Origin of the sequence: Limnobaculum parvum (genome assembly GCF_003096015.2) — a bacterium.
Classification (GTDB): Bacteria; Pseudomonadota; Gammaproteobacteria; order Enterobacterales; family Enterobacteriaceae; genus Limnobaculum; species Limnobaculum parvum.
Window position 1 is genome coordinate 1,438,356 of sequence record NZ_CP029185.2, and the last position, 57,671, is coordinate 1,496,026.

At 48.3% G+C, this 57,671-nt stretch carries 44 protein-coding genes (2 of these 44 cut by a window edge); 31 read left to right on the top strand and 13 right to left on the bottom strand.

Features of this window, described 5'->3' with window-relative positions; all coding sequences use genetic code 11:
* Together HYN51_RS05790 and kdsB are read left to right on the top strand one after the other, a co-directional pair.
* A protein-coding gene (locus tag HYN51_RS05790) for a Trm112 family protein (protein WP_108901960.1) crosses the window boundary here: on the top strand, positions 1-67 show its end. The gene continues 116 nt to the left of window position 1, outside the view; the window shows 67 of its 183 coding nt (coding positions 117-183); the start codon falls outside the window, past its left edge; its stop codon occupies positions 65-67.
* Positions 64-816 (top strand): 3-deoxy-manno-octulosonate cytidylyltransferase, encoded by a 753-nt coding sequence (gene kdsB / locus HYN51_RS05795; protein WP_108901961.1) that lies wholly within the window; start codon positions 64-66, stop codon positions 814-816. The genes HYN51_RS05790 and kdsB overlap by 4 nt, the downstream gene beginning before the upstream one ends.
* Positions 817-886: 70 nt before the next feature.
* On the opposite strand, the gene elyC is transcribed toward kdsB, so the two are convergent.
* Positions 887-1,642 (bottom strand): envelope biogenesis factor ElyC, encoded by a 756-nt coding sequence (elyC, locus tag HYN51_RS05800; protein ID WP_108901962.1) that lies wholly within the window; start codon positions 1,640-1,642, stop codon positions 887-889.
* Between the two features lie 162 nt (positions 1,643-1,804).
* On the opposite strand from elyC, the gene cmoM reads away from it, so the two are divergent.
* The 10 genes from cmoM (at position 1,805) to HYN51_RS05850 (ending at position 25,116) form a co-directional block, all read left to right on the top strand.
* The gene (gene cmoM / locus HYN51_RS05805; protein ID WP_230514026.1) at positions 1,805-2,608 is read left to right on the top strand and encodes a tRNA uridine 5-oxyacetic acid(34) methyltransferase CmoM; all 804 of its coding nucleotides are present in this window, start codon (positions 1,805-1,807) and stop codon (positions 2,606-2,608) included.
* Positions 2,605-3,927, top strand: coding sequence for a chromosome partition protein MukF (gene mukF / locus HYN51_RS05810; protein ID WP_108901964.1), 1,323 nt, complete (start codon positions 2,605-2,607; stop codon positions 3,925-3,927). The genes cmoM and mukF overlap by 4 nt, the downstream gene beginning before the upstream one ends.
* A complete protein-coding gene (gene mukE / locus HYN51_RS05815) occupies positions 3,908-4,624 on the top strand; it encodes a chromosome partition protein MukE (protein ID WP_108901965.1) in 717 nt (238 codons plus the stop codon). Before mukF ends, mukE begins: the two co-directional genes overlap by 20 nt.
* Positions 4,621-9,105, top strand: a complete 4,485-nt coding sequence (gene mukB, locus HYN51_RS05820; protein ID WP_108901966.1) for a chromosome partition protein MukB — start codon at positions 4,621-4,623, stop codon at positions 9,103-9,105. The genes mukE and mukB overlap by 4 nt, the downstream gene beginning before the upstream one ends.
* A 212-nt stretch (positions 9,106-9,317) precedes the next feature.
* Complete coding sequence (gene ldtD, locus HYN51_RS05825) at positions 9,318-11,093, top strand: L,D-transpeptidase (protein ID WP_108901967.1); 1,776 nt, start codon at positions 9,318-9,320, stop codon at positions 11,091-11,093.
* Between the two features lie 266 nt (positions 11,094-11,359).
* Positions 11,360-11,932, top strand: a complete 573-nt coding sequence (locus HYN51_RS05830) for a YcbK family protein (protein WP_108901968.1) — start codon at positions 11,360-11,362, stop codon at positions 11,930-11,932.
* A gap of 143 nt (positions 11,933-12,075) precedes the next feature.
* Positions 12,076-12,714 (top strand): MBL fold metallo-hydrolase, encoded by a 639-nt coding sequence (locus tag HYN51_RS05835; protein WP_108901969.1) that lies wholly within the window; start codon positions 12,076-12,078, stop codon positions 12,712-12,714.
* Between the two features lie 413 nt (positions 12,715-13,127).
* Entirely contained in the window at positions 13,128-14,798 is a 1,671-nt protein-coding gene (locus HYN51_RS05840) for a ShlB/FhaC/HecB family hemolysin secretion/activation protein (RefSeq protein WP_108901970.1), read from the top strand.
* 23 nt (positions 14,799-14,821) lie between these two features.
* Positions 14,822-24,856, top strand: a complete 10,035-nt coding sequence (locus HYN51_RS05845) for a hemagglutinin repeat-containing protein (RefSeq protein ID WP_108901971.1) — start codon at positions 14,822-14,824, stop codon at positions 24,854-24,856.
* Positions 24,856-25,116, top strand: coding sequence for a hypothetical protein (locus HYN51_RS05850; RefSeq protein WP_108901972.1), 261 nt, complete (start codon positions 24,856-24,858; stop codon positions 25,114-25,116). Before HYN51_RS05845 ends, HYN51_RS05850 begins: the two co-directional genes overlap by 1 nt.
* Before the next feature lie 45 nt (positions 25,117-25,161).
* Here HYN51_RS05850 and HYN51_RS16560 read toward each other — a convergent pair whose 3' ends face one another.
* Together HYN51_RS16560 and HYN51_RS05860 are read right to left on the bottom strand one after the other, a co-directional pair.
* Complete coding sequence (locus tag HYN51_RS16560; protein WP_230514027.1) at positions 25,162-25,299, bottom strand: SymE family type I addiction module toxin; 138 nt, start codon at positions 25,297-25,299, stop codon at positions 25,162-25,164.
* Positions 25,300-25,482: 183 nt separating this feature from the next.
* Entirely contained in the window at positions 25,483-25,848 is a 366-nt protein-coding gene (locus HYN51_RS05860) for a helix-turn-helix domain-containing protein (protein ID WP_329958629.1), read from the bottom strand.
* 132 nt (positions 25,849-25,980) lie between these two features.
* On the opposite strand from HYN51_RS05860, the gene HYN51_RS05865 reads away from it, so the two are divergent.
* From HYN51_RS05865 to HYN51_RS05875, 3 genes are all read left to right on the top strand, one after another.
* Positions 25,981-28,989, top strand: coding sequence for a CHC2 zinc finger domain-containing protein (locus HYN51_RS05865; protein ID WP_108901975.1), 3,009 nt, complete (start codon positions 25,981-25,983; stop codon positions 28,987-28,989).
* Positions 28,982-30,025, top strand: a complete 1,044-nt coding sequence (gene xerC, locus HYN51_RS05870; RefSeq protein WP_108901976.1) for a site-specific tyrosine recombinase XerC — start codon at positions 28,982-28,984, stop codon at positions 30,023-30,025. The genes HYN51_RS05865 and xerC (HYN51_RS05870) overlap by 8 nt, the downstream gene beginning before the upstream one ends.
* Positions 30,026-30,127: 102 nt before the next feature.
* Complete coding sequence (locus HYN51_RS05875; protein WP_108899168.1) at positions 30,128-30,409, top strand: hypothetical protein; 282 nt, start codon at positions 30,128-30,130, stop codon at positions 30,407-30,409.
* A 263-nt stretch (positions 30,410-30,672) separates the two neighbouring features.
* Here the strand turns inward: HYN51_RS05875 and HYN51_RS16290 are convergent, their stop codons facing one another.
* Positions 30,673-30,822 carry a hypothetical protein gene (locus tag HYN51_RS16290; protein ID WP_157952993.1) on the bottom strand — a complete coding sequence of 50 codons (150 nt, stop codon included), beginning with the start codon at positions 30,820-30,822 and terminating at the stop codon, positions 30,673-30,675.
* A gap of 515 nt (positions 30,823-31,337) precedes the next feature.
* On the opposite strand from HYN51_RS16290, the gene HYN51_RS05880 reads away from it, so the two are divergent.
* Together HYN51_RS05880 and HYN51_RS05885 are read left to right on the top strand one after the other, a co-directional pair.
* Positions 31,338-32,300, top strand: a complete 963-nt coding sequence (locus HYN51_RS05880) for a hypothetical protein (protein WP_108901977.1) — start codon at positions 31,338-31,340, stop codon at positions 32,298-32,300.
* Positions 32,300-32,560, top strand: coding sequence for a hypothetical protein (locus tag HYN51_RS05885; RefSeq protein WP_108901972.1), 261 nt, complete (start codon positions 32,300-32,302; stop codon positions 32,558-32,560). Before HYN51_RS05880 ends, HYN51_RS05885 begins: the two co-directional genes overlap by 1 nt.
* Before the next feature lie 45 nt (positions 32,561-32,605).
* On the opposite strand, the gene HYN51_RS16565 is transcribed toward HYN51_RS05885, so the two are convergent.
* Positions 32,606-32,743 (bottom strand): SymE family type I addiction module toxin, encoded by a 138-nt coding sequence (locus tag HYN51_RS16565; RefSeq protein WP_230514027.1) that lies wholly within the window; start codon positions 32,741-32,743, stop codon positions 32,606-32,608.
* Between the two features lie 183 nt (positions 32,744-32,926).
* Positions 32,927-33,292, bottom strand: a complete 366-nt coding sequence (locus HYN51_RS05895; protein ID WP_329958629.1) for a helix-turn-helix domain-containing protein — start codon at positions 33,290-33,292, stop codon at positions 32,927-32,929.
* Between the two features lie 132 nt (positions 33,293-33,424).
* Here HYN51_RS05895 and HYN51_RS05900 point away from each other — a divergent pair, with 132 nt between their 5' ends.
* The 3 genes from HYN51_RS05900 (at position 33,425) to HYN51_RS05910 (ending at position 37,853) form a co-directional block, all read left to right on the top strand.
* Entirely contained in the window at positions 33,425-36,433 is a 3,009-nt protein-coding gene (locus HYN51_RS05900; RefSeq protein WP_108901975.1) for a CHC2 zinc finger domain-containing protein, read from the top strand.
* On the top strand, positions 36,426-37,469 hold the full coding sequence (gene xerC, locus HYN51_RS05905; protein WP_108901976.1) for a site-specific tyrosine recombinase XerC: 1,044 nt from the start codon (positions 36,426-36,428) through the stop codon (positions 37,467-37,469). The genes HYN51_RS05900 and xerC (HYN51_RS05905) overlap by 8 nt, the downstream gene beginning before the upstream one ends.
* A 102-nt stretch (positions 37,470-37,571) precedes the next feature.
* Positions 37,572-37,853, top strand: coding sequence for a hypothetical protein (locus HYN51_RS05910; RefSeq protein ID WP_108899168.1), 282 nt, complete (start codon positions 37,572-37,574; stop codon positions 37,851-37,853).
* A gap of 263 nt (positions 37,854-38,116) precedes the next feature.
* On the opposite strand, the gene HYN51_RS16295 is transcribed toward HYN51_RS05910, so the two are convergent.
* Positions 38,117-38,266 carry a hypothetical protein gene (locus HYN51_RS16295; RefSeq protein WP_157952993.1) on the bottom strand — a complete coding sequence of 50 codons (150 nt, stop codon included), beginning with the start codon at positions 38,264-38,266 and terminating at the stop codon, positions 38,117-38,119.
* Between the two features lie 515 nt (positions 38,267-38,781).
* On the opposite strand from HYN51_RS16295, the gene HYN51_RS16570 reads away from it, so the two are divergent.
* Positions 38,782-39,411, top strand: coding sequence for a hypothetical protein (locus HYN51_RS16570; RefSeq protein WP_230514028.1), 630 nt, complete (start codon positions 38,782-38,784; stop codon positions 39,409-39,411).
* Between the two features lie 4 nt (positions 39,412-39,415).
* Complete coding sequence (locus HYN51_RS05920) at positions 39,416-39,781, top strand: DUF596 domain-containing protein (protein WP_108899169.1); 366 nt, start codon at positions 39,416-39,418, stop codon at positions 39,779-39,781.
* A 48-nt stretch (positions 39,782-39,829) separates the two neighbouring features.
* On the opposite strand, the gene HYN51_RS16735 is transcribed toward HYN51_RS05920, so the two are convergent.
* Entirely contained in the window at positions 39,830-39,913 is an 84-nt protein-coding gene (locus HYN51_RS16735; protein ID WP_329958630.1) for a hypothetical protein, read from the bottom strand.
* 105 nt (positions 39,914-40,018) lie between these two features.
* Here HYN51_RS16735 and HYN51_RS05930 point away from each other — a divergent pair, with 105 nt between their 5' ends.
* The 4 genes from HYN51_RS05930 to HYN51_RS16455 all read left to right on the top strand — a co-directional run bounded on the left by HYN51_RS05930 (position 40,019) and on the right by HYN51_RS16455 (position 42,736).
* Positions 40,019-40,372, top strand: coding sequence for a hypothetical protein (locus tag HYN51_RS05930; protein WP_108899171.1), 354 nt, complete (start codon positions 40,019-40,021; stop codon positions 40,370-40,372).
* Positions 40,305-40,697, top strand: coding sequence for a hypothetical protein (locus tag HYN51_RS05935; protein ID WP_230514029.1), 393 nt, complete (start codon positions 40,305-40,307; stop codon positions 40,695-40,697). The genes HYN51_RS05930 and HYN51_RS05935 overlap by 68 nt, the downstream gene beginning before the upstream one ends.
* Before the next feature lie 49 nt (positions 40,698-40,746).
* Positions 40,747-41,145, top strand: coding sequence for a hypothetical protein (locus tag HYN51_RS05940; RefSeq protein WP_108899173.1), 399 nt, complete (start codon positions 40,747-40,749; stop codon positions 41,143-41,145).
* Positions 41,146-42,559: 1,414 nt separating this feature from the next.
* Positions 42,560-42,736 (top strand): hypothetical protein, encoded by a 177-nt coding sequence (locus HYN51_RS16455; protein ID WP_192878454.1) that lies wholly within the window; start codon positions 42,560-42,562, stop codon positions 42,734-42,736.
* 79 nt (positions 42,737-42,815) lie between these two features.
* Here HYN51_RS16455 and HYN51_RS05950 read toward each other — a convergent pair whose 3' ends face one another.
* The 4 genes from HYN51_RS05950 to pncB all read right to left on the bottom strand — a co-directional run bounded on the left by HYN51_RS05950 (position 42,816) and on the right by pncB (position 48,541).
* A complete protein-coding gene (locus HYN51_RS05950; protein WP_108899175.1) occupies positions 42,816-44,006 on the bottom strand; it encodes an amino acid aminotransferase in 1,191 nt (396 codons plus the stop codon).
* A 235-nt stretch (positions 44,007-44,241) separates the two neighbouring features.
* Entirely contained in the window at positions 44,242-45,363 is a 1,122-nt protein-coding gene (gene ompC, locus HYN51_RS05955) for a porin OmpC (RefSeq protein ID WP_108901979.1), read from the bottom strand.
* Positions 45,364-45,656: 293 nt separating this feature from the next.
* The gene (asnS, locus tag HYN51_RS05960; RefSeq protein ID WP_108899176.1) at positions 45,657-47,057 is read right to left on the bottom strand and encodes an asparagine--tRNA ligase; all 1,401 of its coding nucleotides are present in this window, start codon (positions 47,055-47,057) and stop codon (positions 45,657-45,659) included.
* A gap of 275 nt (positions 47,058-47,332) precedes the next feature.
* On the bottom strand, positions 47,333-48,541 hold the full coding sequence (gene pncB, locus HYN51_RS05965) for a nicotinate phosphoribosyltransferase (RefSeq protein WP_108899177.1): 1,209 nt from the start codon (positions 48,539-48,541) through the stop codon (positions 47,333-47,335).
* Positions 48,542-48,801: 260 nt separating this feature from the next.
* On the opposite strand from pncB, the gene pepN reads away from it, so the two are divergent.
* From pepN to HYN51_RS05980, 3 genes are all read left to right on the top strand, one after another.
* A complete protein-coding gene (pepN, locus tag HYN51_RS05970) occupies positions 48,802-51,420 on the top strand; it encodes an aminopeptidase N (protein ID WP_108899178.1) in 2,619 nt (872 codons plus the stop codon).
* A gap of 201 nt (positions 51,421-51,621) precedes the next feature.
* Positions 51,622-52,632, top strand: coding sequence for a quinone-dependent dihydroorotate dehydrogenase (gene pyrD, locus HYN51_RS05975; protein WP_108899179.1), 1,011 nt, complete (start codon positions 51,622-51,624; stop codon positions 52,630-52,632).
* 191 nt (positions 52,633-52,823) lie between these two features.
* Positions 52,824-53,381: a cell division protein ZapC gene (locus tag HYN51_RS05980; protein WP_108899180.1), complete on the top strand. Its 558-nt coding sequence runs from the start codon at positions 52,824-52,826 to the stop codon at positions 53,379-53,381.
* Positions 53,382-53,399: 18 nt separating this feature from the next.
* Here HYN51_RS05980 and HYN51_RS05985 read toward each other — a convergent pair whose 3' ends face one another.
* Positions 53,400-54,503 carry a YcbX family protein gene (locus HYN51_RS05985; protein ID WP_108899181.1) on the bottom strand — a complete coding sequence of 368 codons (1,104 nt, stop codon included), beginning with the start codon at positions 54,501-54,503 and terminating at the stop codon, positions 53,400-53,402.
* Positions 54,504-54,708: 205 nt separating this feature from the next.
* Here HYN51_RS05985 and rlmKL point away from each other — a divergent pair, with 205 nt between their 5' ends.
* Both rlmKL and HYN51_RS05995 read left to right on the top strand, forming a co-directional pair.
* Complete coding sequence (rlmKL, locus tag HYN51_RS05990) at positions 54,709-56,880, top strand: bifunctional 23S rRNA (guanine(2069)-N(7))-methyltransferase RlmK/23S rRNA (guanine(2445)-N(2))-methyltransferase RlmL (protein ID WP_108899182.1); 2,172 nt, start codon at positions 54,709-54,711, stop codon at positions 56,878-56,880.
* A 3-nt stretch (positions 56,881-56,883) separates the two neighbouring features.
* On the top strand, positions 56,884-57,671 hold the 5' portion of the coding sequence (locus HYN51_RS05995) for an ABC transporter ATP-binding protein (protein ID WP_108899183.1). It continues 1,123 nt past the right edge of the window; the window shows 788 of its 1,911 coding nt (coding positions 1-788); it begins with the start codon at positions 56,884-56,886; its stop codon lies off the right edge, out of view.

A 57,671-nucleotide genomic window follows, 5' to 3' on the forward strand; every position in this document is an offset into this window, starting at 1 on the left:
TGACGGCATCCCCGTCTTACTTGAGTCTGAAGCGCGCAAACTGACGTTAGATGAGAAAACAGTATGAGTTTTATTGCAATTATCCCTGCTCGTTACGCCTCGACTCGTCTACCGGGTAAACCGCTGGCTGACATCGCAGGTAAACCGATGGTGGTTCACGTCATGGAAAGAGCACTGGAATCCGGTGCATCTAGAGTGATTGTAGCAACCGATAATATTGATGTACAAAAAGCCGTAGAAGCGGCTGGTGGAGAGGTTTGCCTTACCAGCCCGCACCATAATTCCGGAACCGAACGTTTGGCCGAGGTAATCGAACGTTATCAGTTCAGTGATGATGAAATCATCGTTAACGTTCAGGGTGATGAACCTCTAGTACCTCCAGTGATTATCCGTCAGGTTGCTCATAATCTGCTTGGTGCTGATGCCGGTATGGCAACACTGGCGGTGCCAATTACTTCTGTTGAAGAAGTGTTTAATCCGAACGCGGTTAAAGTGGTTATCAATAGCGAAGGCTACGCGCTCTATTTTTCAAGGGCAGCGATTCCTTGGGATCGCGAACGTTTTTCCGTTTCTCAGAAGGAAATCGGCGATTTCTATCTTCGCCATATAGGTATTTATGCCTACCGTGCTGGATTTATTCGTCGCTATATCAGTTGGGCGCCAAGCCCACTTGAGCAAATAGAAATGTTAGAGCAGCTAAGAGTGTTATGGTACGGCGAAAAGATTCACGTTGAAGCTGCGATTGAAGTACCTTCCGTTGGCGTCGATACGCCTGAAGACTTGGCCCGCGTTCGGGAAGTGCTGGGTCATCAGTAAGGATCATTCGGGTAGAGAATAAGCCGTTCGGAGTGCTTCCGAACGGCTTATTCATATTAAACAATAAAAACTACTCTTTGACGGTTAGCCATAAATCGCCCAACGTTTCGTACCAAGCACGTTCGCTATGTGACAAATAGATAGGGGAAGGAAAGGCTTTCTCCCAAGGGCTAAGTGGCCCCAATGATGCCAACTGATTGGCGGGCGCTGGAATAGGGTTTAATCCCTCCTTCTGAAAAATACGCATTGCTCTGGGAAGATGGTTGGCAGAGGTCACCAATAACAGCGTTTTTTGCCGTGCTATCTGAGCTACCGCCTGCGCTTCTTCGATCGTATCTTGGGCCTGTGGCAACATGATGATGTCCTGTTCAGGGACACCTAAGCTCTCAGCGACCATCGCTGCGACTTTCGCATTGGGTAAAGGATTGGAAATCGCGGCAGCGCCCGTAAAAATCATTTTAGCGCCAGGGTGTTGACGATAAAGGCGAACCCCTTCAGTGACTCTTGGCAAGCTGTTAGACAAAAGATTAGCGCTCGGTGCCCATTCCGGATTGTAAGTATAGCCACCACCAAGAACCACGATATAGTCGATGGGACCCTTTTTCTGGTAGGTAGCATAATGATTTTCCAGCGGCATCAGTAATCTGTCAGCAACTGGTTGGAGACTCAGTAGCAATAAAGCAAGCCAGCTTACCGTCATCAGTGTTTTTGCGCTTTTTTGCCAACGGCTAAACCAAAGTAGCAGCAGTGCAAGCGCCATTAACAGCAGCAGGAAGGACAAAGGAAGCAGCAGGTTACCGATAATTTTTTTTAAAATAAATAGCATGTCTTTTCCAAAAAACGGGTGTTCTTTGTATAAAAAAACACCATCCGAATATCCAGACAGGATGAATAAGATTTATTCTATATCAGCCTGTGTCAAAATAGCAGGCTGATATAATGAGAGACTCATTTGTGAGTTATGGAAATAAAGTCTGGCGGAGTCAATTTGAGAGCCACCAAAGATCGTAATTTTGATGATATTGCAGAGAAGTTTTCCCGCAATATCTATGGCACGACAAAAGGCGAAATTCGTCAGGCGGTGTTGTGGCAAGATCTCGAGCACCTGCTGTCACTCATGCCCCAGCGTCCATTGCGTATCCTTGATGCTGGCGGTGGTGAAGGGGTAATGGCCTGTGAGATGGCTGCGCGTGGGCATCAGGTGATTTTTTGTGACATCTCAGCAGAAATGCTGAAACGAGCAGAGCTGGCCGCGGCAGAAAAAGGTGTGAGCCAACAGATACAATTTATCCACTGTGCAGCAAAGGATGTATCAGATCATTTAGAACAGCCGGTAGATCTGGTATTGTTTCACGCGGTTTTAGAATGGGTTCAGGACCAGCGCGGTACGCTGGAAGCGCTGATCCAATGCCTGCAGCCCGCAGGCATGTTATCATTGATGTTTTACAATTATAACGCACTGTTATTTCGTAATATTACGTTAGGTAATTTTGGCTATATTGAAGCCGGGATGCAAAAAAAGAAAAAGCGAACGCTGTCACCTGACCGACCACTGGAACCTCAGCAGGTCTATAATTGGTTAGATGAAATGCAGATGGTCACCATCGGCAAGAGTGGAGTCCGAGTTTTTCATGATTATGCACAGAATAAACAACAACAGCAGCAGGATTTTGCTGCCTTGTTGGCACTGGAGTTGCGCTATTGCCGACAAGAGCCGTTTGTCAGTTTGGGACGTTATATTCATGTGATAGCACAAAAGCCAAACGAGTCGAACGTAAAGGATGAACTATGAGTGATTTTTCCCAGACTGTACCTGAACTGGTCGCCTGGGCGCGTAAAAACGATTTTTCATTGTCGTTACCAACAGAACGTCTGGCATTTTTATTAGCCATAGCCACGCTGAATAGCGATCGGTTAGATGGTGAAATGAGTGAAGGCGAACTGGTTGATGCATTCAGACATGTAAGTAAAGGGTTTGAGCAAACTCACGAAACCGTTGCGGTGCGTGCTAACAATGCTATCAATGACATGGTGAAGCAACGACTTTTGAACCGTTTTACCAGTGAACTGGCCGATGGTAATGCTATCTATCGTTTAACACCGTTGGGCATTGGTATTACCGACTATTATATTCGCCAGCGTGAATTCTCTTCACTGCGCCTCTCTATGCAGCTATCGATCGTTGCTCAGGAACTGAACCTGGCAGCCGAAGCAGCCGAAGAGGGCGGTGATGATTTCCATTGGCACCGAAACGTATTTGCCCCGCTGAAATATTCGGTTGCCGAAATCTTTGACAGTATCGATCTCACCCAGCGCATAATGGATGAGCAGCAACAAAACGTAAAAGATGATATCGCTGCCCTGTTAGGTAAAGACTGGCGAGCTGCTATTTCGAGCTGTGAAGCCTTATTGATGGAAACTTCAGGTACCTTGCGGGAACTGCAAGATACGTTGGAAGCCGCTGGGGATAAACTTCAGGCCAATTTATTACGCATTCAGGATGCCACAATGAACAATTCTGAACTGCTGTTTGTCGATAAATTGGTATTGGACTTACAGTCTAAACTGGATCGTATTATCAGTTGGGGTCAGCAAGCTATCGATCTGTGGATTGGCTACGATCGCCATATCCATAAATTTATCCGTACAGCGATAGATATGGATAAAAACCGCATCTTCTCCCAGCGTTTACGCCAATCATTACAAACCTACTTTGACCAACCTTGGGCGCTAACTTACGCAAATGCCGAACGACTGTTTGATATGCGTGACGAAGAGTTGGCCCTTCGTAGTGAAGAGGTTACCGGTGAACTTCCACCGGATTTAGAATTTGAAGAATTTACCGAAATGCGAGAGCAAATAGCGGCGCATATTGAAGCGGCACTTGAGATCTATCGACGGGATGCCCTGCCGTTGGATCTAGGTGCAGTCATGCGTAGCTATTTGACTCAATTCCCACGTTCCCGCCACTTTGACGTAGCCCGACTGTTAGTCGATCAGGCCGTCAGACTTGGCGTGGCAGATGCTGATTTCTCCGGGTTGCCTGCCGAATGGCAGTCAATTAACGATTACGGAGCCAAGGTGCAGGCCCATGTCATCGACAAATATTGAACAAATCATGCCGGCTAAGCTGGCTCAGGCAATTGCTAATTCACTTTTCCCGGCGCTTGATAGCCAATTGCGCTCTGGTCGCCATATCGGCACGGATGAACTAGATAATCATGCTTTCCTGATGGATTATCAGGATGAGTTGGAGCTGTTTTATCAACGCTATAACGTTGAGTTAATTCGGGCGCCAGAAGGGTTCTTCTATTTGCGTCCTCGCTCCACCACGCTGATATCCCGCTCGGTTCTATCCGAATTGGATATGATGGTAGGTAAGATTCTTTGCTATCTCTACCTCAGCCCGGAGCGGTTAGCGCAGGAAGGTATCTTTAGCGGTCAGGAACTGTACGAAGAGCTGATTTCATTGGCAGATGAAAGCAAACTATTAAAATATGTCAACCAGCGTTCGACCGGTTCTGACCTTGACCGTCAGAAACTACAGGAAAAAGTCCGAACGTCCCTTAACCGATTGCGCCGTTTAGGCATGGTGACGTTTATGGGAACTGACAGCACTAAGTTTCGAATTACCGAAGCGGTTTTCCGTTTCGGTGCGGATGTTCGCAGTAGTGACGATCCAAGAGAAGCGCAATTGCGTATGATTCGTGATGGTGAGGCGATGTCGCTGGAGAATAGTTTGTCACTGACTGATGATGACCAGAATAATGAAAACGTGGCGGATAGCGCGGAGGATGAACAGGAATGATTGAACGCGGTAAATTTCGCTCGTTAACGCTGGTCAACTGGAATGGCTTTTTTGCCCGAACTTTTGATCTGGATGAGTTAGTCACTACACTTTCTGGCGGTAACGGGGCAGGGAAATCCACCACCATGGCGGCTTTCGTTACTGCTTTGATTCCCGATCTGACATTACTTCACTTCCGTAATACCACGGAAGCGGGAGCCACCAGTGGTTCCAGAGATAAAGGTCTGTACGGTAAGTTAAAAGCCGGTGTTTGTTATGCCACGTTAGACGTGGTGAACTCCCGACATCAGCGTGTTATCTGCGGGGTTCGTTTACAGCAAGTTGCCGGTCGTGATAAGAAGGTGGATATCAAACCCTTCACTATTTCGGGTTTACCGGCAGCGATACAGCCGACTCAAATTCTGACTGAGACAGTCGGTGAGCGTCAGGCTCGCGTCCTACCTCTGCCTGAGTTAAAAGAGCGGGTTGAAGCTATTGAAGGGGTTCAGTTTAAGCAATTTAACTCTATTGCTGACTACCATGCACTGATGTTTGATTTGGGCGTTATTCCTAAGCGTTTACGCTCTTCTTCCGATCGCAGTAAGTTCTATCGTCTGATTGAAGCTTCATTGTACGGTGGTATTTCCAGTGCCATCACCCGTTCCTTACGGGATTACCTGCTGCCGGAAAACAGCGGAGTGCGTAAAGCCTTCCAAGATATGGAATCCGCACTGCGGGAAAACCGCATGACACTCGAGGCTATTCGAGTTACTCAGTCTGACCGAGATCTGTTTAAGCACCTGATTTCTGAAGCAACCTCTTATGTGGCCGCTGACTATATGCGTCACGCCAACGAACGACGGGTTCATCTTGACGGGGCATTGGTGCTACGCAATGAGTTGCTTACCAGCCGGACTCAATTGATTACTGAGCAGTATCGTCATGTTGAAATGGCGCGAGAGCTGACGGAGCAGTCCGGAGCGCAAACCGATCTTGAAATGGATTATCAGGCCGCCAGCGATCATCTGAATTTAGTACAAACGGCAATGCGCCAACAGGAAAAGATCGAACGTTATCAAGGCGATCTGGATGAGTTGACGTACCGTTTAGAAGAGCAAAATGAAGTTGTTGCTGAGTCTAATGAACAACTGGCGGAATATCAGGCTCGCACCGAAGGTTCTGAACTTGAAGTTGATGAGTTAAAAAGCCAGTTGGCTGACTATCAACAAGCGTTGGACGTACAGCAAACTCGGGCCATTCAGTACCAGCAGGCGTTGACCGCGCTGGAACGTGCTCGTGAAGTGTGCCAACTGCCCGAGCTGACGGCAGATAATGCTGATGAATGGTTAGATACCTTTACTGCCCGCGAGCAAGAGGCAACGGAAGCATTATTAGCACTGGAGCAAAAACTTAGCGTAGCCGATGCGGCGCACAGTCAGTTTGAAGAAGCCTATCAGTTGGTTTGTAAAATGGCTGGTGAAGTCAGCCGGGCGGATGCTTGGAAAACAGCGAAAGAGCTATTACGCGACTGGTCATCACAGCAGCATCAGGCGGAGCGAGTCAATGCATTACGCATTCAGCTTTCAGAGCTGGAGCAGCGTTTACGCGAGCAGAAAGATGCAGAACGTTTACTGCAAGAATTTTGTAAGAAAGCCGGACATGACTATCAACTGGAAGCGTTGGAAGACGTTCGTAGCGAGCTGGAAATGCGTCTGGAAGAGCTGTCTCAGGGCGCAGCCAGTTTTGGTGAACAGAGAATGTCTCTGCGTCAGGAACTGGAACAAGCCAACAGTCGTATCAAACAGTTATCAGAGAGAGCACCGGTCTGGATTGCTGCTCAGGATGCACTCACTCAGCTCGGTGAGCAGTGTGGTGAAAGCCTAGAAAACAGCGCTCAGATTACTGAACAGATGCAGTACCTGTTGGAGCGTGAGCGTGAAACTACCGTAGAACGCGACCAAATATCACAGCAAAAAAGTTTGATTGAGCAGCAAATTGAACGCCTGAGTCAACCGAGCGGAGCTGAAGATGGTCGTCTGCTGGCTTTAGCCGAGCGCTTTGGCGGCGTATTGTTATCTGAAATTTATGATGATGTGGTACTGGACGATGCGCCTTATTTCTCCGCGCTATACGGACCCGCCCGCCACGGTATCGTCGTGCCGGACCTTTCTCTGCTACGCGAGCATTTAGATGCTCTGGATGATTGCCCGGAAGATCTGTATCTGATTGAAGGAGATCCTCAATCATTTGATGACAGCGTCTTTGAGGCGGAAGAACTGACTGGCGCAATAGTAGTTAAAGTTTCCGATCGCCAGTGGCGCTATTCGCGTTTCCCGGAAGTGCCGTTATTTGGTCGAGCAGCCCGTGAAAACCGTCTGGAAGTACTGAGTGCAGAGCGCGAGGAATTGGCAGAACGTTATGCCACTATCTCTTTTGACGTACAAAAAACGCAGCGCTTGCACCAAAGTTTCAGCCGTTTTGTTGGCACACATCTTTCCGTGGTGTTTGATAGTGACCCAGAAGCGGAGATCCGCCAGTTAACTTCTCGTCGTAATGAAGTTGAACGTGAGCTGAATGGTCATGAAGGTCAGGAGCGTCAGCATAAACAACAGATCGATCAGGCTAAAGAGAGCATTAGCCAATTAAACCGCATCATGCCGCTGTTACACTTGATGGGGGATGACTCCCTGATTGAACGTGTTGACGTGATTCGTGAAGATCTGGAAGAGGCTCAGGAAGCCGCTCGCTATGTTCAACAGCATGGCAACACATTAAACAAACTTGAGCCATTAGTGGCGGTGTTGCAAAGCGACCCAACGCAGCATGAGAATTTACAGGCCAGCTATACGCAGGCGCAGGCGGTGCAGCGTCAGGCTAAACAACAGGCTTTTGCGTTAACTGAAGTGGTACAGCGTAGAGTTCATTTCAGCTACAGCGATTCGGCCGGCATGCTGACGGAAAACTCCGATTTAAACGATAAGCTACGTCAGCGTCTCGAGCAGGCAGAAGCCGAACGCAGCCGCGCCAGAGAGCAATTAAAATCTTATCAGGCCCAAGCTTCACAATTTAATCAAGTGCTCGCATCCCTCAAGAGTTCTTACGATGCCAAGCGCGATATGCTGAAAGAGTTAGGGCAGGAGTTGCAGGATATCGGCGTTCAGGCCGATTCCAATGCGGAAGCCAGAGCCAAGCAGCGCCGTGATGAGCTGTATGCCGGATTGCACCAGAATCGCCAGCGCTGTAATCAACTGGAGAAACAAATTACCTTCTGTGAAGCCGAGATGGATAATTTACAGAAGCGGTTACGCAAAGCAGAACGTGAATACCACCAGATTCGCGAACAGGTTGTCACTGCGAAAGCGGGTTGGTGCCTAGTGATGCGACTGGTTAAAGACAATGATGTTGAACGCCGTCTACATCGCCGTGAACTAGCTTATATGGATGCAGAAGAGCTGCGCTCAATGTCGGATAAAGCATTGGGTGCATTGCGTTTGGCGGTTTCTGATAACGAACATTTACGTGATGTCCTCAGAGCGTCGGAAGATCCTAAACGACCAGAGCGAAAAATTCAGTTCTATATTGCGGTCTATCAGCACCTAAGGGAGCGTATTCGTCAGGATATTATTCGTACCGACGATCCGGTTGAAGCCATTGAACAAATGGAGATTGAACTGGCTCGATTGACGGAAGAGTTAACGGCCCGCGAGCAGAAGCTGGCAATCAGTTCCAAGAGCGTAGCTAACATTATCCGCAAAACGATTCAGCGCGAGCAGAACCGTATTCGTATGCTGAATCAAGGCTTACAGGCCGTTGCCTTTGGTCAGGTTAAAAGCGTACGTTTAAATGTCAATGTGCGTGAAGCCCATGCGACATTACTCGAAGTCTTGTCTGAACAGCAGGAACAACACCAGGATCTGTTTAGTAGTAATCGGTTAACCTTCTCTGAAGCTTTAGCTAAACTCTATCAGCGTTTGAATCCGCATATTGATATGGGGCAGCGTACAGCGCAGACCATTGGTGAAGAGTTGCTGGACTACCGTAACTATCTGGAGCTGGAAGTGGAAGTATTCCGTGGCTCTGACGGTTGGTTGCGTGCCGAAAGTGGAGCTTTATCAACCGGTGAGGCTATCGGTACCGGTATGTCGATTTTGGTGATGGTGGTTCAGAGCTGGGAAGAAGAGTCCAAACGATTACGTGGTAAAGATATTTCGCCATGTCGTCTTCTGTTTCTGGATGAGGCCGCACGTCTTGATGCCAACTCGATTGCGACACTGTTTGAGCTTTGCGATCGTTTAGAGATGCAATTGGTGATTGCCGCCCCGGAAAATATTAGTCCGGAAAAGGGCACAACCTATAAGTTGGTTCGTAAGGTATTCCAAAATCATGAACACGTTCATGTGGTTGGCCTTAAAGGGTTTGCAGTAAATAAAGAGCCTGCTAAAGTTGAAAGTGAAGCGAAAAAAAGTGATGAACCAGATGTTTCTGAAGAGTTGTTACAATAAAACAATCTGAGATTATTGTTTAATTGTTATCTCGTTAAGATAATCTATGTTCAGGTCGCCGAGAGGCGGCCAATTTTTCGACTGCCAACTTATACAGGATGTTTAGTAGAAATGTTTAATTAGAGTGTATGTTTATCAAGCCATTTTAACGTTCAAATGGGGCATATAGTGGCAATGGTCAATAATTTGTTGGTAAGAGCAGGGGACAAAGGATGTTGTTGGTAAAACGAAAAATTATTAAAAATTTGGCGGTCAAATGTACATTAACGGCGTTGATGGCATTTCCATTGGGCGGATGTGCAGCTGATGAAGACCTGAATAATCAGGCTCCAGCCACTATTTCTGCAGAAGCAGCAACTGCAACGGCAGGGGAATCAGCAACAATAGCAGAAACACCCGCTATTGAAGTCCCTGCACAAGACCCAGCTCTTGTTGCTCAAGCTCGCGATGCGTTAATGACAGCATTGCCAGCAGGCGTAACGTTAAAGTTCATGCCTGAGTTGAGTTCGGTTTATGCCGTTTCAGAAATAAAGTCCCTTTGGGAAGATGAGAAAGTTCAGAAACAGTTTGAACAGCAACTAGCCGAAATGGCGCTGGCGGGTATACAACCTCAATTTGGGCAATGGGCGAAATTATTAACTCAGCCTGACATTACCGGTATGGCGAGAGATGCCATCTTGACTGATGCTTTGTTGGGCTATATGCATTTTGTTGAGGGTGTTAAAACTAATGGCAATCGTTGGTTATATAACAATGGCGCTTACAAAATGGCGGCCCCTTCGGTTGAGGCAATCGCTCAATGGCAGCAGGCAGTAAAAGATGGTAACTCAGAAGCGTTTATTCAAAGTTTAGCGCCGCAAAATATCTTCTATAGCAAAATGCATGATTCATTAAAGCCATTAGTTGAAGATGTTCAACCATGGCCGCAAATCACGCTTTCCAAGCAGAGTTTACGTCCAGGGAGCAGCAATAAAGATGTTCCTGCACTACGAGATATTCTGGCTCGCAGCGGTTTTATCAAGGGTGAAGGGGGTAATTCTCATGATGCAACAGCAGAAGGCGGGGCTTCATCATCTAAGAAAAAAGTATCACTGGTATATAGCGGTGAACTGGTTGATGGCGTAAAACGTTTTCAGCAAATGTATGGAATGGAAGCTGATGGTGTCATCGGTGATAGCACGCGTGAAGCGTTAAATATGGCACCGCAAACTCGTGCCGCTATTTTGGCGTTGAATATTCAGCGCTTACGCTTATTACCGAAGGATATGAGTCACGGTATTTTTGTTAACATTCCAGATTACACGCTGTTTTACTACGTCAATAATGAATTGGTTTTAGAGTCCCGAGTTATTGTCGGCTCGGTAAAACGTAAAACACCATTGATGAGCAGTGCGTTAAATAATGTGGTCGTTAACCCACCGTGGAACGTTCCGGTTAAATTGATTCGTGAAGATTTAGCGCCTAAAGCTAAGCGCGATGTGGAATATCTGAAACGCGGTGGCTATACGGTCTATTCCGGTTGGGGTAAAGGCGCTACCGTTGTTGATCCAAGTACGATTAATTGGTCAGCTGGCGGAAACTATCGCTTACAGCAGGCTCCTGGTCGGAGTAATGCATTAGGACGCTTTAAGTTTAATATGCCGAATGATGATGCTATCTATTTGCATGATACCCCTAACCATCGCTTGTTTGACAAAAATATGAGAGCGTTAAGTTCAGGCTGTATTCGGGTTAATAAAGCCTCCGAACTGGCTAATATTCTGTTAAATGGCGTGGGTTGGGATGACAACAAAATACAAAACACGCTGAAGCGCGGCAGCACGACTTATGCCAATATTCGAGAAGAGATCCCTGTGCAGCTTTATTATATGACCTCTTGGGTGTCAAATAGCGGTAATCCTGAATATCGTACCGATATTTATGGATACGACAGTGCGGCACAAGAAGGAATTAAAGAATTACCTCAGGTAGAAAAGTTATTGCGCTAATGCAGTAATCCTTTTATTTCTGTTGTCATAATAATATGTGTTTACGGGTGCTTACATTTAAGCACCCGTAGAAACAGTCAAAGTCTGGACTGTGGGGCATTAAAAGTTATGCTGTACACAGGCTTAATTTAATAGTCGATTGTTTTATTAACACTTTTGCTTACTACATTGATAGTGAAACAATATGGCATAAATCAGTTCATGTCTGCGCCTATTGGTGTAACGAAATTATTTTGTAACCTGTTTTACTGAGTATAAATAGAATTATGGATAAAATTGATCATCACCGTCGTAAATGGCTGACTATTAGTGGCGCAGCATTAGGTTTGGCACTGATTTCTGATGCGGCATTTGCTGCTTCCAGCACCTCAACGGCAAAAAAAGGTAAGAGTGCGCTACGTACCCGTACTTTGTTGGTTAAGAATATCAATACAAATGAAACTATTCAGTCAACTTACTTTAACGGTAAGAGCTATGACAAAACAGAACTATCCCGTTTAAATCATATTTTCCGCGATCGGCGTAACGACCAAATTACCACCATTGATCCTCAGCTTTACGATAAGCTCTATTATTTACAAAAGCAGTTTGGTAATAAACAAATTGAGCTTATTTGCGGTTATCGTAGCGTAGACTCCAATAATGATATGCGTAGCCAGAAGCGTGGGGTAGCAAAGCATAGCTATCATACGTTAGGTCAAGCGGCTGATATTCGTATCGAAGGCGTACCGCTGAGAAGCCTGAGGGATGCTGCATTACAGATGAAATCCGGAGGGGTTGGCTATTACCCATCCAGTGATTTTGTACATGTTGACACTGGGCCAGTTAGAACCTGGTAATTAGGGCTATTTTCGACATGAAATGTATAAGGCGTCTACTCAGACGCCTTATTTTATGCAGGGAGCTAAACAAATCAGAAAGAAGTGGTAATATAATTTATTGCTTAAAATAGTAATCATATTAGCTATGAGGGAGAGCTTCTTTGAAATACAAAATTATTCCAGTCACACCTTTCCAGCAAAATTGCACATTATTGTGGTGTGAAGAAACGAAACAGGCCGTGATTGTTGATCCTGGCGGGGAGCCTGCGATACTAAGCAAAACGATTGAAGAGCTGGGTTTAACACTGGTTAAAGTATTATTGACGCATGGACATCTGGATCATGTCGGTGCAGCCAGTAAAATGGCACGACGTTACACGGTGCCGATTGTTGGGCCTCATAAAGATGATGCTTTTTTACTGGAAACGCTGTTAGAGCAAAGCGCCCGTTTTGGTTTAGAACATTGCACGCCATTTGTTCCAGACCGCTGGTTAGACGAAGGCGATATCGTTAAATTTGGTCATGTAGAACTACAGGTTCGCCATACGCCTGGCCATACCCCAGGTCATGTTATTTTCTTCTCTGAATCTACCCGATTAGCATCCGTCGGTGATGTCTTATTTGCCGGTGGTATTGGTAGAACCGATTTCCCTCGGGGAGATTACCAAGCATTAATTACATCTATTCGCGATAAGTTATGGCCTCTGGGTAATGATGTTCAATTTATTCCGGGCCACGGGCCAATGTCTACTTTTGGTGAAGAGCGAATGACCAATCCGTTTGTTGCCGATCGGGCGTAATAGAGTTGTCTATCCAGTATACGACGGCAAACAACTGCATATCACTTCATGTTTTTCTGGCGGCAATTGCCGCCGGGATCTCCTGCTAAATTGATAAACGAGTCTATATAGAGTCGAACGCTTTTTTTGATGTGGTGTTATCAATAACGTCAGTTTGTTTTAATGTGGTATTTCAATATAAGCACCTTATTGAATAATAATGAACGCAATCAATATTAATAAGGTGTAATCATTGCGTTGTTACACAAAATATCCCCCTTCATTTCTCAGAATTTAATTCTGAATAATATTTCTGCACCAACTTATTATCTGAAAATATATTATTTCTAATATTTATTTTTAATTAGTTAGTTTTATTAAAGAAAAAATAATATCATCTTGGAATTATATCAATTCAATGGACTACAAGACCGATGAATAAAGGGAGTTTTCTGTTGGTGTTATCGTGTTGGATAATGCTGGCACCAGAAATGGCCTATGCAGCCCCATTAAGCCCATCCGATAGAGAAGAAGCGCAACAACAACAGCGCGATATCCTATTACAAAACCAACAGCAGCGAGATAATTTAGAGCGCAATGTGGAATTGCAACCGGCGCCGCCAGTTGCTACGCCTGAAATATCCGGGCGGTGTTTTTCCATTGCTCAAATTAATATTGACCAAACAACCCAACTCTCAGAAAACGATAAAAACCAGTTGGTCCAACCTTATATTAACCAGTGCATTGGTATTTCGCAGATATCCCAATTAGTCGAAGCGGTTTCCGAGTGGTATATCAGCCGCGGCTATATTACCAGTCGGGCGTTTTTAACCGAACAGGACCTCTCCTCCGGCACCCTGAATATTTGGGTACTGGAAGGCAAACTGGAAAACGTGCTGCTGGAAGGGGAGTCGACGACTGCCATTAGCATGGCGTTTCCCGGCCTCGAAGGAAAAATCTTTAACCTGCGTGATATTGAACAGGGCATGGAGCAGATTAACCGCCTGCGTACCGTTCCGGTACAGATTGAAATCTTACCGGGCAGCACGCAGGGATTATCGGTGGTGAATCTGGCGGCTACGCCGGAATTCCCACTGGATGTCACCTTGGGTTTTGATAACAGCGGGCAAAAAAGTACCGGCACCGGGCAGATGAACGCATCGATTACCGGCAATAACCTGCTGAGGATTGCCGATAAATGGTTTGTGAGCGGCGCTAAAAGCAGCGATTTATCCAACAGTCATGACGCTCAAAGTTTACAGGCCAGCCTTAGCGTGCCTTATGGTTACGCCCTGTTTGATTACAGCTACTCTTGGAGTGACTACCTGAGTGGCATAGATAACCGGGGCTATGTATGGCGTTCACGCGGCGATAGCCAAACCCACCGACTGAACAGCAGTTGGACGCTGTACCGCGACGGCGATATTAAAACCGCCTTGTCTTTCGGGGTCACGCACCGCATTAACCGCAATTACCTCAACGAGGTTCTGCTGGAAAGCAGCAGTCGTAAACTGTCGAGCTTCACGATTGGCGTCAACCACGGTCAAAAATTGTGGGGTGGTTTTGCCACGCTCAACCCGGCGTACAGTCAAGGTGTGCCGTGGCTGGGGGCAGAAGATGACGAAGGAAAACTCGCCGGTGCGCCCAAAGCGGAATTTGCCAAATGGAGCGTCTCCGGCAGTTACTACCTCCCGTTAACCGAACGGGTGACCTGGTTGAGTAGCCTGTACGGCCAGTGGACACCGGACCGGCTGTACGGTAGCGAACGTTTAACCCTCGGCGGGGAAAGCTCTGTTCGAGGCTTTAAAGAGCAGTATCTGGCGGGAGACAACGGCGGCTACCTGCGAAATGAATTGAATACCGCTCTGTTTACCATGCCGGTGATGGGGCAGGTGAGTCTGGTGACCGCGGTCGATGGCGGTTACCTGCAACACGACAGTCTGGATAAATACGCTTCCGGCACCCTCTGGGGCGCGGCGGTGGGGGTGTCTACGGTGAATCGCCACGTCTCCAGCAGCTTTACGCTGTCCAAACCGTTGAAGTACCCGGACTGGCTCGACGCTGACCGCTACTCCGTCTATTACCGCATTGGACTTATGTTTTAATTAAACGCATCAGGATAACCCGAATGAACAATAACAGGGATGTTTTACCAGTATCGACTCGTCGTCGCGTACTGAGCTATTTGATAAGTGTGCTGCTGTGTGTTCAGCCAATGGCACCGGCACTGGCGGCGGGCGTTCAGGTCGCTTCGGGCAATACCTCAACGGATAGCGCGGCTAACGGCGTACCGGTGGTGAATATCGCCACGCCAAACGGTGCGGGTGTGTCGCATAACCAATATCAACAGTTCAACGTTGGCAAAGAAGGGCTGATTTTAAACAATGCCACCGAGGCATTAAATCAGACTCAACTGGGTGGACTGATTCAAAATAACCCGAACCTGAAAGCTGGGCGGGAAGCCAATGCCATTATCAATGAAGTGGTGGGGGCGAATCGCTCACAGCTTCAGGGCTATACCGAAGTGGCGGGTAAACAGGCCAATGTGATGGTCGCCAACCCGTATGGCATTAGCTGTAGCGGCTGTGGTTTTATCAATACGCCCAACGTCACCTTAACCACCGGTAAACCGGTGCTGGACGCACAGGGGAATGTGCAGGCGCTGGACGTCAGCAAAGGCACCATTACCATTGACGGTCAGGGGCTGGATGCGAGCAACAGCAGTTCGCTGGCGATTATCTCCCGCGCCACGGAAGTCAATGCGGCGGTATACGCAAAAGATTTAAGCGTTGTCAGCGGCAGCAACCGCGTGGGCAGCGACGGCAGCATCACGCCGATTGCCGGGGAAGAGGCGGCACCGAGGGTAGCGATTGATACCGGGGCCTTAGGGGGCATGTACGCCAACCGTATTCATATGGTATCCAGTGAGAAGGGGGTCGGGGTTAACCTGGGCAACCTGAATGCCCGACAGGGCGATATCCAACTGGATGCGAACGGAAAACTGACGCTGAATAACACCCTGTCGCAGGGTAAGCTGACGGTTCAGGCGGATGAGCTGGCGCTACAGGGCAATCATAAAGCCAACGGCGATATTCGTTTAAACAGTCGGGGCGACATGCAGGTGAGCGACGGGGTCGTGGCCTCCGGAGCCAATGTCAGCTTAGACAGTCAGGGAAAACTGAGCATCAACCACAGCAGCGTGGCGGCGGGTGTTGATGGGCAGGGCGTTGCCGGGCGCAACGGCAACTTATCCCTGAAAGCCAAGCATCAGCAGTGGCAGGGGAGCAACCTGACCGGCGCTGACGTCACGGTGACCAGTGAACAATTACTCCAACAAGACGGCGGCTCTCGCCTATTAGGCACCCAACACATCGACCTGAACGGCGGCCAACTGGTCTTAGAGGGCGGGGTCAGTGCGGGAACCGGATTAAGCCTGCAAGCGGATTCTCTTCAACTGGGCAGCGGCGCACAGCTTTTCGCCCAACAGGATATGGCGCTCAATTCTCTGGGGTATATCGACAACCAAGGTGAAATTAACGCCGGTAGCGTGTTGAATTTACGCACCGGGGCGCTAACCAACGCCGGCACGCTGAATGCCAACGGCGATAGCCAACTGAACGTGGTCACGCTGGATAACCGAGGCTTTATTCAATCGGTGGGTGAGCAGCGCGTGTTGAGCGAACAGGTCAACAACAGCGGTACCCTACAGTCTGGCGGTAATATGCGGATTCAGGCTAACGGGGTAACCAACACCGGGAAGGTGGGTTCTCAACAACACCTCAGTGTCACCGCGCGCGACTGGCTGAATGTCGGCAGCACCGGTACGCTGATGGCGAATCTGAATAGCGATATCGCCACTGCCTCGTTGAGTAACGCCGGGGCGATACAGGCGTTGGGTGAACAGCGTCTGACGGCGGCTAAACTGACCAATCAGGGGACGGTGCAGTCCGGCGGCAATCTCGTGATTCAGTCGGATGAAATCACGAATGCGGGCAAGATGGGTAGCCAAGGGTCATTAAGCCTGACGGCCCGTGACTGGCTGAACGTTGAGCGTTCCGGCGTGTTATTTAGTCGCGGTGAAAGCCAGTTAACCCTTGGGGCGCTCAATAACGCCGGTATTATTCAGGCGCTGGGCGACCAACGTGTATCTGCGACGCAGTTGAATAACAGCGGTTCGTTGCAGTCAGGGCGTCAGCTTACGGTAAGCGCTCAGGATATCAACCTCACCGGCACGCTGGGTGCTGGGCAGGGTCTGGCTGTCACGGCGAGCAATGGGCTGAATGTGGGGCAATCGGGCAGTGTAATCAGCGAGGGCGACCTGTCGGTTAACGCCGCCCAATTGCAGTTTGACGGTGCGGCCAGCGCGTTGGGGGCGCTGACGTTCAATGCCACCGGGTTAAGCACAGGGCAAAACAGCCGTTTACTCAGCGAACAACATATTGGGTTGATGGCATCCAGCATGCAGTTAGCCGGGCTGATGGCATCGCAGGGCAGCCTCTCACTGGACGCCGCGCAACTGACATCGTTAATCGGCTCACAGGTTCAGGCTAAAGGGGAGATCGGCATTATTGCGCGCCAGAACAGTGAACTGGACGGGGTGTATGCCACGCAGGGCAACCTGACGCTGACGACGCAGGCGCTTAATCTGCAAGGGACGCTGGCAGCGCAACAGCATATCCGGCTGGATGCGGGGCAGTTCTCGAATCAGGGGCTGGTGCAGGCCGACGAGATTCAGATTCAGGGGCAATACCTGAACAATACCGGCACCCTGCTGGCGATGAGCCAGCTGTTACTGGATGTTGGGCAAACGGATAACCAAAGCAGTGGTAAATTGTTCAGTGCAGGCCATCTGGCCCTGAACGGCAATGGGCTAAACCAGCAGGGGCAGATAATTGCGCTGGGCGATATTGATATTGTCGTGAGGCAAGACCTGACCCAGAACGGCACCCTCGCCGCGGGCGGCCTGTTATCGCTGAACAGCGAGGGGGCGATAACGCAAAATGGCACCCTACAAGGGAACGGCATCACCCTGAACAGCGGGGGCGCGTTGGTGAATAACGGCAGCCTGACCGCCGGGCGTGACCGTGTGTCGCTGAATGCGGCTGATATCACACTGGCGAGCGGCAGCAGCCTTCAGGCCGGTGGCGATGTTGAAATAACCAGCCAAAATTCCATTGCCCACAACGGCTTTACCGGCACGGCAGGCAATTTACGCCTGAGCGCGGTGAACAATATCACCAACAGTTCGCTGCTGTATGCGGCGGGGGATATGCGCCTGTTTGCTGACAACATCAGCAACCTGAAGGGCGATATTCTGGCAGGCAACAGCCTGTGGATGCAGAAGGACGCGGCGGGGAATGCCAATAGTCTGGTGTTGAACCGGTCGGGGACGATTGAGACGCATGATGGTGATATTACGATCAATACGGCGTACTTGCTGAATGAACGGGATGGGTTGACTGTTACGCAGACTGAACAGGATTTAATGAGTGAATATGATTGGTTAACAGGGGTGGATGCGAAGGTTCCGTTTAGTGAGTTAAAGTGGGGAGAGTATGGCTTTTATTCTACTTATCAGTGCGTACAAGATAGTGGAGCGAATGGTGGTGGTTGTAGCACTATTATTAACTATTACAGTTATACATCCCAAGAATATGTCAGCAAAAAAATTCCTACTTATATTTCGACCATAGGTGTTACCAGCAACGGACAATCTGCCAGAATAGCTTCAGGGCGTGATTTATTTATTTCAGCGGGTGAATTGCAGAACCGTGCCAGTGACATTCTGACCACCCGCGATGCGTTTTTGTCGGGTAGTACGTTTAATAATCAGTCATGGTTTGCCGGAACTGAAACACAATATCAAAACTATGAATCTCAATCTTTGGAACCTGCCCCTGATTTATTGTCTGAACAGCCATCCGTAATCCTCCATCCTATTGAAAAAAATATTGTTGCAGATAGGGGAATTGATTACAGCTGGTATTACAAATACTATGGGAACCAAATAAAGAAAAATGATCGATATATTTATTACAAAGCCACTGGTGAAAAATTCTTCGAGCGTTCCGACGATTCCGAACTCTACCGTTCCACCATCCAAGCCGGTGGTAATTTGTATGCTTCCTTTGATAACGATATCAGCAATACCACCACGGTCGCCAATGCGGGCAATATCAGTCATAGCCTGAACGCACCCACGCTCAACGTGCTGGAGGCGTATTCGATACCGGGAAATGACAATGGCCTGTTTGTCACCAATCCTGATTTTGGTCGGTTAGACCTGATTAACGCCGGTGGCGATGCTAACGGCATGTACCTTATTACCACCAACCCGAAGCTCAACGGGCTGGGCGTACTTAATGACGGGCTGTTTAACGATTTGTACGCCATGCTGGGCCGACACCCTGGGCAGTCGCCACGTGAAACCGACAGCCGGTTTACCGATAAAAATAAATTTTTAGGCTCGGCCTATTTTCTTGACCGTTTAGGCTTACACCCTGATTTCAATTACCGTTTTCTGGGTGATGCCGCTTTTGATACCCGCTATATCAGCGATGCCATGCTAAAGCAGACCGGTAGCCGTTACATCAACGGTGTCGGTTCCGATTTGTCACAAATGCAGTATCTGATTGATAACGCAGCACAGGCCTACGGCTCGCTGGGGTTAACCTTTGGGATAAGCCTGACGACAGAACAGATTGCCCGATTGGACAAGAGCATTGTTTGGTGGGAGCCGGTGACCGTTCAGGGCCACACCGTTCTGGCACCCAAACTCTATCTGGCTAAAAACGATGTTACTGCGGTTTCAGGCAGCGTGATTAAAGGCGGGCATGTTGAGCTGGAAGCGGGGCGCTTAATCAACAGCAACGGTAGCCTGTTGGCGGATAACTCCCTGTTTATCGACAGTTGGAGCACCATTGACAATATCAACGCCGGGCAAATAAAAGCCGGTGGCTTCCTCGGCATGACGGCGATGGACGATATCCGCAATATTGGTTCCACCATTCGTGGTCAGCAGGTGGCGCTGGACAGTATTGATGGCAGTATTGTTAACCGTACCGAGACCCAACAGTGGGATGTATCCGGTAAAGTGGATGATGGTTGGTATGGGAGACAACAGACGCGAGCCTACTCAACAACGGAAGTGGGTGACATTGCCTCTATTCAGTCTGAAAAGGGAATGAGCCTGAGTGCGGGTAAGAATATCGATTTAATTGCCTCAGAGGTAATCAGCGAAAAAGGCCCTCTGTTACTCAATGCTGGGCAGGATATCAATATACAGACGGCTCATCAGAAGGAGTCGGTACAGGTTGGTAAAAACAAAACCGAAGCGGAAGGTGCTATTCGTAGCACCGTGGAGAGCGGCGGTAGCCTCAGTATCGCGGCTGGCCGTGATATCAACGCTCAGGCTGCCGAAATCATTGCGGAAGATTCGGTTGCACTGGCCGCCGGTCGTGACGTTAATCTGACCACGGCAGAAAGTCGCGTTTATCAGGAAACTCACGGTAAACGTTCCAAGAACATTGATGAATCTGTTCGTCAGCAAGGCACCGAAATCGTCAGCGGTGGAAACGTTCAAATTGTGGCGGGTCACGATGCTAACTTAAACGCTGCTGACGTTCAGGCCGATGGAAATCTGGGCGTGTATGCCGGTAACGATATTAACGTCACCAGCGCCACCGAAAGCGATTACCATTTTGCCGAAAAGACCACGGTGAAGAAAAAGACGTTCTCCAAAAAGACCACCCACACCGTTGAGCAGGACTATGCCACTCACGAAAAGGGTGCATTGTTAAGTGGAGATAAAGTCACACTGTCAGCGGGTCATGATTTGAACGTGGAAGGCTCTTCTGTTGCCGGAGAAGGTAACGTGGTGCTGGCCGCCGGTCATAATGTGAATGTGGTTGCCGCAACCGAGGAACAATCCACCTATCGCCTGAAGGAAGTGAAGAAGAGCGGCATGATGAGTAACGGCAGTCTGGGGGTGACCATTGGTTCCCAGTCGAGCAAGTCTACTTATGATGGTGCTGAAGTTACTCAGAGTGATGCCCGTAGCCTGATAGGGACCTCGGGGGGTAACGTAATTATCTCTGCCGGAAACACGGCGACTGTCAGCGGCAGCGATATTGTTGCCGGGCGCGCCATCGGTGATACCACCCGCGCGACAGGCCATATCGACATAACCGCTCAGGATATCGTGATTAAACCGGGGCGCGATGTGGTGGATGAGAAGACCACGCAATCTTCAAAAAGCAGTGGCTTCGGTATTACCCTTTCGGACCCACTAATCAATACTGTCCGTAACTTGAGAGATATTAATAACTCAAAAGAAAGTAACACCGAAAAGGTGAAGCAGACGCTGAATGAAGCCGGTGCTACGGTAGCCGATTGGTTTTCTCCCGCGCAATTATTACCGGTTAACTATGGGCGTTCTTCCAGCTACAGTGAAATCACCACACACGGGGAATACCAAAGCGGTAGCAGCTTAAGTGCGGCAGGCAATATTCAATTGAATGCCACGGGTAACGGCACGCGCACCGCAGACGGTAAATTGACGAACGGTGATGTCACGATTGCTGGCAGCCGATTGGGTGCCGGTGAATCCATCATTATTGATGCCCGTCGTGATGTGGTGATTGCCCCTTCAACGGACAGCCAGAACAGCACCAGTCAATCAAAAAGCAGCAGTTGGAGCGTGACGGATGCGATGCCAACGGCGGGCTCGGTGATTCGCGGGATTGGCGGTGGGCCAAATCATGGGCCTAGCGTATTACCGTTTAGTTATGACAAGTCACAACGCGAAGGCGACAAGCAGGTTACCGCTCAAAACCCGTCGGTTCTGACCGGTCAAGATATCTATATCAACAGCAAAGAAGGCAGTATTGATATTGCTGGCAGTGCCCTGACCTCGGTTAATGATTTGATGTTGGTGGCTAAACAGGGGGATATCAGGGTTAGTTCAGGCAGCAATACGGTACGTGAATATGAGCGAGGTAGTAACACGACCGTTGGTGCGTTAGGCGGTGATGGCTATAGCGGAACCGTGGGGTGGCGCAAGGAGAATTACTCTAAGCTGGATGAAAGCACGCAGCAAGGCACGGTTCGCAGCCAGATTACCAGCGGTAGCGGCAGTGTAACGCTACAGGCGGGTCAGGACGTGGTGTTGAACGGAGCCGATGTCAGCGCCGGTAAGTCGATTAACCTGAGTGGTAAAAACGTGCTGATGGATGTCAGTGAAGACAGTTCACTGCATGAATATAGCTCTAGCTCAACGCAGTACGGTGTGACGGCTTCCACGTCAGGGTATGCGGTGGCGGCGGCGCAGGCGATAGAGAAGGCGACCCGGTCAGCGGAAGAGGGACAAGACCCGCGCCTGACGGCGATTTATGGCGCACAGGCCGCGCTGAACATTGGCTCCCAGACAATACAGTCTGATATGAATCCGTCGGCGGTGAAGGTGACGGTAAGTGTCTCTGCGGGCAATTCAAAGCAGCAAGAGACGTATGAGAGCCAGCAGCAGCAGGGAAGCACCCTGAAAGCGGGAGAGACGGTTAATATCAACGCCAAGGAAGATATTCTCGGTAAGGGCGTGGATATTCAGGGCAAGAACGTCATTCTCAACGCGGGTCAGGACATCGTACTGACGGCGGCGCAGGATAAAGACAAGCTGGAGAGCAGCCATTCAGGCAGCCAACAGAGTATCGGTATTGGCGCGGGGGTGGGCGGCACGCAGAATGGTTTTACCATTGAGGTGGGCGCGAGCCAGTACCAAGGTAAAGAGAATGGCAGTTCGCTGGTTAACCACAACAGTCAGATTCATGCGGATGAAACATTAAGTCTAACCAGCGGTCGGGATACGACCCTTCAGGGGGCGGAAGTTTACGGCGACCGGGTGATAGCGAACGTGGGGCGCGACCTGACGATTAGCAGTTTGCAGGACAATGCTGAGTATGACAGCAAGCAAAGCGCCAGTGGTTTCAGTGCCAGTATTTGTATTCCGCCACTTTGTTGGGGTGCGCCGGGTGGTCAGGGCAGTGTCAATGCCAGCGGTGAGAAAATCACCAATGATTATGATGCGGTACGTGACCAGAGCGGTATTTTCGCGGGTTCCGGTGGTTTTGATATCAATGTGGGCAATCACACGCAGTTAGACGGTGCGGTGATTGCGTCTGAAGCGGATGCGGATAAAAACCGCCTTAGCACCGGGACTCTGGGCTGGACGGACATAGAGAATCGAGCCGAGTCGGAAGGTAAGCAGTACGCGGTAAACCTGTCGGCGGGCACCAGCTATGATAAGAAGAGCGATAGCTATACCCCTTACGCGCCGGCCATGCCATCCCCGTCGATAGGTAAAGTTTCGGAGAAAGACAGCAGCACCACCCACAGCGCTATCGCGATGGGGGATATCGTTATTCGCGATAAGGATAATCAACAGCAGAATCTTGCTGACCTGAGCCGTGATACGGATAACGCTCACCGTGCGTTAGACAACAACTTTGATAAGGATAAGATTCAAGACCAACTGAGTATCCAGAAGGAAGCGGTTGCTTTGGGAACTCAGGCGATGGATGCCTATAAGCAAAGTAAGCTGAACGAGGCTAAAGAACAGGTTCGGACTGAAATGGCAGCCAACGGCGAGCTGAATGGCCTGTCTGAGGCGCAAATCAAAGAGAAGATTATTAACTCAGAGCAGTATCAGAACGTTGATAAACAGTATGGTGTTGGCAGTGAGTTCTGGACGCACAGCTCGGCGGCAACCGGGTTATTGGCTGGCATATTAGGCGGTAATGTTACCGGCGGTATTGCGGCGGGTTCCGCGCCGTATATGGCTGCGTTGGTTAAAGATGCGACCAGCGGTGAAGGGAACGAGGGCGCACGTGAAGCGGCGCGAGTTGCATTGCATGCCATTGTCTCTGGCGCACTGGCTTCCGCTCAGGGGGCTAACCCGGGCGCTGCGGCCGCAGGTGGTCTGGTCGCGGCAGCGAGTTCGGATACCTTGGCGATGGCGTTCTACGGTAAGAAAGCCTCGGATTTGGTTGGCGAAGAGAAGATGCTCATCAGTAATCTGGTGGTGATGCTAGGCTCTGCGGCTGGCGGCGCAGCCGGTGGTGATGGATTATCGATTGCTAGCGGGGGGAATGCGGCGCGGGTTGAGGTTGAGAATAATGCGCTGTCACCTTCAAAAAATGAAGCGTTGATGAAAGCATTGGACGATCAGAAAGCGGGCAATAACCTGCTGGAAGCCTCACAAAATATCGTCAGACTCACCAATGAAGACAGAGCCAATAATATTCTGCTAGATAAATATCAGAAAGGCCAACTGAGCGAGGGTGAAAAGCAAGAGCTTGCTGGCCAGCTTGATCAATATGGGCTTGAGTTACAAATACTTTATGGCTATTCATCGCAGCGGGCTGCCGAGGCGGTACAGGCACTTGTTAGTGGGCAAGCGTTTGTGGCGGCGGCGGCTGATGCCAAAGCGTATAACGAGGCTCTTAGTTACCTGAAGGGAGCGGCCGATCAGTATGGTCAGGCGGCGGTGGGAACGGATGCATTACTCGCGCTGCCGGGCACGCCGGGAATAATTGCACGAAGAGCCTTGCAAATTGGCGGAGCTTATCAGACCGGAACGGGTATTGGTCAGGCAATTGATGGTAAGTATGGGGAAGGTGCGCTTAATATTGGTCTGGGAACAGCAGCGATATCTGGTGGTCTGGCTAGTCAGAATATTATTAGTAAAGCTGAGAATGCGTTAACTAAAGGGCAAGTGACTTATGAGTTTGGTGCGAAGCCAAATGGCAACGAGTTAAGGGCCGGAAATATATTTAGTGAATTGGGTTATGACGTTACGCATAAGGTCACTGCATCTGATCTAGGTATTCAGGGTGTTAAAACTCAGGATCTTTGGGTGGGTGGTTTTGGTAAGGTTGATGTTTACACGCCAGATAAGTTGGAAGTAGTACCTATTCTTCGAATGATTGAAAAGAAAAATAGACAGACAAACGCAGTCTATATCCAAGCTGATTTATCTACTAAAGATATTCAAGAGATAGTATCTAGAACATGGGGAAAACCATCTACGAAAAATATAAATACTTTATTTTTCCAAGATACTAATGGACAAGTGATTAAATTTGAACGTCCGAAAATAGGGGGTAAATAATGCCAAAATTTGCTTGTCGATGTGGGTGTGTAATGAACTTATCTACAGGATGGAGTGATTGTGAGTTATCACTTGTACCTGAGAATATTATTGAAGAGTTAATTGTTTCGCTTGATAAAGAAAATGGGTTATCAGCAGAACAATTTGTCGAGAAAATAGATTCAAAAAGTATAGAAGTATTACGTTGCCCACAATGTAATCGATTATGGTTAGAAAATGAGGATGGATCTTATAACTCGTATATAAAAGAAACTGAGTAGCAGCAAAGCTCCCGGCCATCAGGCCGGGATAGTTTTATCTGTAGTTCACTCAGTCACAGGTCGGATAATCAGTTGCCCGTGCTCTACGGCGATGGTAACCGGTGTGCCGGTGTTGAACCCGGCCTCTTCAAGCCAGTGGCCCTTCAGGTGCAGGCTAGGTGCGTGGTTGTAATATGTAGTCATGTGTGTGGCCCGTCTTTCGTGGCGGCGGTTGATGTAACCCACCTTAAGCTGTCGCTGTGCTTTGGAAATCTCTGGATCTGAAATACAATCGTGTTCAGCCATGAATCAACTCCTTGCTAGTTGGTTGTGGTTAGCGGGGTTGAGGTGTTAGAGCACTTCATCCCCGCGTTAAATACTGACTCCTTAATCCTTTTCTTTCGTAGCGGTCTTGCTTACGCGTTCAACCGTCTGTGTTACCTGACTTTTTACAATCATTGCATCCAGCACGGCTTTAGTAGTCTGTTGGTCTTCAGCAGACATAGCGGCCACTGCCTCAAAGCGCAGCTTCATATCATCTTCCGGCTCACGTTCACCGGGTTCAAATAGCAAAAAATCAGATGTGACATGCAGCACAACGGCCAGCTTCTTTAATGCATCGGCAGTAGGTAAAGAGCTACCCGCTTCGTAGCGTTTTATCTGTTGTACGTGAATGCCTGTAGCATCAGATAAGCCTTGTTGTGTAAATCCGCGCTGCTTACGTAGCTCAACAACCCGTTGTGAAAAGCTCATGGAGGTTAACCAATAATGAATGTTGACCATGATAATAACCTCCTCCTTTTAGTTGACTTGCTAAAAGTATATTATATGATACCTTAAAAGTACATTAAATATATCTTGACGGGTTTTTACAGGAGCGATGGTATGGGAAGAATGACCCCGGAAGAACTGGAACGGCTGAAGCATGATGTCTCATTGCTGGCGCTGGTTGAATCACAGGGCCTTAAGCTGAAGCGTCAGGGGCCGGATAGTCTCGCCTGCCTGTGCCCGTTCCATCGGGAGAAAACCCCATCCTGCGTTATCACCCCGTCAAAAAACCTGTATCACTGCTTCGGTTGCAATGCAGGCGGGTCGGTACTGGACTGGCTGCAACACACGGAACGGCTGAGGTATCCGCAAGCGCTGGTACGGTTACGGGAGCTGGCCGGAATGTCTTCTTCAACTGCCGGTGCTGTGGCTCCTTCTTCTTCGCCGGTTCCTGCTCGCACCAAACTGACTGACCTGGATGATGATGGTCAGGCGCTGCTGAATCAGGTGGTGGACTTCTATCATAAAAATCTGCTTGAGAGCCCGGAGGCTCAGGAGTGGTTAGTTCGCCGTGGCCTGAATCATCCTGAACTGGTGAGCCACTTTAAACTGGGGTTCGCCGGGTTGCATGGTGTGTCCGGTGAGGCCGGGATATTGCCGTCTTCGGCCAGTAAGGAAGGACGTTCGCTGCGCGACAAGCTGGCCGGGCTGGGTGTGCTGCGGACCACGACCAAGCAAGACCACTTCCGGGGTTGCGTGGTGATGCCGGTGGTCGGCTGGTCGGGTTCATCCAATGTGGCGCACCGTGGGCGGGTGTTGCAGTTGTACGGCAGACGCACGCAGCCGGACTACAAGATAATCAAAGGCAATCCGAAGCATCTGTATCTGCCATCACCGCTATGTGGCGTATGGAACGAGGAAGCGCTGAAAGCCTCGTCTGAAATCATCCTGTGTGAAGCGTTAATCGATGCGATGACGTTCTGGTGTGCGGGGTTCCGCAATGTTACAGCGGCCTATGGTTGCAACGGCTTCACGGCAGACCATCTGAGTGCGTTGCAGTACCACGGTGTAAAACGGGTACTGATTGCCTATGACCGTGACGAAGCCGGTGATAAGGGCGCTGAAGCGGTGGCGGCCGAACTGCTTGAAAGTGGCATAGAGGCATGGCGGGTACGGTTCCCTGCTGGAATGGATGCCAATGAGTTCGCGACTTCCAGCGGTAATCCTGAGTCGTCGTTGGGTCTGGCACTGCAACAGGCAGCATGGATGGGTAAAGGAACGGGGCCCGGCGCGGTGTTCAGTCATGAAACCGTTGTAGAAAACGGTGTAACCGGCTCTTCCTTAGCTGCCCCGGCACCGGTGGTTGATGTGGTGCCGTGCGAACAGACCCGCACCGGCGAACTGCTGTTACGCAGTGGCCCTCGGGTGTGGCGGGTGCGAGGCTGGCAGAAGAACAGCGTCAGTGAGGTGATGAAGGTCAGCGTACAGGTACGTGATGAAACCAGCGGTGCGTTCCATGTAGACAGTCTGGATATGTACAGCTCCCGTCATCGTCAGGGTTATATCAGCGCGGCAGCCGGTGAGCTTGAGTGTGAGCCTTCGGTGATTAAACGTGAATGTGGCCGGGTGCTGCTGATGCTGGAGCAGAGGCAGGATGAGGTTCGTCAGGCCACAGAAGCCGCGCCGACAGCGGTCACCGTATCCGCCGACGATGAAGCCGCAGCGCTTGAACTGCTGAAGTCCCCTGAGCTGGCTGAACGGGTGGTGAATGACCTGGCTTCGTGTGGGGTGGTGGGTGAGAGTACCAATCTGCTGACTGGTTATCTGGCGGCGACTTCACGCAAGTTAGATAAGCCTCTCGCTGTGTTAATCCAGTCATCGTCTGCGGCCGGTAAATCCTCGCTGATGGATGCGGTGCTGGGTCTGATGCCGGAAGAGGAGCGTATCCAGTACTCTGCCATGACCGGCCAGAGCCTTTACTACCTCGGTGAAACCAGCCTTCAGCACAAGATACTGGCGATAGCGGAAGAAGAAGGCGTTCGGCAGGCAGCCTATGCGTTGAAGCTGTTGCAGTCAGACGGTGAACTGAAGATAGCCTCCACCGGCAAAAATGAACAGAGCGGCGAACTGGTGACGCGAGAGTACAAGGTACAGGGGCCAGTAATGCTGATGCTGACCACCACGGCCATCGACGTGGATGAAGAGCTGTTAAACCGTTGTCTGGTGCTGACGGTGAACGAGAGCCGGGAACAGACGCAGGCTATCCATGCCCTTCAGCGCCATAATCAAACCCTGGAAGGGCTGCTAGCTGAAAGTGAAAAAGGCTACCTCACCAGACTGCATCAAAACGCCCAACGACTGCTGCGACCGCTGAAGGTGGTCAATCCGTTCGCCCATCAACTGACCTTCCTGTCAGACAAAACCCGCACCCGCAGAGACCATATGAAGTACCTCACCCTTATCCAGTCAATCGCGTTGCTGCATCAGTACCAGCGAAAAGTGAAGCGGGTGGAGCACCGGGGCCAGTGGCTGGAGTATATCGAAGTAGAGAAAAGCGATATCGAGCTGGCTAACCGGTTATCGCATGAGGTGTTAGGGCGAACGCTGGATGAGATGCCGCCACAAACCCGGCGGCTACTGATGTTGCTGAAGGGCTGGGTGGGTGAAACGGCAGAACGGCAGTCACTGAAAGCGGAAGAGGTTCGCTTCAGCCGCCGCGATGTTCGGGCGGCATTGGGGTGGGGCGATACGCAACTGAAGATACATCTGGCCCGGCTGCTGGAAATGGAATACCTGCTGCTGTACCGGCGTGGGCTGACCTATGAATATACGCTGCTGTGGGACGGAGAGGATAACGGCGGAACTCATCTGTGCGGGTTGCTGGATACGGGCAATGATAATCGGTCGGGGTGTGAGTCAGACCGGTCGGATAATGATGAAGCTCAGTCGGCCCCCGGTCGGGCTGTGGTCGGGGGTCAGTCGGTGGGTCAAAAAGAGGCTTCGGGTCAGGCAGGAGAAGGGGTTGACGCTGAACCGGTCGGGGTTAATGAAAACGCAGTAACAAGAAGAAAAAATAAAAAGATGCACTCCCCACTGCCTGTATCTGATGAAGTGAATCATGGTTAACCGCAAACCCCGCGCTGACAGTCTGCTGACGGTCGAACAGGTGTATCGTCAGCCCATCGGTCCGGCACATAACCCGAAAAGCCTGTATGCGTTGTTGCTGCGCTTCGTGAAGTGGCGCAGAGAGCGTAACTGGTCAGAGACCACGCTGAAGGTACAGACGCATCACAGCTACCGCTTCATCCTGTGGGCCAGCGAACGAGGTATCAGCTATGCCAGTGAAGTGACCCGTCCGGTACTGGAACGATACCAGCGCTATCTACATCAGTACCGCAAGAAGAACGGGGAACCCTTATCAACCCGGACACAGCGCACGGCGCTTCAGCCGCTTCAGGTGTGGTTCCGCTGGATGGCGAAGCAAAACCTGATACTGGCGAATCCGGCGGCAGACCTTGAGCTGCCGAGACTGGAAAAACGGTTGCCGCGAACCATCCTGAGTGTGGAAGACGTGGAGCAGGTGTTGAGCCTGCCGGACTTAACCACGGCGCAGGGTATCCGTGACCGGGCGTTAATGGAGCTGTTGTGGTCAACGGGTATCAGAAGGAGCGAAGCGGCAGGGCTTGAGGTGTACAGTGTGGATGGCAGCCGTAAGACGGTAACGGTGGTTCAGGGCAAGGGAAAGAAAGACCGGGTTATCCCGATAGGAGAAAGGGCGTTGTGGTGGGTGCAGTACTGGCTGCATCAGGTACGGCCGGAACTGATGGTTAAACCGGATATCAAAGCGCTGTTCGTGGCGATGGATGGTGTGGCGGGACTGGGGCCGAACGGTATCACCAATGCGGTCAGCGCGTATATCAAAGCCTCTGGTATCGCGAAGTGGGGAAGCTGTCACCTGTTCCGCCATGCGATGGCCACCCAAATGTTAGAGAACGGTGCCGATCTGCGCTGGATACAGGCGATGCTGGGTCATGCGAGTGTTGAATCAACGCAAATCTATACGCAGGTGAGCATCCGGGCGTTAGCGGCGGTGCATGCCAGTACCCATCCGGCAGAAAAAACACTTCAAAGAGAGACTAAAAATAATGATGAAGATAAATGAGTTAAATATGTGACGTAAATCGACTTCCTAAAACTAATAGGCTTGAAAACAAAAATAATGAATCCATATGAATAAAAGGCACATTAATAAAAGGGATATTGTATGTCGTTCATATTAGTAAAAAATAAAAACAATACCACTGGTAAAACGCTTCCAACAGGTTATACAAGTTGGCTCGATTTTTGGGAGAAGAGTAAAAGAAAGAAAGCGTTAGTATGTGAAAGAATGCTTTGTAAAAATACTGCCGAAGTTGGTGGGCATGTTATTAAATCAGGAGAAGGAAATAAGGAGTACATACTTCCCCTATGTAAGGACTGTAACCACACGTCAAACATAGAAGAGTTCAAGGCGTGGGAGTCCGATCTGATAGCAGTGAAGAACTAGCAAGTTCTTTTATAGCCTGCTTAGACCATAAAGGCAAAAGGCGTGCATCCCTGCACACCTCTTGCCCCCGACCTTCAGTGTCAGCGGCGGTACGTGGGGGCTGTCCGGGGCTGAACCACGGAGTTCTCTGTGATAACGGTTCCCGGCCATCCCCCACTCAACATAATGTGGCATTAACCGTACCAGCCCCTGACGGTCTGGTACGGTTAACACACATTATGTCAGCGCCGTTCAGCTCAGGGCGCTTCGCGTCTTATATAGCTTCACGGTGCGGCTTGCCGCCGCTTATCGGCATCTTGGTTCAGCGTGGCGCGCCGGTTCCCGCCGCTGTTGGCTGCATCACCCACGCCCACCACCGCAGTCGCCAACGTCCTGTTGGCTCCAAGGGCCAAGTTCAACAACGCTAAAGGCATGTCGGCCGTTGGCCTCCGCTGTTTATTACCCCCGGCCCACCCAGCTACGTCTGGTTAAACAGGCTCGCACTGCGTTGCTCGTTCCCTGTTTAACCAGCCTTCGCCCCATCCGGCCCCCACGGGGGCCTCCCTGTTAAAGCTTTATAAGCGGGGTCTACCACCCCGCGCCCCGGTCAACCGGCGCCAGTCCCGCAGCAAGCTGCGAAACCGTCACCGGTTCTGGTCTGGCAGGTTACGGGGGAGGTTCAGCAAAAAAGGTCAAAACCGGTAATGGCAGCGGCTAACGCCGCTGTTGTGATGTGGCGTTGGTTGCTCTTTAACAGTTCCGGGGTGGTGCCTTATCGGGCCAAAAAAGCGCGTCTGGGCTTGTGTGTCCGGGTATCAAAACGCACAAGCAAAAATCGGTTGTAACTGGCTGACATCACAGGGAAAAGTGGTGTTCGAAGAGTAAGTTCATGTCGGGCTGAGTTGTTGTTGAGAATAATGCGCTGTCACCTTCAAAAAATGAAGCGTTGATGAAAGCATTGGACGATCAGAAAGCGGGCAATAACCTGCTGGAAGCCTCACAAAATATCGTCAGACTCACCAATGAAGACAGAGCCAATAATATTCTGCTAGATAAATATCAGAAAGGCCAACTGAGCGAGGGTGAAAAGCAAGAGCTTGCTGGCCAGCTTGATCAATATGGGCTTGAGTTACAAATACTTTATGGCTATTCATCGCAGCGGGCTGCCGAGGCGGTACAGGCACTTGTTAGTGGGCAAGCGTTTGTGGCGGCGGCGGCTGATGCCAAAGCGTATAACGAGGCTCTTAGTTACCTGAAGGGAGCGGCCGATCAGTATGGTCAGGCGGCGGTGGGAACGGATGCATTACTCGCGCTGCCGGGCACGCCGGGAATAATTGCACGAAGAGCCTTGCAAATTGGCGGAGCTTATCAGACCGGAACGGGTATTGGTCAGGCAATTGATGGTAAGTATGGGGAAGGTGCGCTTAATATTGGTCTGGGAACAGCAGCGATATCTGGTGGTCTGGCTAGTCAGAATATTATTAGTAAAGCTGAGAATGCGTTAACTAAAGGGCAAGTGACTTATGAGTTTGGTGCGAAGCCAAATGGCAACGAGTTAAGGGCCGGAAATATATTTAGTGAATTGGGTTATGACGTTACGCATAAGGTCACTGCATCTGATCTAGGTATTCAGGGTGTTAAAACTCAGGATCTTTGGGTGGGTGGTTTTGGTAAGGTTGATGTTTACACGCCAGATAAGTTGGAAGTAGTACCTATTCTTCGAATGATTGAAAAGAAAAATAGACAGACAAACGCAGTCTATATCCAAGCTGATTTATCTACTAAAGATATTCAAGAGATAGTATCTAGAACATGGGGAAAACCATCTACGAAAAATATAAATACTTTATTTTTCCAAGATACTAATGGACAAGTGATTAAATTTGAACGTCCGAAAATAGGGGGTAAATAATGCCAAAATTTGCTTGTCGATGTGGGTGTGTAATGAACTTATCTACAGGATGGAGTGATTGTGAGTTATCACTTGTACCTGAGAATATTATTGAAGAGTTAATTGTTTCGCTTGATAAAGAAAATGGGTTATCAGCAGAACAATTTGTCGAGAAAATAGATTCAAAAAGTATAGAAGTATTACGTTGCCCACAATGTAATCGATTATGGTTAGAAAATGAGGATGGATCTTATAACTCGTATATAAAAGAAACTGAGTAGCAGCAAAGCTCCCGGCCATCAGGCCGGGATAGTTTTATCTGTAGTTCACTCAGTCACAGGTCGGATAATCAGTTGCCCGTGCTCTACGGCGATGGTAACCGGTGTGCCGGTGTTGAACCCGGCCTCTTCAAGCCAGTGGCCCTTCAGGTGCAGGCTAGGTGCGTGGTTGTAATATGTAGTCATGTGTGTGGCCCGTCTTTCGTGGCGGCGGTTGATGTAACCCACCTTAAGCTGTCGCTGTGCTTTGGAAATCTCTGGATCTGAAATACAATCGTGTTCAGCCATGAATCAACTCCTTGCTAGTTGGTTGTGGTTAGCGGGGTTGAGGTGTTAGAGCACTTCATCCCCGCGTTAAATACTGACTCCTTAATCCTTTTCTTTCGTAGCGGTCTTGCTTACGCGTTCAACCGTCTGTGTTACCTGACTTTTTACAATCATTGCATCCAGCACGGCTTTAGTAGTCTGTTGGTCTTCAGCAGACATAGCGGCCACTGCCTCAAAGCGCAGCTTCATATCATCTTCCGGCTCACGTTCACCGGGTTCAAATAGCAAAAAATCAGATGTGACATGCAGCACAACGGCCAGCTTCTTTAATGCATCGGCAGTAGGTAAAGAGCTACCCGCTTCGTAGCGTTTTATCTGTTGTACGTGAATGCCTGTAGCATCAGATAAGCCTTGTTGTGTAAATCCGCGCTGCTTACGTAGCTCAACAACCCGTTGTGAAAAGCTCATGGAGGTTAACCAATAATGAATGTTGACCATGATAATAACCTCCTCCTTTTAGTTGACTTGCTAAAAGTATATTATATGATACCTTAAAAGTACATTAAATATATCTTGACGGGTTTTTACAGGAGCGATGGTATGGGAAGAATGACCCCGGAAGAACTGGAACGGCTGAAGCATGATGTCTCATTGCTGGCGCTGGTTGAATCACAGGGCCTTAAGCTGAAGCGTCAGGGGCCGGATAGTCTCGCCTGCCTGTGCCCGTTCCATCGGGAGAAAACCCCATCCTGCGTTATCACCCCGTCAAAAAACCTGTATCACTGCTTCGGTTGCAATGCAGGCGGGTCGGTACTGGACTGGCTGCAACACACGGAACGGCTGAGGTATCCGCAAGCGCTGGTACGGTTACGGGAGCTGGCCGGAATGTCTTCTTCAACTGCCGGTGCTGTGGCTCCTTCTTCTTCGCCGGTTCCTGCTCGCACCAAACTGACTGACCTGGATGATGATGGTCAGGCGCTGCTGAATCAGGTGGTGGACTTCTATCATAAAAATCTGCTTGAGAGCCCGGAGGCTCAGGAGTGGTTAGTTCGCCGTGGCCTGAATCATCCTGAACTGGTGAGCCACTTTAAACTGGGGTTCGCCGGGTTGCATGGTGTGTCCGGTGAGGCCGGGATATTGCCGTCTTCGGCCAGTAAGGAAGGACGTTCGCTGCGCGACAAGCTGGCCGGGCTGGGTGTGCTGCGGACCACGACCAAGCAAGACCACTTCCGGGGTTGCGTGGTGATGCCGGTGGTCGGCTGGTCGGGTTCATCCAATGTGGCGCACCGTGGGCGGGTGTTGCAGTTGTACGGCAGACGCACGCAGCCGGACTACAAGATAATCAAAGGCAATCCGAAGCATCTGTATCTGCCATCACCGCTATGTGGCGTATGGAACGAGGAAGCGCTGAAAGCCTCGTCTGAAATCATCCTGTGTGAAGCGTTAATCGATGCGATGACGTTCTGGTGTGCGGGGTTCCGCAATGTTACAGCGGCCTATGGTTGCAACGGCTTCACGGCAGACCATCTGAGTGCGTTGCAGTACCACGGTGTAAAACGGGTACTGATTGCCTATGACCGTGACGAAGCCGGTGATAAGGGCGCTGAAGCGGTGGCGGCCGAACTGCTTGAAAGTGGCATAGAGGCATGGCGGGTACGGTTCCCTGCTGGAATGGATGCCAATGAGTTCGCGACTTCCAGCGGTAATCCTGAGTCGTCGTTGGGTCTGGCACTGCAACAGGCAGCATGGATGGGTAAAGGAACGGGGCCCGGCGCGGTGTTCAGTCATGAAACCGTTGTAGAAAACGGTGTAACCGGCTCTTCCTTAGCTGCCCCGGCACCGGTGGTTGATGTGGTGCCGTGCGAACAGACCCGCACCGGCGAACTGCTGTTACGCAGTGGCCCTCGGGTGTGGCGGGTGCGAGGCTGGCAGAAGAACAGCGTCAGTGAGGTGATGAAGGTCAGCGTACAGGTACGTGATGAAACCAGCGGTGCGTTCCATGTAGACAGTCTGGATATGTACAGCTCCCGTCATCGTCAGGGTTATATCAGCGCGGCAGCCGGTGAGCTTGAGTGTGAGCCTTCGGTGATTAAACGTGAATGTGGCCGGGTGCTGCTGATGCTGGAGCAGAGGCAGGATGAGGTTCGTCAGGCCACAGAAGCCGCGCCGACAGCGGTCACCGTATCCGCCGACGATGAAGCCGCAGCGCTTGAACTGCTGAAGTCCCCTGAGCTGGCTGAACGGGTGGTGAATGACCTGGCTTCGTGTGGGGTGGTGGGTGAGAGTACCAATCTGCTGACTGGTTATCTGGCGGCGACTTCACGCAAGTTAGATAAGCCTCTCGCTGTGTTAATCCAGTCATCGTCTGCGGCCGGTAAATCCTCGCTGATGGATGCGGTGCTGGGTCTGATGCCGGAAGAGGAGCGTATCCAGTACTCTGCCATGACCGGCCAGAGCCTTTACTACCTCGGTGAAACCAGCCTTCAGCACAAGATACTGGCGATAGCGGAAGAAGAAGGCGTTCGGCAGGCAGCCTATGCGTTGAAGCTGTTGCAGTCAGACGGTGAACTGAAGATAGCCTCCACCGGCAAAAATGAACAGAGCGGCGAACTGGTGACGCGAGAGTACAAGGTACAGGGGCCAGTAATGCTGATGCTGACCACCACGGCCATCGACGTGGATGAAGAGCTGTTAAACCGTTGTCTGGTGCTGACGGTGAACGAGAGCCGGGAACAGACGCAGGCTATCCATGCCCTTCAGCGCCATAATCAAACCCTGGAAGGGCTGCTAGCTGAAAGTGAAAAAGGCTACCTCACCAGACTGCATCAAAACGCCCAACGACTGCTGCGACCGCTGAAGGTGGTCAATCCGTTCGCCCATCAACTGACCTTCCTGTCAGACAAAACCCGCACCCGCAGAGACCATATGAAGTACCTCACCCTTATCCAGTCAATCGCGTTGCTGCATCAGTACCAGCGAAAAGTGAAGCGGGTGGAGCACCGGGGCCAGTGGCTGGAGTATATCGAAGTAGAGAAAAGCGATATCGAGCTGGCTAACCGGTTATCGCATGAGGTGTTAGGGCGAACGCTGGATGAGATGCCGCCACAAACCCGGCGGCTACTGATGTTGCTGAAGGGCTGGGTGGGTGAAACGGCAGAACGGCAGTCACTGAAAGCGGAAGAGGTTCGCTTCAGCCGCCGCGATGTTCGGGCGGCATTGGGGTGGGGCGATACGCAACTGAAGATACATCTGGCCCGGCTGCTGGAAATGGAATACCTGCTGCTGTACCGGCGTGGGCTGACCTATGAATATACGCTGCTGTGGGACGGAGAGGATAACGGCGGAACTCATCTGTGCGGGTTGCTGGATACGGGCAATGATAATCGGTCGGGGTGTGAGTCAGACCGGTCGGATAATGATGAAGCTCAGTCGGCCCCCGGTCGGGCTGTGGTCGGGGGTCAGTCGGTGGGTCAAAAAGAGGCTTCGGGTCAGGCAGGAGAAGGGGTTGACGCTGAACCGGTCGGGGTTAATGAAAACGCAGTAACAAGAAGAAAAAATAAAAAGATGCACTCCCCACTGCCTGTATCTGATGAAGTGAATCATGGTTAACCGCAAACCCCGCGCTGACAGTCTGCTGACGGTCGAACAGGTGTATCGTCAGCCCATCGGTCCGGCACATAACCCGAAAAGCCTGTATGCGTTGTTGCTGCGCTTCGTGAAGTGGCGCAGAGAGCGTAACTGGTCAGAGACCACGCTGAAGGTACAGACGCATCACAGCTACCGCTTCATCCTGTGGGCCAGCGAACGAGGTATCAGCTATGCCAGTGAAGTGACCCGTCCGGTACTGGAACGATACCAGCGCTATCTACATCAGTACCGCAAGAAGAACGGGGAACCCTTATCAACCCGGACACAGCGCACGGCGCTTCAGCCGCTTCAGGTGTGGTTCCGCTGGATGGCGAAGCAAAACCTGATACTGGCGAATCCGGCGGCAGACCTTGAGCTGCCGAGACTGGAAAAACGGTTGCCGCGAACCATCCTGAGTGTGGAAGACGTGGAGCAGGTGTTGAGCCTGCCGGACTTAACCACGGCGCAGGGTATCCGTGACCGGGCGTTAATGGAGCTGTTGTGGTCAACGGGTATCAGAAGGAGCGAAGCGGCAGGGCTTGAGGTGTACAGTGTGGATGGCAGCCGTAAGACGGTAACGGTGGTTCAGGGCAAGGGAAAGAAAGACCGGGTTATCCCGATAGGAGAAAGGGCGTTGTGGTGGGTGCAGTACTGGCTGCATCAGGTACGGCCGGAACTGATGGTTAAACCGGATATCAAAGCGCTGTTCGTGGCGATGGATGGTGTGGCGGGACTGGGGCCGAACGGTATCACCAATGCGGTCAGCGCGTATATCAAAGCCTCTGGTATCGCGAAGTGGGGAAGCTGTCACCTGTTCCGCCATGCGATGGCCACCCAAATGTTAGAGAACGGTGCCGATCTGCGCTGGATACAGGCGATGCTGGGTCATGCGAGTGTTGAATCAACGCAAATCTATACGCAGGTGAGCATCCGGGCGTTAGCGGCGGTGCATGCCAGTACCCATCCGGCAGAAAAAACACTTCAAAGAGAGACTAAAAATAATGATGAAGATAAATGAGTTAAATATGTGACGTAAATCGACTTCCTAAAACTAATAGGCTTGAAAACAAAAATAATGAATCCATATGAATAAAAGGCACATTAATAAAAGGGATATTGTATGTCGTTCATATTAGTAAAAAATAAAAACAATACCACTGGTAAAACGCTTCCAACAGGTTATACAAGTTGGCTCGATTTTTGGGAGAAGAGTAAAAGAAAGAAAGCGTTAGTATGTGAAAGAATGCTTTGTAAAAATACTGCCGAAGTTGGTGGGCATGTTATTAAATCAGGAGAAGGAAATAAGGAGTACATACTTCCCCTATGTAAGGACTGTAACCACACGTCAAACATAGAAGAGTTCAAGGCGTGGGAGTCCGATCTGATAGCAGTGAAGAACTAGCAAGTTCTTTTATAGCCTGCTTAGACCATAAAGGCAAAAGGCGTGCATCCCTGCACACCTCTTGCCCCCGACCTTCAGTGTCAGCGGCGGTACGTGGGGGCTGTCCGGGGCTGAACCACGGAGTTCTCTGTGATAACGGTTCCCGGCCATCCCCCACTCAACATAATGTGGCATTAACCGTACCAGCCCCTGACGGTCTGGTACGGTTAACACACATTATGTCAGCGCCGTTCAGCTCAGGGCGCTTCGCGTCTTATATAGCTTCACGGTGCGGCTTGCCGCCGCTTATCGGCATCTTGGTTCAGCGTGGCGCGCCGGTTCCCGCCGCTGTTGGCTGCATCACCCACGCCCACCACCGCAGTCGCCAACGTCCTGTTGGCTCCAAGGGCCAAGTTCAACAACGCTAAAGGCATGTCGGCCGTTGGCCTCCGCTGTTTATTACCCCCGGCCCACCCAGCTACGTCTGGTTAAACAGGCTCGCACTGCGTTGCTCGTTCCCTGTTTAACCAGCCTTCGCCCCATCCGGCCCCCACGGGGGCCTCCCTGTTAAAGCTTTATAAGCGGGGTCTACCACCCCGCGCCCCGGTCAACCGGCGCCAGTCCCGCAGCAAGCTGCGAAACCGTCACCGGTTCTGGTCTGGCAGGTTACGGGGGAGGTTCAGCAAAAAAGGTCAAAACCGGTAATGGCAGCGGCTAACGCCGCTGTTGTGATGTGGCGTTGGTTGCTCTTTAACAGTTCCGGGGTGGTGCCTTATCGGGCCAAAAAAGCGCGTCTGGGCTTGTGTGTCCGGGTATCAAAACGCACAAGCAAAAATCGGTTGTAACTGGCTGACATCACAGGGAAAAGTGGTGTTCGAAGAGTAAGTTCATGTCGGGCTGAGTTGTTGTTGAGAATAATGCGCTGGGTTGCTATGGCTCTTCAGATCCAATGTGTGTATCGAGAAAAGGAGATATTTTTACCACAGGCGGTGGCGGAGGAGCGCTTGTTGGTGGAGGCGGAGGTGGTGGTGCTGTAGGTCTGGGAGCGATTCTTGCGTCGATATTTGGGGATGATGAGCCGCCGGTACCAAATGTAGCGGGAAATCTGACGGATGCTGAAAAAACTGAGATGGGTGGAACGGGCTCAGGGACTCCGGGAGGCTGGGGGCCGCAGGATGAAGAGAATGCGCGTAACCGGGAGCAGCAACAGAATCGCGTTGATGAGCTGTCAAAAATTTATGATAAGAACTCACCTTCTCAAGAGTTAACGATAGATGGTCAGACTATCAGGCAAGGAAGTGGTGGAAATCGTTATACAACAAGGATTTTTGATAGCCAAAACTTAACTGATAGTCAGATATATAATTATGCTGAACAATTAGCTGGCCAACCTTTAACAAAAGTAAAAGATGGTATATATATCACTAAGTTAGAGGATGGTACTGCAATCACACTTCGAAATGTATCAAGTTCGGCAGATAAAACAGGGGCTCGTTGGACGGTAGAAATAAGAAATAGTCCACACTTAAGTCAAATAGAAAATGGGCTTGGTAGAAACGCAGAAATAAAGTTTAGGTGATTGTATGGTAACTGATGACGAATCTAGAATTCTTATAGAATATGCTGAAACTCAAGCTTTAAATGGGCTATGGGCTTATATCGCACCAATCATTCTTCCATCGATCCATGCTGATTCTGATGAGTATCCATTTTTGGAAAGGAAAGAAATATTCTTCTGGTTTTTAGAAAAGCTTTTGCAAGAAGGGAGAGTAAAATTAGCCAAAAAAGGTGTTTTCCTGAAGGGTACTGTAGCCGAACAAATAGAGCGCTTCAGGCAGGCCTTCCCTAAAACAGAAGCTGAAATGGACGATGGGCTTTGGTTTTTTGATGAAACCTGTCCGGGAGGAGCGGTTTGGGTACTTGAGGATGGCTCTCTTGAGTGGACTTAGGGTGTAAAAGATCCCGCTTATAATATCGCGGGATCCCTATTTTAACAGTTAGTTCTGAATATCCACCTCAACCACCACCCGCCCCAGCTCAGTGGTTACGTTCACCGGCAGCCCGGTGTTGAAGGCCAACACTTCCAGCCACTTACCGCTGATTTTAAGCTGTGGGCTGGTTTTTTCGTAACCGTCCGGTCATCTCATCCTGAGATAAAAAGTGGTGCGATTATCTTTTCAATGTGAATGAAGCCAAAGAACAGGCTCGAGCTGAATGGCCTGTCTGAGGCGCAAATCAAAGAGAAGATTATTAACTCAGAGCAGTATCAGAACGTTGATAAACAGTATGGTGTTGGCAGTGAGTTCTGGACGCACAGCTCGGCGGCAACCGGGTTATTGGCTGGCATATTAGGCGGTAATGTTACCGGCGGTATTGCGGCGGGTTCCGCGCCGTATATGGCTGCGTTGGTTAAAGATGCGACCAGCGGTGAAGGGAACGAGGGCGCACGTGAAGCGGCGCGAGTTGCATTGCATGCCATTGTCTCTGGCGCACTGGCTTCCGCTCAGGGGGCTAATAAATCAACCAGAATGGATAGCTGATGTTAGCGTGCCGGCAGGTCGGCACTACTTTAATTGTATTAAACAAGGAACTGTTACAAAAGATAAGAATACCGTTATAGACATCACTGTTGATGTAAATAAAGATATTGCTGCCATTAAAAATGGCCAAGGCGCAATAGAAGGTAACAAAGTTACAGTTAATGGTCGCACTTATGAAAAAGAAGCGAATAGAACATTAGCACCGATATATGGAGAAGGATTCACAACATTAGATAGAAATGAGTTTAAAGTTTTAGGTGTTTATCAAAAATTTGGTAATACAGGGCGAGCTGATGAGATTTTAAGCACAATGCATGGTGTATAACTCCAGAAGCTAAAATGAAAGCACTTGAAGTTTGGAAGAGAAACCAAAAATGAGTGGGTTTGATTTAATTTTAGAAAAAGCTCCGACGAAATTACAGTTGAAAAAAATCTTTTCGGAATCTTTTGATATAAAAGGAGAAAATGTATACATATCTGAAGATATTGAGGATTTTCCACCTGACGGTGATAATGAGTTATGGTGTATCACTCATGAGAAAGATGGAGATTTTTTATTACTATGTGAATTTTTTGTTGGGGAAAAATCACAAAGCAACCCACCGAATATTATAACTAAAAAAATATGTCACCTTCTTGATTTAAAAGCTCTAATTGATGATGGTGAGATTAGTCCTTACTCATGGTTAATGATCTCACCTGATGGGTCAGAGGAACTGATAGAGCTTGATCCCGATGAAATGAATAATGAACGATATGTTATTATAAAATAGTTGATTGAATGATTAAGGTGTAACGTTTTATTTTTAAAAGATTTTTTCGAAATCAGAAAACAAAAGCAGCATTTGATTTTTCTGAACGAGCTTCTAATCATCTTAATGGAGGTAAACCTTGAGTTTAGATGTAATAAAACGATGGATTGAAGCCGGGAAAGTTATTGTTATAAATGCTGAAGAAAAAGTTATTTGTCCAGTATGTCAGGATAGTTTTCTTAAAGTATAGGATGTTTCAAGTGATGATAACTTACTAATTGAGCGTCATATGTTATGCGAGCGTTGTAATGCATATAATGTGCTACGACTAAATAAAAAGCAAAACATACTACCCAGTTAATTTGAGATTGGCAGGGTAGTTTTTTCTCAATTTATGGACAAAAAAATCAAGCTGAGTAAAGGTTCCAACCATAAACAGCCGGGATGTTTACTCTAGTTGTCAAACTTGAACATCCACCTCAATCACCACCCGCCCCGTTCAGTGGTCACAGCCACTTACCGCTGATTTTAAGCTGTGGGTTGGGTTTTATAGCCGTTGGGGACATTGAACTGTCCTTGATTTATTACAGTCCAAACCGGCTATGCAGGAAAAGAATAATAATGAAAAGCAGAACTATATTGGGATATACATTATTACTCTTGTACATTTTTGTCGCTTTTATGGTGATAGCATTCCTGACTAGGGAGATTGTTATATTTTTTTTGTGCAGGTGCTTTGATGCCTTTAAGTTGTCACGATCAGAAATGATAAGATTGATAGTTTACGCTGGTATTGCAACAACTGGGGCTTGGCTAAGCACCGTATTTGCAAATTTGGTTATCCATATTAAGTCAAGCAGGGGCAAAAAAAGTTCCAGTAACTCATCGGATAAGCCATAACGTGATGAGTACCGGCTCCGGCGAATGGTTCAGGGTGTAAATAAACGGGCGGATGTGATGTCCGAGCCTGTTATTGATACTGGTGTGGTCTAGTAACACCGATTAACGTTCTTGCGCTGCATACCTTTTTGGTATGCAGTGTGAAAACATCATTAAAGCTATGCGCTCTGCAATAGTTATCGTGTAATGACGGGACAATGATTCATTCAACATAACCCCACACCATTTTTGCGATACATCCCCAATATCCCGAATTCCCTCACCAAAACCCCTATCCAGCAATTGACCCGATCGCTGTATAAATATACTGTGGCAGGGCAGGCGGGTTACCCGCCGCCAAAAAGCAAAACCCCGCAGTGTAACGAGCACTAACGGGGTTTCTAACCACAACGTTATAGGAGTAACACTATGGCTACTAAACAGCATACCCAAACTCACTCTGAATTTATACCCGTTATCAGATCCAATTTTCGATCCGGATCGGGTAAACGATCCTCTGTTCTAGCCGATGATGGGTTAAGTGGGGTAATCATCCATGCTTAATTCACTCGAGTTCACCCCAAACGATCCGCTGGAGCTGGCGGAACAGTGCCTTGCCCTGATAAGTGCGGTAGTGAGGTTGGATGAAGCCCCAATAAAAGAGTCGTTACAGTTTATTCTGCAAGAGAAGATGACGGCCTTGTTTGTGGCCCTTGATGCTCGCTGCGATTGAGTGTTGAAAGGGGCGTTAAAATAATGGGCCGGTCATCAAAATAACTGGCCCATCAATTGAATTACACATCTATTCCGGCTTACAGCACCGCGACAATGGCTTCACACAGCGGAGCCATATTATCCAGCGTCATTCCGGCTACGTTAATCCGGCCAGAGTTGACCGCGTAGATGGCATAATCGCTTCTCAGACGTAGCACCTGCTCTTGAGTCAGGCCGCTGAAGGAGAACATGCCATTTTGTTGAATAATGAAGCTAAAGTCCTGCTGAGCGCCTTTTTCTTGCAGCGTATTGACGAACAGTTGACGCATACGATGAATACGTTGACGCATATCCGTCAATTCCTGCTCCCAAGTGGCGCGTAAGGTTGGGTTACTCAGAATGGTAGCCACAATAGATGCGCCGTGAGCAGGCGGGTTCGAGTAGTTAGCGCGAATAACAGACTTCACCTGACTGAATGCGCGTTCTGCGGTTTCGCTATCGGCAGCAACCAGAGTAAAGGCACCAACACGTTCGTTATACAGGCCAAAGTTCTTAGAGAAAGAGCTGGCAACAAGCAGTTCCGAATGAGTCGAGGCGAACAGGCGTAAGCCTTGAGCATCCTCTTCCAGACCGTTGGCAAAACCCTGATAGGCGAAGTCAAACAGAGGGAGCCAGCCGCGCGCGGCGGACATTTCTGCCAGTAATAACCACTGTTCCGCTGTTGGGTCAATACCGGTAGGGTTGTGACAGCAGCCGTGGAATAAAACCACATCACCGGCCTGCGCATCTTCTAGGCTGACCAACATGCCGTCAAAATCCAGCGCGTGTTCATCGGCATTGTAATAGGTATATTCTGGCGTCTCTAATCCCGCTGCCTGAAAGACATTTTTATGATTTGGCCAGGTTGGGTTACTGATCCAAACGCGTTTTGCATTGGTGTTAGAAGCAATGAAGTCAGCTGCAATGCGTAAAGCACCCGTACCACCTGGGGCTTGTGCGGTGCGCGCACGTTTCTCGCTAATAATTGAACTACCGGCACTAAATAATAACTCTTGAGTACAGGTGGCAAATGCCGGAATACCCGCAATACCAAGATAATTTTTAGTTTTTTCATTTTCCAGCAGATACTGCTCTGCTTTTTTTACGCATTCAAGAACCGGTGTTAGGCCCGTTTCATCTTTATATACCCCAATACCAAGGTTAATTTTGCTTGGGCGGGTTTCAGCGTTATACAGCTCTCCCAAGCCTAATATTGGGTCAGCAGGCGCAGCTTTAATATGTTCAAACATAGTTGATGGCTTCCATGAATCAGATTAATGGCGAAAAGCAGAAGTATAAGCAGAGTAACGTTAATTTATTGGGTTTGACAATGGTTTAGAGTGAAAAAGTAATTAAAACGATAAAGCAGGGTGATATATCGAAAAATCTAATAATCAATCTGGCTGGTTAATATGAATAGCCATGTGTCACATAGTAAAAAGACACTCCGAAGAGTGCCTTTTGCATATCATCAAAGAAGATGAATTAGAACTGGTAAACGATACCTACTGCTACTACGTCATCAGTGTTGATGCCCGCAGCAGTTGTGAAGCCATTGTCGTCTAACAGGTTGATTTTGTAATCAACTTTAGCAGAAATATTTTTGTTGAAGAAGTAGTTTGCACCCACATCAACATATTTCATCAGGTCTTCGTTGTCGTAACCCTTGAAATCTAAGTCTTTACCTTTAGATTGCAGGTAAGCTAAAGATGGCTGTAAACCGAAGTCAAACAGGTATTGAGCCACAACTTCAACGTTTTCAGTTTTGTTTGCAGTAACATTACCATGTTTAGTCATGTTATAAGTTTGGCTATACATTGCGGCCAAATAAACGTTGTTAGCATCATATTTGATACCACCAACAGCGGCATCAGCACGATCGCCAGAAGCATAACCAGAACCTGCATTAGTTGGAGCGCTTTGTGAGTCGGTACGGTCAGATGAAGAATAAGCAGCACCTAAAGACAGGCCATTACCTAAGTCATAGGCAGAAGAAAGACCCCAGCCGTCGCCGTTACGGTCACTAGCATTAGGTTTGCCTGTTATACTGTCACGGCTACCATTGCGATCATCTGCATCGTTACGACCTTGGTATTGAACCGCAAATTTAAGACCATCAACCAAACCGAAGAAGTTCTTGTTACGGTAGGTAGCTAAGTTACTAGCACGTTGGTTCATGAAGGTATCAGTGTGTTGGAAAGTCTCGCCACCGAATTCTGGCAGAACATCGGTCCATGCGCCGATATCATAAACAACGCCGTTGTTACGACCATAGTCGAAAGAACCAGCATCACCCATTTTTAAGCCAGCGTAGGCATAACGAGTTTTCTGGGCGTTGCCGCCTTTTTCTTGTTCGCTAGCGTTCAGCTCGGTTTGGTAGTAACCATAACCAACTACTTGCTCGCTAACTTGAGTCTCACCACGAAGACCAAAACGCGCGTAAGTTTTATCGCCGTCATGCTTAGCATTATCAGAGAAAAGGTGAGAACCTTGAATCTTGCCGGTAATGTCTAATTTGTTACCATCTTTGTTATACACTTCTGCTGCGTTTGCTGCACCAGCAACTAACAGGGCTGGTACGATCACTGCTAAAATTTTACGTTTCATCATTTTATTAACTTCCCTCATTGGAGTTGTCTAGCATCTGCCACTGCTTCCAACTTTATAGTTGGTAAACGTTGATGCCATTTTTTTAAGCCACCCGCAGTTTTTCATTCGCAAGGCAGTTAATCTAGCCTTTAAATGCTACTAATATCCCAAAGAAGTTACAAGAGGAAAATAGGTATTTCCAAATGCGAATTCAGTTGAACTTTGTGATAGGCATCTAATTTTGAATAAACAAAAGGCCAAAATTGCTGGCCTTCTGTTCTTTTACTGAAATTCAGTCAATTAATATGGTTTTAGAAAGAGACGTTTCTTGGTGTTCTTGGGAACGGAATAACGTCACGTACGTTTTGTACTCCGGTCACATAAGCAATTAAACGTTCAAACCCTAAACCAAAGCCCGCATGTGGCACGGTGCCATAACGGCGCAGGTCACGATACCAACTGTAATCTTCTTTATTCATACCTAATTCAGCCAAGCGGCGATCAAACTGTTCTAAACGCTCTTCACGTTGAGAACCACCAATGATTTCACCGATGCCAGGGGCCAGAACGTCCATGGCGGCAACCGTTTTTCCATCTTCATTCATACGCATATAGAAGGCTTTAATATCTTTTGGATAGTTTTTAACTACCACGGGCGCTTTAAAGTGCTTCTCAGCTAGATAACGTTCATGTTCAGAAGAAAGGTCAATACCCCAACTTACTGGGTTTTCGAAGCTTTGACCACAGTTAATTAGAATTTCGATCGCGTCGGTATAGTCAACTTGGGCAAAATCAGACGTTACAAATTTTTCTAGGCGAGAAATCGCTTCATTGTCTACGCGTTCGGCAAAGAAGGCCATGTCATCAGCGCGTTCTTCTAAAACCGCTTTGAAAACATACTTCAGCATGCTTTCGGCCAGTGCTGCGATATCGTTCAGGTTAGCAAAGGCAACTTCCGGTTCAACCATCCAGAATTCAGCCAAGTGGCGACTGGTGTTGGAGTTTTCTGCACGAAACGTTGGGCCAAACGTATAGATTTTGGACAATGCACAGGCATAAGTCTCGCCGTTTAACTGACCGGATACGGTCAGGAACGACTCACTACCGAAGAAGTCCTGATTGTAATCAACCAATCCTTTATCGTTGCGCGGCAGGTTCTCCAGATCCAGTGTGGAAACACGGAACATCTCACCTGCACCTTCCGTATCGGCAGCGGTAATAATAGGGGTAGAGACCCAGAAATAACCTTGCTCATCGAAGAAGCGGTGGATTGCCTGAGCAAGCGTGTGTCTGACGCGAGCAACCGCCCCAATGATATTGGTACGCGGACGTAGGTGAGCCACTTCACGCAGATATTCAATAGTATGGCGTTTAGCCGCCATTGGGTAAGTGTCTGGGTCGTCAATCCAACCGGAAACCTGAACGTCAGTGGCTTGCAGTTCAAAAGATTGGCCTTCACCCGGTGAGGCGGTGACTTTACCGGTGATAATCACTGAACAACCGGTAGTCAGGCGTAACACTTCGTCCTGATAATTAGGCAGAGAATGATTAATGACAGCCTGTAATGGATTAAAGCACGAACCGTCATAAACGGTCAGAAAGGATATACCGGCTTTAGAATCACGCCGGGTACGTACCCAACCGCGTACGGTGACTTCGCTGTCAACCGCGGCACGGCCTTGCAGTACGTCGACTACAGGCACTACGCTCATAAATTTCTCTCTTATGATGTTAAATTATCTGAAGTTTATTTTAGGTCGCTTCATATTTACTGCGACCTGACTCTTAATTACGTGCTGCATGTTAACTGACATACAGAAAACAGCAATATCCGTCATACAACATTAGTCATTCGCTTAAAGATACAGGTACTTTTAGCGTGATGGCTTATTGAATGCCGAGGTAACTGATAAAGGTACTAAAAAAAGCCGCCTTTTTACAATAGAAGGACGGCTTTTCTTTTTATTCACCCCATTAGTGTGGTGAATCAATTACCACGTTTCATGAGTGGTAAATTAAAGGCTTTATGTAATGCTTTGACGAACGCTTTATCCTGACAGATGGTTTTTCCGGGGCTGTCTGACAGTTTAGCCACGGGTTTGCCATTACACTGAATCAGTTTTATCACGATGTTAAGCGGGCTGACATGAGGAATATCGCAGGTAAGGCGCGTTCCGATGCCAAACACCAGTTTAACCCGAGTATGAAAACGCGTGTACAATGCCAGCGCTTTATCCAGATTGAGGTTATCAGAAAACACTAACATTTTTGTTAGTGGGTCGATTCCCAAGTTCTGATAGTGAGCAATGGCTTTTTCACCCCATTCAAAGGGATCGCCCGAGTCATGTCTTAGGCCTTCGTACTGGCTGGCAAACTGAATGCCGAAATCGCGTAAAAAGGCATCCATCGTAATGCAGTCCGTCAGTGCGATTCCCAGTAGATCAGGATATTCATCCAGCCAGCCCTGTAGAGCAGCGCGCTGGCTGTTAGCCAGTACCGGGCTTATCTGTTGGAAAGCTTGAAACCACTCATGCGCCTGAGTTCCTATTGGCGCAAGATTCAGGCGGCGAGCCAAATCGTAATTACTGGTTCCCGCCAAGTAAGGAGAAAACTCTTGTTGCAACAGAGTAACAATATCGTGCTGAACGGCTTTGCTATAGCGGCGGCGAGTCCCAAAATCAGAAATTCTGAATTGCGACAGGTCGACATCTGCATAATCCTGACGGAAGCGGGTCAATTTTTCTTTTAAATGCAAGATTGCCTGTTCCGTACCGATATCCGGCGTTCTGTGACGGTGTATGGTTTCGCTAATCACTGCTAACAGCGGAACTTCCCACAGAATAGTTTCATACCAAAGTCCAGTAATGCGAACCTTTAGTCGACCTTTTTCATTGCTTATGTGCACCTGAGACGGATTGAAACGAAAGGTTTTTAACCAGTCGAGATAGTCCCGTTGGAAAAAAGGCAGCGAGGCCAGATATTGATACTCATCTTCAGTTAATGTTAACTCTCGCATTAATGATATCTGTTGACGAATTTCATCTGCATATTCACCCAGAAGATCTTCGCTGCGACAGCGAAACTCCGCGACCACAGTGGTATTACTATAGCGATGAAAAACAGCCTGCTGCATATGCAGTTTATAAGCATCGGTATCTAATAATGACGTAAGGATAGGGGTTGCCTGTTGTTTCATGTTGCGATTACTGTTTTCTCATTAGGTGACGCACTGAAATATCCAGAGAGTATACCTTTAATATCAGGTTTATAAACCCAGAAAATGTGCGGTTTCCACTCTGGCTTTTTACTGAATCAGGCACAATACGGAATAATTTCCGTGAAGAAAATGATTATTTTTCGTGTTTAGGCGGTTGGAATTTTGCATCTGATTGTTAAGAAGCATAGACTCATTTAATAAATTACTTGAACAACCTCATCTTTTTATAAAGGTTTTTTATGACCCAGAAACCCCAAGCGAAGTACCGTCAGGATTACCGCAAACCTGACTTCACCATTACTGATATCGATTTATCTTTTGATTTAGCACCAGAAACCACTCAGGTAACGGCTATCAGCCAAGTTCAACGTCAAGGGGAGAAAGGGGCGGCATTGGTCTTAGACGGTGAAAACCTGACGCTTATTTCCATCAGCGTGAACGATATTCTCTGGACGAACTATCAACAGCAGGACGGTAAACTGGTGTTAGAGCAGTTACCGGATAGTTTTACGCTGAAAATTGTTAATGATATACACCCTGCGGCCAATAGTGCGCTTGAGGGGTTATATCTTTCCGGCGAGGCGCTGTGTACCCAGTGCGAAGCCGAAGGTTTCCGCCATATTACGTATTATCTCGATCGTCCCGATGTTTTGGCGCGTTTTACCACGCGTATTGTGGCGGATAAACAGGCGTATCCTTATTTATTGTCTAACGGTAACCGCATTGCTCAGGGCGATTTGGACGACGGTCGTCACTGGGTACAATGGCAGGATCCTTTCCCTAAACCGTGTTATTTGTTTGCGCTGGTCGCCGGTGACTTTGACGTGTTGAGCGATACGTTTGTTACCTGTTCCGGCAGAAGCGTGGCATTGGAGCTGTTTGTCGATCGCGGGAATCTCGATCGTGCCGATTGGGCAATGACCTCACTGAAGAATGCCATGAAGTGGGATGAGCAACGCTTTGGCCTAGAGTATGATTTAGATATTTATATGATTGTTGCCGTTGATTTCTTCAATATGGGTGCGATGGAGAATAAAGGGCTAAACGTGTTTAACTCCAAGTATGTTTTAGCCAAGGCAGAGACGGCCACCGATAAAGACTATCTGAATATTGAAGCGGTGATCGGTCATGAATATTTCCATAACTGGACGGGAAACCGAGTTACCTGTCGGGACTGGTTCCAACTGAGTCTGAAAGAGGGGTTAACCGTTTTCCGCGATCAGGAGTTTAGTTCCGATCTAGGCTCTCGCGCAGTGAATCGTATTGACTCGGTACGCGTCATGCGGGGAGCGCAGTTCGCTGAAGATGCTAGCCCAATGGCGCATCCTATTCGTCCCGATAAAGTGATTGAAATGAATAATTTCTATACCTTGACGGTGTACGAAAAAGGATCGGAAGTGATCCGTATGATGCATACCTTACTGGGAGAAGAAAAATTTCAGGCGGGAATGAAGCTTTACTTCCAACGACATGATGGCAGTGCCGCGACCTGTGATGATTTTGTTCAGGCGATGGAAGATGCTTCCGGTATCGATTTGACCCTGTTCCGCCGCTGGTATAGTCAGTCAGGAACACCACAGTTAACGATACGTGACAGCTACGATAGTGCAAAACAGCAATATAGCTTAACGATTAGCCAATTTACGCCAGCAACTCAGGATCAGGCGGAAAAGTTACCGTTACATATTCCATTGAGTATTGAACTGTATGCAGATAGCGGCGAAGTTATTCCTCTCTATTCTGCGGGGCAACCGGTAAATTCAGTGCTGAATATTACTCAGGCCGAACAAACGTTGGTGTTTGATCGCGTGCCGCAGCAACCTATCGTTTCTCTGCTGAGAGAGTTTTCAGCGCCAGTTAAGTTGGATTACCCTTATACGGATAAGCAACTGGCATTTTTAATGCAGTATTCCACCAACGATTTTTCCCGTTGGGATGCCGCGCAAATGCTGTTGGCGAAATACATAAAAGAAAATGTCACTCGATTACAAAAAGGTGGGGCGTTTGAATTACCGTTACATGTGATTGATGCTTTCCGCGCTATTTTATTAAGCGATCGATTAGATCCCGCACTGGCTGCGCTGATATTAAGCTTGCCGTCAGAAAATGAGATGTCAGAACTTTTTGATATTATCGATCCTGATGCTATTCACCAAGTTAGGGGTGAATTAGTCCACTGTTTTGCACAAGAGATGCAAGATGAGTGGCTGGCGGTATGTTTAGCCAATAAAACCGATGAATATCGTATTGAACACCGAGATATTGCCAAGCGGGCATTAAGCAATACTTGTCTGGGCTATTTAGCATTTACTGAGACGGAGTTCGCCAATAATCTGATTAGCCAACAGTATCATCAGGCTAATAATATGACCGATGCTTTAGCCGCATTATCCGCAGCCGTTGCAGCGCAACTACCGTGTCGTGATAAATTAATGCAGGCATTTGATGAGCGCTGGCATCAAGATGGTTTGGTCATGGATAAATGGTTTATATTGCAGGCCAGTAGCCCAGATAGTGCGGTGCTTAAAAATATTAAAGCGTTATTAAATCATCGTTCTTTCAGCATGAATAATCCAAACCGGATCCGTTCATTAATTGGTGCTTTTGCTTCCACTAATCCATCGGCATTCCATGCAAAAGATGGCAGTGGTTATGCATTTTTAACTGAAATTCTGATTGAGCTGAATCAGAAAAATCCACAGGTTGCTTCACGTCTGATTGAGCCATTAATTCGTCTTGGTCGTTACGATCGGTCTCGCCAGATATTAATGCGTAATGCGTTGGAAAAATTGACGAAACTGGATAATCTTTCAGGCGATTTATTTGAGAAAATTAGTAAAACGCTGAATGGGGAATAACCCTGTTTGACCTGAATAGCCGGCGATGAGCCGGCTTTTTTATGCATATTTTATCTGTATAAAAGCTCGATTGCCTGTTATTAATCATTTCCTTTAACAGGCTAATACGGAATAATCTGTCTCCGGTCGATAGCCCGGACTAATAACCAATTCCATCGGGCTGCGTGGGTTGTCATTTTGGGCTAGTTTGTAAGGAGGAATATGTTTTACCCTTTTATTAGAAAAGCATTGTTTCAGCTCGATCCGGAACAGGCTCACGAATTTACCTTTCGCTTACTTCACCGTATTAATGGTACGCCACTGCAGTCTCTTATTCGCCAATCCGTTCCCAATAAACCGGTTAGATGTATGGGGCTTAATTTTAAAAATCCATTAGGATTAGCGGCTGGCCTAGATAAAGACGGTGAGTGTATTGATGCTTTTGGGGCAATGGGGTTTGGATCGATCGAAGTTGGTACCGTTACGCCAAAGCCACAGCCCGGTAATGAGAAGCCAAGACTCTATCGGATCGTGGCGGCGGAAGGGTTGATCAACCGAATGGGATTTAATAATCTCGGCGTTGATAATCTGGTAGAGAATATAAAAAAGACACGCTTTGATGGAATAATCGGCGTAAATATTGGTAAGAATAAGGCCACACCGGTTGAACAAGGTAAAGATGACTATTTGATTTGTATGGATAAAGTATATCCTTACGCGGGCTATATTGCGGTAAATATATCCTCTCCGAATACGCCCGGATTGAGAACGTTACAATATGGTGAAGCGTTGGATGATCTATTAGCCGCAATTAAAAATAAGCAAATTGAATTAGAAAAACGTCATGCTAAATACGTTCCTATTGCCGTTAAGATCGCACCGGATCTTTCTGAAGAGGAATTGATCCAGGTAGCCGATGGTTTAATTCGACACAATATCGACGGTGTTATTGCAACCAATACTACTCTAGATCGAAAATTAGTCGATGGGCTAATTAATAGCGATCAATCAGGTGGATTAAGTGGTCGACCTTTACAGCTTCGTAGTACTGAAATTATTCGGCGTTTATCCACAGAATTAAAAGGGAAATTGCCTATTATTGGGGTGGGTGGAATAGATTCATTAACCTCAGCCAGAGAGAAACTGGACGCAGGATCTTCATTAATTCAAATATATTCCGGCTTTATTTATAAAGGCCCGAGTCTGGTGAAAGACATTCTCACACATATTTAATCTTATTTCTTATTAATTGATCGCCGGGGGTTTATTTTTCCTCCCGGTTGTTCTATATTTTAAACGTTTGTGATTACGTTTATATTGTTAGTGATAATTATCGGAATCTTTATCCAGTTAATTAGATAATATCGGACGTTATCAGAGATGAAGATTAAATTAAATATGCTGCTTAGTTTAAGGAAAGTGTAATGAGGATTAAGCCAGATGATAACTGGCGCTGGTATTTTGACGATGAACACGATCGGTTAATGTTAGATTTATCTAATGATATGATTTTCCGCTCTCGATTCTCGGCCAAAATGTTGACGCCTGATGCGTTTACCGAATCCGCATTTTGTGTTGATGATGCCGCGCTATTTTTTGAATTAGAAGAATGCTGCCGTTGCTTATCTCTAACTAATGACCAGCGTGCAGAATTGAATTTGAATGCGCTAACGGCGCATCGTTTTTTAAAACCATTGATGCCCAAGAGTTGGCATTTCGTTCAGCAGAAGGTGGAATTACAGCCTCAGAATAACGAGATAGTTGCCGTTACTCTGATTGATAGTGCTGAGACAGCATTACTGCTGGTGGTTGATGCAGGAGAGAACGCCAGCCTGTGTTTGGTGGCTCAGCCTTATCTAGCGCTCTCTGGTAAAGCTCTGCAACTGGGTGATGCGATTAAAGTGATGCACGATAGAATGAGTGCCGTCAGTATCGTTAGTCAGGATTCGTCCCCAGATTATCTGTTTGCCCAAGCGGTATAACCAAACTAGCTTAATTTATTAAGCTAGTTTGATATTGCCTTTCGGTATGCAGCTACAGGCAAGTATCGAACCATCTCTTTTTATTGCCCCTTTTCTCATGGCACTGACTTCTCCCGTTTCCAGTTTGATTCTGCAGCACCCACATATACCCGCTCGACAAGAGTAGGGGATTTGAATACCGTTTTGCTCTAATTGCTCCAACAGTACCTGCTGATTATTCCCAATAAAGGTGTGCTCACCGTAGTCGATCACGACTTCTTTTGGTTCCACCTTTTCCTGTTCAAGCATTTCAATGGGGTCTTTAGATTTATAAACTCGGGCAGGGTGCGTCGCCAACACTTCAATAGAATCCCCTAAACGTATCACGCCGTGGTTGCGGGCAATCATATTCTGACCAAAATCCACATCGCCATTGTCTGCTGTTCTGAACTGTTGAAGAGTGCGAAGCGGCTCTCCCTGAGGATGCTTACGGCCACTTTCTGTATTGACGGTGGTTAAAACACAGCGGCTACAGGGTTTAACCAAGTCAAAAATAACTTCACCAATTCGGATGGTTTGCCAACTGTCTTCTACGAAGGGATCTGCATCACGAATGATCAAATTAGGTCGGAACTGTTCAATCACTATGCTGCCAGAGCAGCGTGACTGTAGTGCCTGAAATGAAGTTTCGTTAATCAATAAGTATGGGAAACCGTCGGCAAACCCAAGGGGGACTTCAGGGCGATTTTTTACCCGACGGGTAAGTTCTGGGCCAACCCAACGAAGCTGTACTTCTTTATTCAAATAACCACTTAACCATTGGTTAATACTGTCAGGGGCAATATGAGCCGTAAAATGGTTTCCCCATACTTCAGTTGGAGAACGTATTTGAGAAAAATCGTTAAAAGCCACCATCTTATTTTGCCCATCAGGCGCAGTAATTGATACACCGTTAATCAGCAAGGCCGGCATAAAACGGACTAGCAGTGGATATTGTCGGGCGGTAACGAATGTTCCATTTGGGTCGGTCACCATAAAAATACGGTCAAATGCCAAACCACTTTCACCTGCTTGGGCATGAGAAAGTTCTAGACCTCTCATTGATTTAACTGGATGAACATATAAACGAGAAAGAGTAACCACGTAACAACTCCTGGTAGCAGGTGAAATCCATAGACGTCAGTGACTAACAATATGATATGGCAGCATAATTAATTATGTAACCTGGAGAGTATCGATACTGAACAGCAGTGATTCGAGATTTCACTCATTAATAGAGGGTAACTTTATGACAAAGCGCATGGATTGGCTATAATGCACCACTATTTTTATTATGTGGTGTAACTTTATGATCTCTCTGTTTGCCAGTACGGCGCGTGGGCTGGAAGAATTATTAAAAACTGAGCTGGAAGCGCTGGGGGCAAGCGCCTGTAAAGTGGTGCAGGGCGGTGTGCATTTTGAGGGTGATGAACGCCTGATGTATACCAGTTTACTTTGGAGTCGGTTAGCTTCACGTATTTTGTTGCCGTTGAGCGAGTTCCGCGTATACAGCGATATGGATCTGTATCTTGGTATTAACGCTATCAACTGGCCTTCCTTATTTGGGGTGGATAAAACCTTTGCGGTTAATTTCACCGGTACCAATGAAGAGATTCGCAATAGCCAGTATGGTGCTCTGAAAGTAAAAGATGCCATTGTTGACAGCTTCACGCGGAAAGTACAACAGCGTCCAGATGTGGCGAAAGTTCAGCCTGATATTCGTATCAATGTCTATTTACAAAAAGATCGCGCCAATGTTGCCATTGACTTAAGCGGTGATGGTTTACATCAGCGTGGATATCGCGATATGGCAGGTCAGGCTCCGTTAAAAGAGAATCTAGCGGCAGCGATTGTGATGCGTTCTGGTTGGCTGCCAGAAACGCCAATGGTTGATCCGATGTGCGGTTCAGGAACGTTGCTGATTGAAGCAGCGATGGTGGCGGCGGATATTGCACCGGGACTGCGTCGTGATTATTGGGGTTTTAACCAATGGCTTGGACATAATGCTGAATTATGGCGTGAATTGCTGGCAGAAGCACAGGTCAGAGCCAGTCGTGGAGTCAATAAAACCCAATCACGTTTCTATGGTTACGACCACGATCGTCGGGTCATTGAGATTGCTAAAAACAATGCTCGTCGGGCGGGTGTTGCTAGCCTGATTCAGTTTGAAACTCAGGAAATGACGCGTTTGACTAATCCATTACCCGACTGTCAAAAAGGAACGGTGCTCAGTAACCCACCTTATGGCGAACGTTTGGATAGTGAACCAGCGCTGATTGCGTTACACAGTGCGCTGGGCCAGATAATGAAGCGATATTTTGGCGGATGGAATCTCTCTTTATTCAGTGCATCACCAGAACTGTTAAGCTGCTTGCAACTGCGAGCTGGGCGTCAGTTTAAAGCTAAAAATGGTCCGCTGGATTGCGTACAGAAAAATTATTCTTTGGCTGAAAACAGTGAAAGAAGTTCACCGCAGGGCGATTATTCCACAGGGGTGGATGGTGAGAAAAACGGTGAGCAATCCGTACAAATTGCGGCAGACTTTGCCAACCGGCTGCGAAAGAATGTGAAAAAGTTAGAGAAGTGGGCGAAACAGGAAGGTATCGAGTGTTATCGCCTTTACGATGCAGATTTACCTGAATATAACCTAGCGCTCGATCGTTACGGCAGTAAATACGTTTTGCAGGAATATGCACCGCCCAAAACGGTCGATCCACAAAAAGCACGTCAGCGACTGTTTGATGCGATTAATGCTACGTTGGCGGTTCTTGAATTACCTGCCAGCGCATTAATTTTAAAAGTACGGGAAAGACAAAAAGGCAAAAGTCAGTATGAAAAACTGGCACAGAAGGGTGACTTTTTCCTCGTCAATGAATTTGGTGCCAAACTGTGGGTTAATCTGACCGACTATCTGGATACAGGCCTGTTCCTCGACCATCGTATCGCGCGGCGTATGTTGGGGCAGATGAGTCGCGGTAAAGATTTTCTTAATCTGTTTGCCTATACCGGGTCAGCCAGCGTGCATGCCGGAATTGGTGGTGCACGTACTACCACGACGGTTGATATGTCACGTACCTATTTGGAATGGGCTGAACGTAACCTACGAGCCAATGATTTGGTTGGCCGGCAGCATCGGTTGGTTCAAGCGGATTGTCTGGGTTGGATGCATGAAACAAATGAACAGTTTGATGTGATCTTTATCGATCCTCCCACCTTCTCCAACTCCAAACGTATGGAAAACAGTTTTGATGTACAGCGTGACCATATGGCATTAATGGCGGATTTGAAAAGAATGCTGCGTCCTGGAGGCACCATCATGTTCTCCAACAATAAGCGTGGCTTTAAGATGGATATGGATGGTTTAGCTAAACTTAAGCTGAATGCACAAGAGATCTCCGAGAAAACGCTGTCTGCCGATTTCGCCCGTAACCGACAAATTCATAATTGCTGGCTGGTTTCTCATGCCGGTGAGGATAAGTAACAGATGTCTTTAATTAATATGTCAGGCGCATGGCTGTCATTCAGCGATGCTCCACTACTCGATAATACTGAACTGCATATTGAACCCGGTGAGCGTGTTTGTCTGGTTGGGCGCAATGGTGCAGGTAAATCTACGCTATTAAAAATTCTGAACCGCGAAGTGCCGTTAGATGACGGACAATTGGTATTTGAACAGGATCTCGTCGTGGCTCGTCTACAACAGGATCCCCCTCGTAACGTGGAAGGCAGCGTATTTGATTTTGTGGCAGAAGGCGTTGAGAAGCAGGCGGAACAGCTAAAAGAGTATCATCATCTGTCTCAATTAGTGGGAAGCGATCCCAGCGAACAAAACCTGAATAGGTTAGCCAGTTTACAAGAGATGCTGGAACATCAGGGTAGCTGGCTGATTGATAGCCATATTCGTGCGGTGCTGGCTAAGCTGGAACTGATAGCTGATGCGCCATTATCGTCCTTGTCGGGTGGTTGGTTACGTAAAGCGGCGTTAGCTCGCGCATTGGTCTCTTCTCCTGATGTATTGCTACTTGATGAACCTACTAACCATTTGGATATTGAAACCATTTCTTGGCTGGAAGAGTTTCTGAAAGAGTTTGATGGCAGTATTGTCTTTATCTCCCATGACCGTTCATTTATTCGCAGTATGGCAACACGTATTGTTGATTTAGACCGCGGTAAGCTTGTCTCTTGGCCCGGTAACTACGACCTTTATCTGGAAGGGAAAGAAGAAGCATTGCGGGTTGAAGAGTTGCAAAATGCAGAGTTTGATCGCCGTCT

What these genes read in the sequence shown, in the direction of transcription:
- HYN51_RS05830 (WP_108901968.1), top strand. Translation starts at nt 11,360, where the DNA reads ATGGATAAAATTGATCATCACCGTCGTAAATGGCTGACTATTAGTGGC.
- elyC (WP_108901962.1), bottom strand. Translation starts at nt 1,642, where the DNA reads ATGCTATTTATTTTAAAAAAAATTATCGGTAACCTGCTGCTTCCTTTG.
- HYN51_RS05845 (WP_108901971.1), top strand. Translation starts at nt 14,822, where the DNA reads ATGAACAATAACAGGGATGTTTTACCAGTATCGACTCGTCGTCGCGTA.
- rlmKL (WP_108899182.1), top strand. Translation starts at nt 54,709, where the DNA reads ATGATCTCTCTGTTTGCCAGTACGGCGCGTGGGCTGGAAGAATTATTA.
- HYN51_RS05895 (WP_329958629.1), bottom strand. Translation starts at nt 33,292, where the DNA reads ATGAGCTTTTCACAACGGGTTGTTGAGCTACGTAAGCAGCGCGGATTT.
- mukE (WP_108901965.1), top strand. Translation starts at nt 3,908, where the DNA reads ATGTCATCGACAAATATTGAACAAATCATGCCGGCTAAGCTGGCTCAG.
- mukB (WP_108901966.1), top strand. Translation starts at nt 4,621, where the DNA reads ATGATTGAACGCGGTAAATTTCGCTCGTTAACGCTGGTCAACTGGAAT.
- HYN51_RS16560 (WP_230514027.1), bottom strand. Translation starts at nt 25,299, where the DNA reads ATGACTACATATTACAACCACGCACCTAGCCTGCACCTGAAGGGCCAC.
- HYN51_RS05950 (WP_108899175.1), bottom strand. Translation starts at nt 44,006, where the DNA reads ATGTTTGAACATATTAAAGCTGCGCCTGCTGACCCAATATTAGGCTTG.
- HYN51_RS05920 (WP_108899169.1), top strand. Translation starts at nt 39,416, where the DNA reads ATGGTAACTGATGACGAATCTAGAATTCTTATAGAATATGCTGAAACT.
- HYN51_RS05860 (WP_329958629.1), bottom strand. Translation starts at nt 25,848, where the DNA reads ATGAGCTTTTCACAACGGGTTGTTGAGCTACGTAAGCAGCGCGGATTT.
- HYN51_RS05880 (WP_108901977.1), top strand. Translation starts at nt 31,338, where the DNA reads ATGAAAGCATTGGACGATCAGAAAGCGGGCAATAACCTGCTGGAAGCC.
- HYN51_RS16290 (WP_157952993.1), bottom strand. Translation starts at nt 30,822, where the DNA reads ATGCCTTTAGCGTTGTTGAACTTGGCCCTTGGAGCCAACAGGACGTTG.
- xerC (WP_108901976.1), top strand. Translation starts at nt 28,982, where the DNA reads ATGGTTAACCGCAAACCCCGCGCTGACAGTCTGCTGACGGTCGAACAG.
- HYN51_RS16455 (WP_192878454.1), top strand. Translation starts at nt 42,560, where the DNA reads ATGCTTAATTCACTCGAGTTCACCCCAAACGATCCGCTGGAGCTGGCG.
- pyrD (WP_108899179.1), top strand. Translation starts at nt 51,622, where the DNA reads ATGTTTTACCCTTTTATTAGAAAAGCATTGTTTCAGCTCGATCCGGAA.
- asnS (WP_108899176.1), bottom strand. Translation starts at nt 47,057, where the DNA reads ATGAGCGTAGTGCCTGTAGTCGACGTACTGCAAGGCCGTGCCGCGGTT.
- HYN51_RS05885 (WP_108901972.1), top strand. Translation starts at nt 32,300, where the DNA reads ATGCCAAAATTTGCTTGTCGATGTGGGTGTGTAATGAACTTATCTACA.
- HYN51_RS05840 (WP_108901970.1), top strand. Translation starts at nt 13,128, where the DNA reads ATGAATAAAGGGAGTTTTCTGTTGGTGTTATCGTGTTGGATAATGCTG.
- HYN51_RS16565 (WP_230514027.1), bottom strand. Translation starts at nt 32,743, where the DNA reads ATGACTACATATTACAACCACGCACCTAGCCTGCACCTGAAGGGCCAC.
- pncB (WP_108899177.1), bottom strand. Translation starts at nt 48,541, where the DNA reads ATGAAACAACAGGCAACCCCTATCCTTACGTCATTATTAGATACCGAT.
- HYN51_RS05935 (WP_230514029.1), top strand. Translation starts at nt 40,305, where the DNA reads ATGCCATTGTCTCTGGCGCACTGGCTTCCGCTCAGGGGGCTAATAAAT.
- ldtD (WP_108901967.1), top strand. Translation starts at nt 9,318, where the DNA reads ATGTTGTTGGTAAAACGAAAAATTATTAAAAATTTGGCGGTCAAATGT.
- HYN51_RS16295 (WP_157952993.1), bottom strand. Translation starts at nt 38,266, where the DNA reads ATGCCTTTAGCGTTGTTGAACTTGGCCCTTGGAGCCAACAGGACGTTG.
- HYN51_RS05980 (WP_108899180.1), top strand. Translation starts at nt 52,824, where the DNA reads ATGAGGATTAAGCCAGATGATAACTGGCGCTGGTATTTTGACGATGAA.
- ompC (WP_108901979.1), bottom strand. Translation starts at nt 45,363, where the DNA reads ATGAAACGTAAAATTTTAGCAGTGATCGTACCAGCCCTGTTAGTTGCT.
- mukF (WP_108901964.1), top strand. Translation starts at nt 2,605, where the DNA reads ATGAGTGATTTTTCCCAGACTGTACCTGAACTGGTCGCCTGGGCGCGT.
- HYN51_RS05940 (WP_108899173.1), top strand. Translation starts at nt 40,747, where the DNA reads ATGAGTGGGTTTGATTTAATTTTAGAAAAAGCTCCGACGAAATTACAG.
- HYN51_RS05930 (WP_108899171.1), top strand. Translation starts at nt 40,019, where the DNA reads ATGAAGCCAAAGAACAGGCTCGAGCTGAATGGCCTGTCTGAGGCGCAA.
- HYN51_RS05865 (WP_108901975.1), top strand. Translation starts at nt 25,981, where the DNA reads ATGGGAAGAATGACCCCGGAAGAACTGGAACGGCTGAAGCATGATGTC.
- xerC (WP_108901976.1), top strand. Translation starts at nt 36,426, where the DNA reads ATGGTTAACCGCAAACCCCGCGCTGACAGTCTGCTGACGGTCGAACAG.
- HYN51_RS16570 (WP_230514028.1), top strand. Translation starts at nt 38,782, where the DNA reads ATGTGTGTATCGAGAAAAGGAGATATTTTTACCACAGGCGGTGGCGGA.
- kdsB (WP_108901961.1), top strand. Translation starts at nt 64, where the DNA reads ATGAGTTTTATTGCAATTATCCCTGCTCGTTACGCCTCGACTCGTCTA.
- HYN51_RS05875 (WP_108899168.1), top strand. Translation starts at nt 30,128, where the DNA reads ATGTCGTTCATATTAGTAAAAAATAAAAACAATACCACTGGTAAAACG.
- pepN (WP_108899178.1), top strand. Translation starts at nt 48,802, where the DNA reads ATGACCCAGAAACCCCAAGCGAAGTACCGTCAGGATTACCGCAAACCT.
- HYN51_RS05910 (WP_108899168.1), top strand. Translation starts at nt 37,572, where the DNA reads ATGTCGTTCATATTAGTAAAAAATAAAAACAATACCACTGGTAAAACG.
- HYN51_RS05850 (WP_108901972.1), top strand. Translation starts at nt 24,856, where the DNA reads ATGCCAAAATTTGCTTGTCGATGTGGGTGTGTAATGAACTTATCTACA.
- HYN51_RS05900 (WP_108901975.1), top strand. Translation starts at nt 33,425, where the DNA reads ATGGGAAGAATGACCCCGGAAGAACTGGAACGGCTGAAGCATGATGTC.